Annotated in this window: 47 protein-coding genes, 1 pseudogene and 1 riboswitch; of the genes and pseudogenes, 39 read left to right on the top strand and 9 right to left on the bottom strand. The window is 24.8% G+C overall.

Going from position 1 to position 56362, the window contains the following annotated elements; all coding sequences use genetic code 11:
* Positions 1 to 279: 279 nt before the first annotated feature.
* Positions 280 to 3006 carry an MMPL family transporter gene (locus tag AS160_RS04950; RefSeq protein ID WP_165145780.1) on the bottom strand — a complete coding sequence of 909 codons (2727 nt, stop codon included), beginning with the start codon at positions 3004 to 3006 and terminating at the stop codon, positions 280 to 282.
* Positions 3007 to 3164: 158 nt separating this feature from the next.
* On the opposite strand from AS160_RS04950, the gene AS160_RS04945 reads away from it, so the two are divergent.
* The gene (locus AS160_RS04945; protein ID WP_165145777.1) at positions 3165 to 3899 is read left to right on the top strand and encodes a transposase; all 735 of its coding nucleotides are present in this window, start codon (positions 3165 to 3167) and stop codon (positions 3897 to 3899) included.
* Positions 3900 to 3925: 26 nt separating this feature from the next.
* Here the strand turns inward: AS160_RS04945 and AS160_RS04940 are convergent, their stop codons facing one another.
* Entirely contained in the window at positions 3926 to 5269 is a 1344-nt protein-coding gene (locus tag AS160_RS04940; protein WP_206528103.1) for an NCS2 family permease, read from the bottom strand.
* Between the two features lie 203 nt (positions 5270 to 5472).
* Positions 5473 to 5574, bottom strand: a riboswitch (purine riboswitch).
* A gap of 15 nt (positions 5575 to 5589) precedes the next feature.
* Entirely contained in the window at positions 5590 to 7245 is a 1656-nt protein-coding gene (locus AS160_RS11275) for an HD-GYP domain-containing protein (RefSeq protein ID WP_206528102.1), read from the bottom strand.
* A 226-nt stretch (positions 7246 to 7471) separates the two neighbouring features.
* On the opposite strand from AS160_RS11275, the gene AS160_RS04930 reads away from it, so the two are divergent.
* Genes AS160_RS04930 through AS160_RS04895 form a run of 8 tightly spaced genes read left to right on the top strand, consistent with a single transcriptional unit; the run spans position 7472 to position 16785 of the window.
* A complete protein-coding gene (locus AS160_RS04930; protein WP_165145771.1) occupies positions 7472 to 8527 on the top strand; it encodes a CheR family methyltransferase in 1056 nt (351 codons plus the stop codon).
* A 4-nt stretch (positions 8528 to 8531) separates the two neighbouring features.
* On the top strand, positions 8532 to 9275 hold the full coding sequence (locus AS160_RS04925; RefSeq protein WP_165145768.1) for a hypothetical protein: 744 nt from the start codon (positions 8532 to 8534) through the stop codon (positions 9273 to 9275).
* A 4-nt stretch (positions 9276 to 9279) separates the two neighbouring features.
* Positions 9280 to 11034 (top strand): response regulator, encoded by a 1755-nt coding sequence (locus AS160_RS04920; protein WP_165145765.1) that lies wholly within the window; start codon positions 9280 to 9282, stop codon positions 11032 to 11034.
* A 1-nt stretch (position 11035) separates the two neighbouring features.
* Complete coding sequence (locus tag AS160_RS04915) at positions 11036 to 11590, top strand: chemotaxis protein CheB (protein WP_346774422.1); 555 nt, start codon at positions 11036 to 11038, stop codon at positions 11588 to 11590.
* Positions 11587 to 12993, top strand: coding sequence for a diguanylate cyclase (locus AS160_RS04910; protein WP_165145759.1), 1407 nt, complete (start codon positions 11587 to 11589; stop codon positions 12991 to 12993). The genes AS160_RS04915 and AS160_RS04910 overlap by 4 nt, the downstream gene beginning before the upstream one ends.
* Positions 12990 to 14285, top strand: a complete 1296-nt coding sequence (locus AS160_RS04905; RefSeq protein WP_165145756.1) for a hypothetical protein — start codon at positions 12990 to 12992, stop codon at positions 14283 to 14285. The genes AS160_RS04910 and AS160_RS04905 overlap by 4 nt, the downstream gene beginning before the upstream one ends.
* 11 nt (positions 14286 to 14296) lie before the next feature.
* Positions 14297 to 15958: a formate--tetrahydrofolate ligase gene (locus tag AS160_RS04900; RefSeq protein WP_165145753.1), complete on the top strand. Its 1662-nt coding sequence runs from the start codon at positions 14297 to 14299 to the stop codon at positions 15956 to 15958.
* An 8-nt stretch (positions 15959 to 15966) separates the two neighbouring features.
* Positions 15967 to 16785, top strand: coding sequence for a bifunctional 5,10-methylenetetrahydrofolate dehydrogenase/5,10-methenyltetrahydrofolate cyclohydrolase (locus AS160_RS04895; protein ID WP_165145750.1), 819 nt, complete (start codon positions 15967 to 15969; stop codon positions 16783 to 16785).
* A gap of 8 nt (positions 16786 to 16793) precedes the next feature.
* On the opposite strand, the gene AS160_RS04890 is transcribed toward AS160_RS04895, so the two are convergent.
* Both AS160_RS04890 and AS160_RS04885 read right to left on the bottom strand, forming a co-directional pair.
* Positions 16794 to 17300 carry a chromate transporter gene (locus AS160_RS04890; protein ID WP_165145747.1) on the bottom strand — a complete coding sequence of 169 codons (507 nt, stop codon included), beginning with the start codon at positions 17298 to 17300 and terminating at the stop codon, positions 16794 to 16796.
* A gap of 1 nt (position 17301) precedes the next feature.
* Positions 17302 to 17832, bottom strand: a complete 531-nt coding sequence (locus tag AS160_RS04885; protein ID WP_165145744.1) for a chromate transporter — start codon at positions 17830 to 17832, stop codon at positions 17302 to 17304.
* A gap of 150 nt (positions 17833 to 17982) precedes the next feature.
* On the opposite strand from AS160_RS04885, the gene deoD reads away from it, so the two are divergent.
* From deoD to AS160_RS04840, 9 genes are all read left to right on the top strand, one after another.
* On the top strand, positions 17983 to 18693 hold the full coding sequence (gene deoD, locus AS160_RS04880; RefSeq protein WP_165145741.1) for a purine-nucleoside phosphorylase: 711 nt from the start codon (positions 17983 to 17985) through the stop codon (positions 18691 to 18693).
* Positions 18694 to 18789: 96 nt separating this feature from the next.
* Positions 18790 to 20526, top strand: a complete 1737-nt coding sequence (locus AS160_RS04875; protein ID WP_165145738.1) for a sensor domain-containing diguanylate cyclase — start codon at positions 18790 to 18792, stop codon at positions 20524 to 20526.
* Position 20527: 1 nt separating this feature from the next.
* Positions 20528 to 24802 (top strand): MG2 domain-containing protein, encoded by a 4275-nt coding sequence (locus AS160_RS04870; RefSeq protein ID WP_165145735.1) that lies wholly within the window; start codon positions 20528 to 20530, stop codon positions 24800 to 24802.
* Positions 24759 to 25118 (top strand): hypothetical protein, encoded by a 360-nt coding sequence (locus AS160_RS04865; protein ID WP_165145732.1) that lies wholly within the window; start codon positions 24759 to 24761, stop codon positions 25116 to 25118. Before AS160_RS04870 ends, AS160_RS04865 begins: the two co-directional genes overlap by 44 nt.
* A 1-nt stretch (position 25119) precedes the next feature.
* A complete protein-coding gene (locus AS160_RS04860; RefSeq protein WP_165145729.1) occupies positions 25120 to 25833 on the top strand; it encodes a DUF1175 family protein in 714 nt (237 codons plus the stop codon).
* Positions 25834 to 25874: 41 nt separating this feature from the next.
* Positions 25875 to 27665: a ribosomal protection-like ABC-F family protein gene (gene abc-f, locus AS160_RS04855; protein ID WP_165145726.1), complete on the top strand. Its 1791-nt coding sequence runs from the start codon at positions 25875 to 25877 to the stop codon at positions 27663 to 27665.
* A 4-nt stretch (positions 27666 to 27669) separates the two neighbouring features.
* A complete protein-coding gene (locus AS160_RS04850) occupies positions 27670 to 29667 on the top strand; it encodes a glycoside hydrolase family 13 protein (protein WP_165145723.1) in 1998 nt (665 codons plus the stop codon).
* Between the two features lie 30 nt (positions 29668 to 29697).
* On the top strand, positions 29698 to 30012 hold the full coding sequence (locus AS160_RS04845; RefSeq protein ID WP_165145720.1) for an STAS domain-containing protein: 315 nt from the start codon (positions 29698 to 29700) through the stop codon (positions 30010 to 30012).
* A 118-nt stretch (positions 30013 to 30130) separates the two neighbouring features.
* Positions 30131 to 30370, top strand: coding sequence for a glutaredoxin family protein (locus AS160_RS04840; protein WP_165145717.1), 240 nt, complete (start codon positions 30131 to 30133; stop codon positions 30368 to 30370).
* A 33-nt stretch (positions 30371 to 30403) separates the two neighbouring features.
* On the opposite strand, the gene AS160_RS04835 is transcribed toward AS160_RS04840, so the two are convergent.
* Positions 30404 to 31756, bottom strand: coding sequence for a glutamine synthetase beta-grasp domain-containing protein (locus AS160_RS04835; protein WP_165145714.1), 1353 nt, complete (start codon positions 31754 to 31756; stop codon positions 30404 to 30406).
* A 197-nt stretch (positions 31757 to 31953) separates the two neighbouring features.
* Here AS160_RS04835 and AS160_RS04830 point away from each other — a divergent pair, with 197 nt between their 5' ends.
* The 4 genes from AS160_RS04830 (at position 31954) to ppdK (ending at position 37097) form a co-directional block, all read left to right on the top strand.
* The gene (locus AS160_RS04830) at positions 31954 to 32856 is read left to right on the top strand and encodes an ABC transporter substrate-binding protein (protein ID WP_165145709.1); all 903 of its coding nucleotides are present in this window, start codon (positions 31954 to 31956) and stop codon (positions 32854 to 32856) included.
* Positions 32857 to 32864: 8 nt separating this feature from the next.
* Positions 32865 to 33251 (top strand): MazG nucleotide pyrophosphohydrolase domain-containing protein, encoded by a 387-nt coding sequence (locus AS160_RS04825; protein WP_165145706.1) that lies wholly within the window; start codon positions 32865 to 32867, stop codon positions 33249 to 33251.
* A 167-nt stretch (positions 33252 to 33418) separates the two neighbouring features.
* On the top strand, positions 33419 to 34402 hold the full coding sequence (locus tag AS160_RS04820) for an NAD(P)H-dependent glycerol-3-phosphate dehydrogenase (RefSeq protein ID WP_165145703.1): 984 nt from the start codon (positions 33419 to 33421) through the stop codon (positions 34400 to 34402).
* A 31-nt stretch (positions 34403 to 34433) separates the two neighbouring features.
* On the top strand, positions 34434 to 37097 hold the full coding sequence (ppdK, locus tag AS160_RS04815; RefSeq protein WP_165145700.1) for a pyruvate, phosphate dikinase: 2664 nt from the start codon (positions 34434 to 34436) through the stop codon (positions 37095 to 37097).
* 36 nt (positions 37098 to 37133) lie between these two features.
* Here ppdK and AS160_RS04810 read toward each other — a convergent pair whose 3' ends face one another.
* Positions 37134 to 39041, bottom strand: coding sequence for a BMP family ABC transporter substrate-binding protein (locus tag AS160_RS04810; protein WP_165145698.1), 1908 nt, complete (start codon positions 39039 to 39041; stop codon positions 37134 to 37136).
* Positions 39042 to 39055: 14 nt separating this feature from the next.
* Positions 39056 to 39787 (bottom strand): metallophosphoesterase, encoded by a 732-nt coding sequence (locus AS160_RS04805; RefSeq protein WP_165145696.1) that lies wholly within the window; start codon positions 39785 to 39787, stop codon positions 39056 to 39058.
* 134 nt (positions 39788 to 39921) lie between these two features.
* Here AS160_RS04805 and AS160_RS04800 point away from each other — a divergent pair, with 134 nt between their 5' ends.
* The 8 genes from AS160_RS04800 (at position 39922) to AS160_RS04770 (ending at position 49111) form a co-directional block, all read left to right on the top strand.
* On the top strand, positions 39922 to 41670 hold the full coding sequence (locus AS160_RS04800; RefSeq protein ID WP_165145694.1) for a M3 family oligoendopeptidase: 1749 nt from the start codon (positions 39922 to 39924) through the stop codon (positions 41668 to 41670).
* Positions 41671 to 41765: 95 nt separating this feature from the next.
* Complete coding sequence (locus tag AS160_RS04795) at positions 41766 to 43349, top strand: hypothetical protein (protein WP_165145692.1); 1584 nt, start codon at positions 41766 to 41768, stop codon at positions 43347 to 43349.
* 460 nt (positions 43350 to 43809) lie between these two features.
* Positions 43810 to 44106, top strand: a complete 297-nt coding sequence (locus AS160_RS04790) for a hypothetical protein (protein ID WP_165145690.1) — start codon at positions 43810 to 43812, stop codon at positions 44104 to 44106.
* A gap of 646 nt (positions 44107 to 44752) precedes the next feature.
* Positions 44753 to 45169 carry an ATP-binding protein gene (locus tag AS160_RS11500; protein WP_338037304.1) on the top strand — a complete coding sequence of 139 codons (417 nt, stop codon included), beginning with the start codon at positions 44753 to 44755 and terminating at the stop codon, positions 45167 to 45169.
* A complete protein-coding gene (locus AS160_RS11495) occupies positions 45163 to 45282 on the top strand; it encodes an ATP-binding protein (RefSeq protein WP_277601281.1) in 120 nt (39 codons plus the stop codon). The genes AS160_RS11500 and AS160_RS11495 overlap by 7 nt, the downstream gene beginning before the upstream one ends.
* 571 nt (positions 45283 to 45853) lie before the next feature.
* Entirely contained in the window at positions 45854 to 46873 is a 1020-nt protein-coding gene (locus AS160_RS04780; RefSeq protein WP_165145688.1) for a Fe(3+) ABC transporter substrate-binding protein, read from the top strand.
* A gap of 1 nt (position 46874) precedes the next feature.
* On the top strand, positions 46875 to 48461 hold the full coding sequence (locus AS160_RS04775; RefSeq protein ID WP_165145686.1) for an iron ABC transporter permease: 1587 nt from the start codon (positions 46875 to 46877) through the stop codon (positions 48459 to 48461).
* Complete coding sequence (locus AS160_RS04770) at positions 48461 to 49111, top strand: ABC transporter ATP-binding protein (protein WP_165145684.1); 651 nt, start codon at positions 48461 to 48463, stop codon at positions 49109 to 49111. The genes AS160_RS04775 and AS160_RS04770 overlap by 1 nt, the downstream gene beginning before the upstream one ends.
* A 117-nt stretch (positions 49112 to 49228) precedes the next feature.
* Here the strand turns inward: AS160_RS04770 and AS160_RS04765 are convergent, their stop codons facing one another.
* Complete coding sequence (locus tag AS160_RS04765; protein ID WP_165145681.1) at positions 49229 to 50662, bottom strand: hypothetical protein; 1434 nt, start codon at positions 50660 to 50662, stop codon at positions 49229 to 49231.
* Between the two features lie 277 nt (positions 50663 to 50939).
* Between AS160_RS04765 and AS160_RS11490 the strand changes: the two genes are divergently transcribed.
* From AS160_RS11490 to AS160_RS04725, 9 genes and pseudogenes are all read left to right on the top strand, one after another.
* Positions 50940 to 51074, top strand: coding sequence for a hypothetical protein (locus tag AS160_RS11490; protein ID WP_275587738.1), 135 nt, complete (start codon positions 50940 to 50942; stop codon positions 51072 to 51074).
* 118 nt (positions 51075 to 51192) lie between these two features.
* Positions 51193 to 51663 carry a 4Fe-4S cluster-binding domain-containing protein gene (locus tag AS160_RS04760; RefSeq protein WP_165145678.1) on the top strand — a complete coding sequence of 157 codons (471 nt, stop codon included), beginning with the start codon at positions 51193 to 51195 and terminating at the stop codon, positions 51661 to 51663.
* Between the two features lie 171 nt (positions 51664 to 51834).
* Positions 51835 to 52104 carry a hypothetical protein gene (locus AS160_RS04755; protein WP_165145675.1) on the top strand — a complete coding sequence of 90 codons (270 nt, stop codon included), beginning with the start codon at positions 51835 to 51837 and terminating at the stop codon, positions 52102 to 52104.
* Positions 52105 to 52126: 22 nt separating this feature from the next.
* On the top strand, positions 52127 to 52420 hold the full coding sequence (locus tag AS160_RS04750; RefSeq protein WP_165145672.1) for an SPASM domain-containing protein: 294 nt from the start codon (positions 52127 to 52129) through the stop codon (positions 52418 to 52420).
* 4 nt (positions 52421 to 52424) lie between these two features.
* Positions 52425 to 53696: a hypothetical protein gene (locus tag AS160_RS04745; protein ID WP_165145669.1), complete on the top strand. Its 1272-nt coding sequence runs from the start codon at positions 52425 to 52427 to the stop codon at positions 53694 to 53696.
* A gap of 58 nt (positions 53697 to 53754) precedes the next feature.
* Positions 53755 to 53952 carry a hypothetical protein gene (locus tag AS160_RS04740; RefSeq protein ID WP_165145666.1) on the top strand — a complete coding sequence of 66 codons (198 nt, stop codon included), beginning with the start codon at positions 53755 to 53757 and terminating at the stop codon, positions 53950 to 53952.
* 127 nt (positions 53953 to 54079) lie between these two features.
* Positions 54080 to 54922: an ABC transporter ATP-binding protein gene (locus tag AS160_RS04735; RefSeq protein WP_165145663.1), complete on the top strand. Its 843-nt coding sequence runs from the start codon at positions 54080 to 54082 to the stop codon at positions 54920 to 54922.
* A complete protein-coding gene (locus tag AS160_RS04730; protein ID WP_165145660.1) occupies positions 54919 to 55662 on the top strand; it encodes a hypothetical protein in 744 nt (247 codons plus the stop codon). The genes AS160_RS04735 and AS160_RS04730 overlap by 4 nt, the downstream gene beginning before the upstream one ends.
* A 294-nt stretch (positions 55663 to 55956) precedes the next feature.
* A pseudogene (locus AS160_RS04725) lies at positions 55957 to 56362 on the top strand (radical SAM protein); the annotation flags it as partial.

The following is a 56362-nucleotide window of genomic DNA, read 5'->3' as shown; positions in this document are numbered from 1 at the left end:
ACTAGTTAGAAGTATTTATTATATGCTTAAAAATAATTCATCCTATAATCCTATTGAATTATCTCAATCTTCTAAAAAAATGGTGTTTTTAAAGGATGATAGTAATAATCAATAATAATAATTAAGCGTTTACAATTAACAAAACAACTAAATAATTCTAATTTTTGCACCATGTGCATAATATTTGTTTTACTCTTTTTTCTATCTGTATTATTCTGAATTCTTGTTATTTTTCATCTTTGTTAATTTTCATTGTTTTTTTATTTCCCTCTTGACTTATTACCGGAGACTATTTTTTAGGTTTCTTTTTATAATTGAATCTTTAGAAAATTTTATTAATAATTTGTCACTCAACATAGTCATTAACACAGGGAAAATTGTTAAAGTTAATAACGGAGCTACAAACATTGCAGTTGCTGTTAAAATACCGAATTGTTTGAGCATACCTATTTCAGAAAAAATAAATGTTGCAAATCCAAGTATAACTGCCAATGAATTAATAACTATAGCTCTTCCGGATGTTGCGGATGTTCTTATAGCCGCTTTAAACTTATCTTTGCTTTCTTTATATTCCTTTTTGAATCTAGAAATATAATGGATGGTGTAATCTATTCCAGTACCAATTGTTATAGATGCTATAGTAACTGTTGCAGCGTTTAATGAAATGCCGGTTAAACCCATAATCCCAAAATTTGTAATAATAGTTAATGTTATAGGTATTAGAGATAATAAGCCTAGTATTATTGAATGCATTTGTATAGCAAATAATATGAACACAAGAGCATAAGCTAACATCATACTTTCCTTTTGATTATCAAATACCATATCATTTACTTTATTTGTTAAAATTGGAATTCCAGTAACTCTAACTTCGAGTATTCTTTTTCCACCTTCTACAGGAACTTGTTCATCATTTACATATTGAGATAATTCATTCAGATCTTTTTCAGTTAAATTTAAATTTAAAGAAATTAATTTACTTTTTGCAAAATCAGCTCTTATATTTGGTTCATAATCGTATAAAAAGTAATCATAATATTCTGAAATATATTCATCAAAGTTATCCCCATCGATTAATTGAGAAAATGCGTTAAAATCAACTTCTTCTTCATCATTATATTTTAGGTAATTATTAAATAATTTATATAAATTTCTTTTATCCAAATTAGATACCAATTCTTTAATATCTTTTGATTTTGCTTCAACCATAATATTTAAGATTTTTTCATTGTAATTTCCTTTTCTTGAAATAATAAATTGTTTTATTTCATTTTCATATGCTTTTATATGTTGCGGATTGTTTATATCAAAATCTTCTATTTTATAATTTTTAATTATATAATTATCGATATACTTTTTTAAAGCTATTTCTAATTCTTTTACTTTACTAAAGCTTTTTGTATTAACCATTATTTGTGAAATTGATTCATTTTTTTCTGGAGATAGAATTTTATCTATTCCTTCACTACCTTCAATTAACATATAATTTTGTTCCATCGCATAATTAGAACCTGGTACATATTCATACCCTGTAAAACCTTCAGTTAAGTTTGCAACAACATCACCTATATTTGTAATTTGAGAAACTACAGAAAAATTATTTTTTGCAAACATAGAAATATCTCTTATTGTCCTATTGAAATAAAAATCTCTAAATGAGTTTTCGTCTTTTGCTAATAAATCAACAAAAATATAATCATTACCGCCAAAATTATTTCTTAAAAATTTTGAGCCTTGGACCATATGGGTTTTATCGCTCATAAAGTTTTCTATTTGCATATCAGATTTTATTTTAGGAATAAAAAAAGTAGTTAATAATACTAATAAAAATATTATTGTTAAAGTTATAGCTCTATGATATACAAGTTTATTAGTAAAATTTCTTAATAAATGACTTTCACCTTCTTCAGAAAGATTAGCTTTTGATTTTGGTTGAAAAATCATTAACATAGCAGGTACAAATAAGGTTGCCATTAATAATGCCAAAGCAATACCTAAAGATGTGAAAATTCCTAATTGCCATACAGGAGTTAGATCTGCAGTTAATAAAGATAAAAAACCTGCAATTGTAGTTAAAGCACTTAATAAAACCGCTTTTCCAACATGTTTTAATGTTTCATTAACAGCCTCTGAAGCTGATATTCCTCTATGTAATTCTTCATAATATTTACTAATAATATGTATTGAATACGCTGTACCTATTCCAACAACAGCAATAGGAACTGCTGAGGTTGTTATATTGAAATTAATTCCAAGTAAATACATAATTCCAACAGTCCATATGTCTGCAATCAAAACGGATATTATTGGTAAAATAACTCCAGCAATATTTCTATAACTAAAATATAGAACTAACATAACAAGAATTAATACAATTGGAATTAATTTTAATAAATTATCTTTAACAATTTCCTCAATTTCTCTGTTAGCTATTGCTGTACCAAATATGTAATATTCGACATTAGAATTTTTAAATACATTTTCAACAACTAAACCTGCTGATTTTTCATCAATATCTTTTTTTAAACCTATTGCAAACAAAACACTTTTTCCATCTTCAGATATAAATTTTCCTTTAATCATATCATCATTTAATAATTCACTTTTTAGTTTTTTTAAATCATATGAATTATCTGTGGAAAAATCATAACTTGATTTTAAGTTCCCTACTGATATATCTCCGTCATCTGATACGCTTATTCTTGGAGCATTTACAGGAGAAATAACATTATCAACAACATCTAAAGTTTTTAATTTTTCAGTAATCTCATTAATTTTATCGAAATACTTATAAGCATCATCAAATTTAACACCCGTTAAAATAATTCCATTTAATCCAAACTCATCAGCAACTTCATCATATATTTTCTTATCTGGATCATTTTTAGGTACATAACTTGCAATGTTATCTTTAACATTAACTTTGTTTGCGTAAAAACCAAAATATAGCGTTAATATAGATATTGCAATAACTATAAATACTGATCTACCTTTATCTAATTTCATAATATCCCTCCTTGGTGGCAAATAATAAATACTTATTATGACGAAAATAAATATACACTCTATATATTTCATTTTTGTTTAAAATAAAAGAAAATTTTGGTGGCAAATAATTAAGTCTTTATTAATGTGGTAAAATATATTTGAAAGGAGAGAAAATTATGGAGATACTAAAAAAAATAAAGGATGATAAACAAGCGGAACAATTTTTAATTGAGATTGGTGTTTTGAAATTAAAAGATGAATGCCCTTATTGTGGCAGCAATGAAGTTTATTCAATAAGAAGGAATCATTTTAAATGTAAGGTATGCAGAAGAGAATGGTCAAAATATAATGATAGTATTTTTAAAGATATTAGAATTAAACCTTTAATATTTTTAAAAATAATTGAAGAATTATCAAAAGGAAGATTAATAAAAAGAATTGCTGAGGATTTAGAAGTTTCTTACAATACAGTTTTAAAAATAAAAAAATTAATATTAAAAAGGCTTCTAAAAAAAGTATTTAATATAGACGATTTAAAACCATTATTTTCCATTGGAATAAAGGGAGATCTTTCATTAGAGTATAATGAAGAAGTTAATATTGAAGAGTTATCAAAAATAAAAAATGAAAAAGTTGCTAGATTATATATATTTAAAAATTATTATAATTATGATTTATATATAGTATTTTCTGAAAAACCAATAAAATTATTTGAAAAATTTTCAATTAAATTAGATTTAAATGATATAAGGAAAGAACTTAAAGTTTTATTAAAAAATTTTTCTGAAAAAATCTCAAAAGGAAAAATAACGAATGCTAATAGTGTATTGTTTACAATAGTACAAAATCATTATATAGCTCATAATGGTAGTGATAAATTGTTTTATTTATTTTTAGAAGCACTAAAATAATACCCCTCTAATGAGGGGCATTATTTTTAGTGTTGTAAGAATATTAAATAATATACAAATGCTAAAGCTAATATCCAATTAAACCAATGTATTTCTTTACCTTTTCCAGAAAAAACTTTTATTAATGGATAAGCTACTAATCCTAATGCTATACCATTAGCAATAGAATATGTAAGAGGCATCATTATAATAGTAATAAATGCTGGTAATGCTTCTGTTGTATCTTCCCAAGTAATGTGAATTAAATTTTTAAGCATTAATGAACCAACAAAAATTAATGCTGGAGCAGTTGCTGCAGCTGGTATAGTTAAACCCAAAGGAGAGAAGAATAACATCAATAACATTAAAACTGCTACTGTAACAGAAGTTAACCCAGTTTTTCCGCCTTGTGCTATACCTGTTTCACTTTCAATATATGTAGTAACAGTTGAAGTTCCAAATAAGGCACCAACAGATGTACCTATAGCATCAGCCATATATGCTTTATTTGATCTTGGGAAATCAGATTCTCCTTTTTTTATAAACCCTGCACTTTGAGCTAATCCTGTTAAAGTTCCCAATGTATCAAAGAAGTCAACAAAGAAGAAAGTTAAAACTACTACCCAGAAAGATCCACTTAATAAATCTCCCCAGGATAGTTGTAATTTCATAAAAGTTGGAGCGAGACTAGGTATTTTACCGACAATACCTTGATAATGAGTTACACCAAAAATTGGGAAAGCACCAATTATTGTAGTCAAAATTATTCCTAATAATATAGAGCCTGGAACTTTTAATGCAAATAAAACACCTGTAAGAATTAAACCGATAATTGCTAATAATGCATCAGGTTTTGTTAAATCGCCTAATCCAACAAATGTTGCAGGATTAGATACTATTATACTAGCGCTTTTTAAACCTATAAAAGCAATGAATAGACCTATACCTGCACTAGTGGCGAATTTTATGTTTTGAGGTATTACTTTAACAACATATGTTCTTGCGCCTGACATTGTTAAAATTATAAAGATAATACCTTCAACAAAAATTGCTCCCAAAGCTACTTGCCAAGGAATCCCCATTTTTAAAACAACAGTATATGTGAAATAAGCATTTAATCCCATACCAGGAGCTAAAGCGAATGGATAATTAGCATATAAACCCATAACTAAAGTTGCTGTAGCAGCACCGAATATAGTTGCAACCATTAATGCACCAAAGTATTGGTTGTATATAGTTGATCCAACTTCTGCACCTGGAGCCATAGCAGTTACTAAAATATTAGGGTTAACAAATAAAATATAAGCCATACTCAAAAAAATTGTCAACCCTGCTAAAATCTCTGTTGTTACTGTTGTCCCGTTTTCCTTTAATTTAAAAAATTTTTCCACCCCTTGACACCTCCTAGTTATAAAAATATAAAAAAACCTTAACATTATTGTATAAAAATATGTTTTCTTTTTAATTAAAATAAGATTAAATAGAAGTAAACTTTAATATAGTATTCATTATAAAATCCTTTATTATTAATTAAAATTTTATTTTTTATTATAAAAATAAAAACACCTCTCAGGAAGAGAGGTGTGATTATAATTAACCAACACTCTCCTCCTATAGTCAAACAGTTTACGGCTGTTTGGTAGAGACTCCCGAGCCATATTCTCAGGATTATATAGGAAGAGTAAAAATTACATATTTTATATACATTATTTTAATTAATATTTATTTGCGATAAATTTAATTCTTTTTGTTTATATTCTGTATAAATTTTATCAAATTCGCGATGATAAATCTTAAATACTTTTAATACTCTTGGATCAAAAATTGAAGGTTTTGTTTTATAATCTCCATTTACTATAATATTGTATGCTTCTTCATGAGAATAACCTGATTTATATGGCCTATCACTTCTTAAAGCATCATACACATCGGCTAAAGCAACAATTCTAGCTTCTATAGGGATTTCTTCACCTTTTAGCCCAAAAGGGTATCCACTTCCATCATATCTTTCATGATGATACATAGCAATATTTTTTGCCATTTTAAAACGCTCATCATTGCCAAAAATTTTTTCCGCATATATTGTATGTTTTTTCATTTCATCATATTCTGATTTTGTTAAGCCTCCAGGTTTATTTAAAATCTCATGGCTAACTAATAATTTACCAATATCATGAAGTGAAGAATAAATAGTAATATTTTTGACAAATTTTTCATCGAAATTCATTTTAACTGCTATGAATTTTGAGTATTCAGAAACTCTTTCTATATGATTTCCAGTTACTTCATCATACTTTTCTGCGATAGCAGACAAATGAGAAGAAAACTTTCTATATGAATCTTCTAAATCATTATAAGCTTCTTCAAGTTGGTTATATAGTGTTTCCAATTCTTTATTTGTAGCTTCCATTTGTTCATTTGAAGCGCTTATTTCTTCAAAAAGTTCTAAAATTTCTTTTATTGTATAAATTTCTACTTCTTTTAATTCATTTAATTCATCAAAATAAAATTTATTATCTTTTATTGCACTTAATGCTCCTTCAAAATCTTTTGGCGATAAATTGATAAAACTTTGACTATCTAATATTTTTAGCTCTTTTAATAATATATCCATGCTTTTTAATACTTTTCTAAACTCTTGTTCAAATATACTAATTAATTTAATGTTTTTATTTCTGGTTACAAAATTCCATATTATTAAAATTGATAGAACTAAAGATATTATTAGGTTAATAAAAATAAAATTAGTTATATTATAATATGTAGTGATATATATATTTTTCCAATTTAACGTTTTACTAATATACAATGCTCTGTTTATAATATCAATTTGTTTTATTTTATTAATGTTAAATTTAGAATATATTATTTGATTGTTATTATGTAAAGTAATAAAAACATCTGTGCTTTCGTTAATATTTAATTTATTTATAACTCCAACGACATATAAATTATTTATTTTACTTCCTAAGTATAAATTATCATTTAATCTAAAAATAAAAGTATTATTTATATTTTTAATTTTTGAAAAAATACTTTCTACGGTAGTACTTTCATTGATATTTTCTTCTATATTATAAGGTATCTTTTTTCTAATATTTCCCATATTATCTATAACATATATTTTGGACATATTCAAATCTTTTAAGAGGTTTTCATCATCAATAATGCTAATATATTTTAAATGATAATAATAGTTTTCCATTAATTCATTGAACTTGTCTAAGTTAATATTTGAAACAGAGTTTATTGCGGAAAAAATATAAAAAAAAGATAATACCCATATAATAATAATTATGCATAAAAAAATAAAATTCTGAATTATTGAATTTTTAATATGGTTTTCAATTACGTTTGTATATCTCATGCTATAACCTCTTTGTTTTTTTAATATAAATATAATATTAATATATCAAACGATCAATTAATTCTTAGAAATTATAACATATTGTTTAATTATTTTCAAGGACATAATTACAATATATAAATCGTCTTTTGAAGAAAAAACTTGATATTTAATTAATATTATTGTCAAGTAAATTTAAAAAAAGAATTTTTTATGTTATAATTATATATAGGGTAGAGGTGATTAAATGGTTGAAGAATTAATAAAGTCTATATTAAAAAAATACGGGTTAAAAGAGGATAAAAAAAGATTAGAACATGTAAAAAATACCTTATCTTTTTTTAAAAATTTAGAAAATGATCAGGTAGAAAAATTAATATTGGAAAATTATACCATAGGAGAGTCATATTTTTTCAGGGATGAAAACTTATGGGAAACGATAAAATCTTATATAATAGAAAATAAAAAATATAACATTCTAAGTTTAGGTTGTTCCCGTGGAGAAGAAGTATATACATTTTCATTTATTCTTAATAATTTAAATAAAGATTATAAAATAATTGGGATAGATGCATCAAATTATAGAATTAAACAAGCGATAGAGGGAAAGTATAAATACTGGAGTATAAGAAAATTGAATCAAGGAGAAATAGATAAATATTTTGAAAAAAGAGGCGAATTTTATTATGTTAAAGAAAAATATAAAAAAAATATAGAATTTAAAGTTGACAATATAACAAATTATATAAAAACAAATAATAAGTATGATGTAATTCTCTTAAGAAGAGTATTGATATATTTTACAGAACATCAAATTACATATATTTTAAAAAATATAAAAAATATTCTAAATGATAATGGAATTTTGATTTTAGGTCATGGTGAGTTTTATCCTTATTTAACTGAAATTTTTGATTTTGAAATACATAATAATGTAGTTTTATGGAAAAAAGCTAATAAAGAGATCAAATTTATAAGTAATAAAACTAATAAAATAAAAAATATTATAAAAATTAAAGATTCTAAAAAAGAGAAATTAATTAATACAATTGTTAATATTTCTGAAGATGAATATATTGAGATTATAGAAAAATTAATTTCAGAAAAAAATTATGTTTTTGCATATAGTTTAATAAAAAAGATTGCAGATAATTCAATAAATTATTTAATATGGAAATATAAAGCTTTTTTAGAAATACAATTAAATTTAGATTATAAAGATTCTTTAAATAAAGCTATTTTTTTAAATCCCGATGATGAAGAGTTATGGAATATGAAATATTTAAATGAAAATAGGGGATGATTATATGAATTACTATATATGTGAAATAAAAGATTCGAAAAATAATTTAATAAAAATAGCATTAGTAAATGAAATAATAGGTGTTTCCTCTAAGTTCGTAAAAAAAAATATTGAAGGGAATTTTTTAGGATATTCAAAATTTAAAGATAAACTTTATCCTGTTATTACCATTCCCGAGAACAAAGAATTTATATTAAAGTTCTTTTTAATTTATAACTCTTTTGCTTTTGGTGTAAGTTCCATTATAAAAAATATAGAAGTAAGTGAAATAGAAAAATTTAATTCTGAAACATTAGAACAATTTCCACACTTAAGAATTTTCTCTGGTTATTTTGAATTAGATAATGAAGAAATTTTTGTTTTCAATGTTAATAAGGTTTATGAAGAACTTCCAGCAAATTTTGTAGTAAAAAATGTTGAAAAAGATAAAGAAAAAAAAGAAGATATAATTAATCCTAATGTATTTGTAATTGACAATAAATACTCTATATTAAGAAATAAAATAATAAATATTATTGACAGTAGTACTTTTTGCTCTTTTAAACACGGTGAGTTTGATGGATTTATAGAGTATAAAAATAAAATATATAATGTAATAAAAACCTCAGAGAAAGCCAAATGGATAGTTGTTGGTGAAAAAGTGGCATTATTATGCGAAAAGATAGATTTTGTATATGGAGAAATTTTTGATTCTCAAGATAAAAAATTTTTAAGAATTGATAATAAAACATTACCTATTTTGGAGTGATTTTATGGAATTTATGGATATATATTTTAATGAAATGGAAGAAAAGTTAAATGAGGCTATGGAACTGTTAAAAAAATATTTAGAATTGCATGATCCTGTTATAATAAAAGATTTATATAGGATATATCATACTTTAAAAGGATCTGCAGGTTTGGTAGGACTGCCTAAATTAGGGGAATTTATGCATAAACTTGAATCTGCATTTAAAGAAAAAATGAATTCTGATTTAGATGAAAAATTTGTAGCAAGGGTTATTAAAATATCTAATGAAATTATAAATAAAAAAAATGATTTAACAGATGAAGAAGTTAATTATTATGAATCTATATTAAGTGGTGAAATTAATTTAAATGAAGGTACTATTTCAAAGACAAAAAATGAAAATATTTCAATAGATTTATTGGAAAAGTTTTATGAAAGAATACTAAAATTAGAAAATAATTTAATTAATAAAAATTATTCTATAGCTTTAAAAGAAGCTAAAAGTTTAAGATTATATACTCAAAATCTTATTGAAGAAAATAAATTTATATCAATTCATAAAGTTATTAAAAGTTTTGAGAATTTAGTATTTCAAGAGGCTGTATTTAATAAGAAAAAAATTAATTTTAATATAGAAGTTGAAAATACAAAAATAGAAAAAAAAGATGCAGAAAGCCTTAAGGATGTATTAATACATTTAGTAAAGAATGCTATTGCGCATGGCATAGAAAGTCCTTCAGAAAGAAAAGGTAAAGGGAAAGAACCAACTGGGAATTTGACCGTAAAAAGTTATATAAAAAATGATTTTATATATTTAGAAGTTATTGATGATGGAAAAGGAATTGATATTGATAAGGTGAAAGAAAAAGCAAAAAGTAAAGGTTTTGAGAATGTTGACCCATTAGAAGTTATTTTTTATTCTGGTTTTTCTACAAAAGATAAAACTGATCAATCATCTGGAAGAGGAATAGGACTTGATACAGTAAAAGCTTTTGCTGAAGCAAAAGGGGGGTTTGTAAAATTAGAGACTGAAAAGGATAAGGGTTCAAAATTTATTATAGCTTTTAAAACGAAAATAACTTCAAAAAAAGTACTTGTTATAAGAAGAAATGAAAACATATTTTCGGTTGATTCAAATGAAATTAGAGAGGTTATAAATAAAATAGAGATTATAGATAGTAAGATAAATTACGGCAATAATTTATTAGATTTAATAGATTATGGAAATGGCAATATTAAATTTGCAGTTATTACTAAAAATAATAAAGCTATTGTTGCTGATGAGATCTTAGGACATTTTGAAGCATTTATATCCCCGTATAACTTTGATGAAATCATAGGTTTTGCAAAAAATATCTTTTCATATCCTATACCAATAATTTCACCAGAAAAAGCTTCTTCAAAAAGAAATTCAAAAAATATAATTAAAAAAACAGTCTTGATATTAGATGATTCGGTTCTTACTAGATTTGTTATTTCTAGAATGATAAAAAATAACGGATATAATGTTATTGAAGCGGAAACCGGAGAAGAAGCTATAAAAAAATCTGGATATGATGCTGCTATAGTTGATGTGGAATTACCAGGTATTAGTGGTTATGAAGTGGTAAAACATATAAAAAAAGTAAATAAAGATATACCTGTAATTATGCTGTCTACAAAATCATCACCCGAAGACATAAAAAAAGGTCTTGATTCTGGTGCTAATGCATATGTTATTAAAGGAGAAAATACAGAAAAAATTTTAAATCTTTTAAATAAGTTTTTAAGGGGATGATATTATTCTAAAGGTAATAATAGGTGCATCCGCCGGAGGGCCTCAAGCTTTGAAAAAATTATTAAAATTTAATATTAAAATTAATTATCCAATTGTTTTGGCGATGCATAATTTAGAAAGTCAAACAAAGAATTTTAAAAATTATATAGAAAATATTTCCAAGCAAAAAGTTTATATTGTAGATAAAATAACAATTTTAGATAAGGGAATATATATACCAGAAGGCGGAAAAGATATTGTATTTTTTAGTGCTTCCACAATTAAGGTTGAAAACAAAAGAGATATTGTTGCACCATCAATTAATCATTTGTTTGAAAGTTTATTGTTATATGCAGATAATAATACATATATATTTTTGCTTGGAGGATTAGGAAATGATGGCACTGAAGGACTTAAAATATTAGAAAGTACTAAGGCAAATATATTTATTCAAAAAAATGCCCAATTTCCCTATATGACAACAAACGCTATGAAATCAATAAAAAGATTTAATCTAAAAACATTAGATGAAATGAATAAATTTTTATTATTATTAAACAAGAAGGTGAAAGAATGAAAAAAGTATTGATTATTGATGATAGTACATCTTGGCAAATGTTTTTAAAGAAAAAAATAGAAGAATTAGGTTATGAGGTTGAAGTTGCTGAAGATGGATTGGAAGGTTTGAATAAGTTTTTTGAGTTTTTACCAGATATTATTATTTCAGATTATGTTATGCCAAAAATGAATGGTGTGCATTTATGTAGATTTATAAGAAGTTATAGTTCTTTTTCCAAAGTTGGTATTTTAATTTTAACAGGTGCAAATGAATCAATAAATGAATTTTGGGCAAAAAAAAGTGGAGCAAATATGTTTTTAAGAAAAGATATTGAATCTGAAATTTTAGTTGAAAAGATAGATGATTTTATAAAAAATAATAATTTTTCAATAGAATGGACTAGAGAATTTTATAAATTTAGGGTAAACCCATTTAGTGAATTAGTTGATATTTTAGAAGAAACGTTAAAAATGGAAGTTTTAAAATCTACAGTATTGGATCTTGTTGATAAAGTTAGTGATGAAGAATATATAATCAATAATTTATATGATTTGTTTAAAGAATTCTTTTTATTTGAAGGTTTGCATATAATGTTACTTTCAGCAAATTCTGGTAGAGTTTATTCGTTTCCTGAAAAAAATAGATATTCATCAAATAGTATAAAAAGCTTTTTGTTTTCTAATTTAATAAAACCATTAACTCCAACTAAATGGGAATATATAGGAATTTTTGATGAAAGTAATAATGATATGCCGCGAGATTTTTTGATTTTTAACATAACAAATAATAATAATGATTTAGGTATAATAGCATTTGAAAATATTGAAAATAAAAATAATATTATATATTATATGAATTTTTTGAATGAAGCTATTAGCATTTTATTTAAAACATTAAATTCATTTATTGATTTTAGAACTGCATCTGAAAGAGATGGTTTAACAAATTTATATAACAAAAAAGTAATTACAGAAAAATTAAATGATTTATTAATTTCTTTCAAAAGAAAAAAGTTCGATCTATCTATAGCTATGCTTGATATTGATGATTTTAAACAAATAAATGATAATTTTGGTCATGTTGTTGGTGATGAAGTATTAAAAATATTTTCAAATTTATTAAATTCAGAAATGAGAGAAAACGATTTTGTTGGTCGATATGGTGGTGAAGAATTTTTAGTTATAATGCCAGGTACTAATTGTCAAGAAGCAAAAGTAGCTTTGGAAAGAGCATTAAAAAAGGTAAGAGAATATGATTGGAAAAAAATAGGAATAATAAAACCTATTACTTTCAGTGGTGGTGTATGTTGTGAATATAAAGGTAAAAGTTTAACTGAATTTATTGATAATGCAGATACAGCATTATACTTAGCTAAAAAATTAGGAAAAAATAGAATAATTACAGAGGAGGAGTTAAAATGAAGATTGAATTAAAGTATGCTATTTTAATATCAATTATTTTTATTATTCTGACTAGTATATTTTTTTCTATTTCGTATTTCATATTTTCTAATAACGTAAAAAAGGATATATTAAATGAATATTTATCTACAATAGATGAAATATCATATGCCATTGAGAAAGATTTCAATGAATTATCGGAAGAAAATTTTTCATTTAAATTTTCAAATGAGGGTATTGGATATTATTATGTTTTGAACAATCTTGGTGATACTATATTTCATTCTAATAAGGATAGAATTGGTTTGAATATTATAAAAGACGCAAAATTAAGCGATTTATGGGATTATATGAAAATTAATAAAAAAGGATTATATGAATATACATATGAAAATGAAAAAATATATACAGCCTTTTCAAGTTTTGATTTAAATGGCAATACTTATTATCTAGTACATGCAATTACTAATTCGGAATTATTTAAAAATCTTAAGAAATCTAGAAATTATTTAATAATGATATTAGTAATATTTATATTTGCTATATTTATTATTTCTTTGATTATCAGTAAATCAATTGGTAAAGCTTTTAAAAAACAGATAAAAACTATTGAAGAATTTACAACAAATGTATCTTCATATATTGCAGAAAATAGTTCTGCAGCTAGTGAGATTGAATCTGTCGCAAATAATACTCAAAAAAATATAGAAAAATTAGATGAATTAGTTCAAAATTTTTCATCTTCTATAGAAGAAGGCAGAAGCGAATTAAATGCTACTTTATTAAACATGAAAGAATTTTTTTCTAATATACAATCTATGAATCAAATGACATTAAAAATTGCGGATTTTATAAATAATCTATCTTTATTAAATGATAAAATAAAAGATATTTCTGATACTGTATCAATTTTGTCTATAAATTCATCTATTGAAACAAGTAAAGAAAATATTGATAAAGAAGGTATATCAAAAATAGCAGATCTTATAAACGAATTAGCTACTGAATCTAGAAATACATCTAGAAATTCTGAAAATGTGTTAAAAGAAATAGAAAATAATATTACTTCAAATGTATTATTATCTGAAAAAATTGCAAAAGAATTAGTTAACGTAGAAAATTCCTTAGATTCAATTTCTCAAGTAGTTGAAAGTTTTGCAGAAAATGTTGATTCTTTAGCTGGCTTCTCGCACACTACAAGATTGTCAATGAATGAAGTTTTAGAAGGTATAAAACAAACTTCTGAAGCATTAACAGAAATAAAAGTTAATCTGGACAAATTATTAACTTTAACAAAAACAGTAGAGGATTAAAGAGGGATAATATGTTAAATGATATAGAGATTGCAAAAAGTGCAAAAATGGAGAAGATAGTTGATATTGCAAAAGGTATAGATATTGAAGAAGAATATATACATCAATGTGGAAAATATATTGCAAAAATTTCTCATCATTATTTAAAGGAATTAAGCGATAAAAAAAATGGGAAATTGATACTAGTTACTGCTATTAATCCAACTCCAGCAGGTGAAGGAAAAACAACAACAAGTATAGGATTATCTATGGCAATAAACAAATTAGGTAAAAAATCTATAGTTGCACTAAGAGAACCTTCATTGGGTCCTGTCATGGGGGTAAAAGGTGGTGCTGCTGGTGGTGGATATTCTCAAGTTCTTCCTATGGAAGAAATAAATCTACATTTTACAGGAGATATTCATGCTATAACCACAGCCCATAACCTTGTTTCTGCAGTTATTGATGCACATATAAAATATGGTAATGAGTTAGATATCGATTCAACAAGAGTTTTTTGGAAAAGAGCTATGGATATAAATGATAGGGCATTAAGAGAAATAGTTGTTTCTCTTGGAGGACATTCAAATGGTAATCCTAGAGAAGATGGTTTTATTATTACCGCGGCTTCTGAAATTATGGCTGTAATGTGTTTAGCAGAAGATATTCCTGATTTAAAAAGAAGATTGCAAAATATAGTTGTAGCAAGGTCAAGAAATGGAAAACCTATTACTATAGGCGATTTAAAAATAGAAGGAGCGTTAGCAGCTGTATTAAAAAATGCCTTGGATCCTAATTTAGTTCAAACAATTGAAAACACACCCGCATTTATCCATGGAGGGCCATTTGCTAATATTGCACATGGGACAAATTCTTTAATTGCCACAAAAATGGCATTAAAGCTTTCTGATTATGTTGTTACTGAGAGTGGGTTTGGAGCCGACTTAGGAGCAGAAAAATTTCTGGATTTTGTATCTCCTACTGCAGGGTTTAAACCAGATGCGATTGTTTTAGTTGCTACTATTAGGGCATTAAAATATAATGGAGGAGTAAAAGAATATGATAAAGAAAATTTAGAGGCTTTGAGAAATGGAATTGTAAATTTAAAAGTTCATATTGAAAATTTAAATAAATTTGGAATTCCTATAGTGGTTGCTCTAAATAAATTTGACACAGATACTGAAATGGAAATTAATTATGTAATAGATTTTGTTGAAAATATGAATGTTCCTATTTCTATAAATGATGCATATTATAAAGGATCAGAAGGTGCATTGGATTTAGCAGAAAAAATAGTAAAAGTTGCGGAGGTTGAAAGCGAATTAAATACAATATACAATTGGCATGACCCTTTAGAAGTTAAAATAGTTAAATTAGCCAAAGAAATATATAGAGCAAAACATGTAGATTATGAAATGTCAGCAAGAAATAAGATTAAATTTCTAAAAAAATATGGATATGATCATTTACCTGTAATTGTTGCAAAAACTCAATATTCTATTTCAGATGATCCAAAAAAATTAGGAGCGCCAAGTAATTATAATTTTACAATTAGAGATTTTGAATTATCAGCCGGAGCAGGTTTTATTGTTGCATTAGCCGGAGAGATTATGAGAATGCCAGGATTGCCTAGGCATTCTAATGCAGAAAAGATAGATGTTGATGCAAAAGGTAATATAACTGGGTTGTTTTGAGGTGAGTTATGATAATATCAGTTGATACGTTATCGAATAAAATAAAAGAAAAAATTTTAAAAATTTCTAAAAAGCATAACTTAAAATTAGTTAGCGTGGCTTTGGAACCAGATAAAGCCACATTAGCTTATTTGAATTCTCAAAAAAAAATGTCAAAAAATTTAAATATAGAATATGAAATAATTAAAACAAATTCAAAGAAAAAATTAATAGAATCTATATTAGAATTAAATAAAGATAAAAAAGTTAACGGAATATTTCTATCTCAGCCATTACCTTTTGATACATACGAAATATCTTTACTTATAGATCCTAAAAAAGATGTTGAGGGTATTACACCATATAATCTAGGAAAATTAATATATGGAAAATCTTTTGTAAAGCCATGTACGGCTGATTCAATAATTAGAATATTACAAAGCTTTACTAATTTAGATGGGAAAAAAGTTTCAGTTATAGGAAGAAGTGTTATAGTAGGGATGCCTGTTTCTATTATGTTATCCAATAAAGAAAACAATGCTACAGTTACTATATGCCATAGTCACACAAAAAACATTAAAGAAATTACTTTGAATTCTGATATTATAGTATCAGCAGTTGGACATCCTAATTTCATTACTAAGGATATGATTAGAAAAAATTCTATAATAATTGATGTAGGTATAAATGTTGTTAATGGTGAGATTATTGGAGACGTAGAGAAATCAGTTCAAGATATTGCTTTTATAACCGAAGTGCCTGGTGGAGTTGGTGAAATTACATCATTAATTTTATTCGAAAATTTAACAAAATTATTTTTTATACAAATGGATAAAAAACAGGCATGACCTGTTTTTTATCTAAGAAAAAAAATAATTCCAATAAATGCTGAACTTAAAATTATATATATTGGATCTATTTTTGTTTTTATGAATAATATCAAAGCATAAATTGAAATAATTACACTTAAAAAATCTTTCGTATAAACAACAGGTTTTAATACTGACAAAAGTGTCATTAAAATTAAAATTATTGTTCCTAATTTTAAAGAATGCATTAAAATTGTTCTATTTAATTTGAATTTTTTTAATAGCCATTTTGCTATATAATAATAAATAATAGCAGGAATGACTAAAAAAATAGTATTCAAAGTAGCTCCTAATAACCCATATTTTAAATATCCTATGTAAGTAGCAAGGTTTACCGCAACAGGACCAGGGGTCATTTGAGAAATAGATATTGCTTGCTGCAAGGCTTTTTCGGATAATAGGTTATTTTCTAATATAAGTTGTTTTATTATTCCTAACGATGCCCAGCCTCCGCCAAATGATATAAATCCAATTTGAAAAAATAACAGTATCATTTTAAACATTTTTACCATATCCTTTTTCTAAAAAATAAAATAAAATTATGGAAGAAAAAAATATTATTACTGTATATTTTGGGAAAAAATACATGATTATAGTTGATAAAATAATTATTATAATATCAAATATCTTTTTTTTAGTGGTTTTTATAAAATCAACTAAAATACCTGTAACCATACCTATTAAAGAAGCATAAGCACCTTTTGTAAAAGCTAATACATAATTATTATTTGAATACTTCTTTAATATGGAAGCTACTAAAACTATACTGAAAAATGGTGGAATTAATATCCCTAAAGAAGTTATTAATGCTCCGTATATTCCATTTATTTTTTTTCCAATTAACCATGATACTTTAAAAGCTATGGGTCCAGGCATTGCCTGAGCTATAGATAAAATTTCTTTGAATTCTTCTTCAGTAATTAGGTTATTTGAAGTTAAATTTTTTAGCATAACTGGTATCATGGCATATCCACCACCTAGAGCTAAAGCAGAAATTTTAAAAAACATAAGAAATAATCTAATCAATAATAACACCTCACAAATTATTATCTTATATATTTTATCATAAATTTAGTACTTATATGATAAATTTATAAAAATTTCTTACTTTTGAATTTTCTTCTTAAATAAATAGTTGTATAATAGATAAGCTAATATAGATAAGGAGGAGTTAATATGATACCAACACCACATATTGAAGTTGATAAAAAAGGAATTATTGCAGAAACTGTTATAATGCCTGGAGATCCATTAAGAGCAAAATTTATTGCTGAAAATTTTTTAGAAAACCCTGTTTTATTTAATACAGTTAGAAATATGTTTGGGTTTACAGGAACATATAAAGGTAAAAAAATAAGTGTTATGGGTAGTGGTATGGGTATGCCAAGTATTGGTATTTACTCATATGAATTATTTAAATTTTACGATGTTCAAAATATTATTAGAGTTGGTTCTTGTGGTGCTTACTCAGAAGAAATAGATTTATACGATGTTATTTTAGTTGAAGATTCATATAGTGAATCTACTTATGCTAAAGTTATGGCAGGTATAGAAGATAATATTTTAAAACCTTCAAGTGAATTAAACAAAAGATTAGAAGAAGCTGCAAAAAGTTTAAATATACCAATTCACAAAGGAAGAATTCACAGTTCAGATGTGTTTTATAGACAAAATTTTGATGATTATAAAAAAATTAGAGATAATTACGGATGTATAGCTGTTGAAATGGAATCTTTTGCATTATTTGCTAATGCACAAGTTACTGGAAAAAATGCTGCCTGTTTATTAACAGTTTCTGATTCTTTAGTTACTATGAAGGCAACAACTAGTGAAGAAAGAATGAAATCATTCACTAATATGATGAAAATAGCATTGGAAATGGCTTAATCTAAATGAATGGGATTTCCCATTCATTTTTCTTTATTTATGATATAATTTATATATATTATAATTTATATATATATTAATATTTGGGGGAATATTATGGATGATACTGTATGTAAACATCTATTTGAAAATTCTGAACATGCTGTAATATATTGGGATAAAAATTTAAAATTAATAAAAGCTAATAAAGCGGCAGCTTTATTGTATGGATTTTCATCTCCAGAAAAAATGAATGGAATTTCATATGATTCATTGATTTTTGAACCAGAAATTGATATTTTAAATAGAATAAATGAATCAATTAAAAATAATGAAGTAGTAAAGATTTTTGAAAAAAAGATAAAAATAAATAATGAAATAATATGGGTAGAATCCCATATCTCCCCTATAATTTACAAAGATACCTATATTATTCAAGAAATTGATTATAATATTACCGAAAGAAAGAAAATAGAAAATGCTTTAAATTATGAAAAAAAGAAATTTGAAAAATATTTTAATTTATCTCCTACAATTAATGTTGTTCTTGATAAAAATGGTTGCATAAGAGATATTAATGAAAAAGCTTTAGAAATACTACATGTTTCTAGAGAAGAAGCTATTGGATTAAATTGGTTTGAAAACTTTATACCAAAAGAAATTAAAAATAATGTGGAAAAAGTTTTTTTTGATATTTTAATGGGGAAAATAAAATATATTGATAACTATGAAAATGAGATTATTAATAAAAAGGGAGAAAAAAGATTAATATCATGGAGAAATAATTATATAAAAGAAAATGATAAAATTAATCAGGTTATTTCCTTTGGAGTAGATATTACTGATGAAAGAAGATATTTAGAAAGAATTGAATATGAAAATATATTTATAAATGAATTTTTTAACTTATCCACTGAATTATTAAATTTTGATAATTCATATAATATTTATAAAAAAATTATAGATAGTTTAGTTGAAATTGTTCCTCATGCTCAAGCAGGATCATTTGTTTTATTAGAAAAAGATAGATATATATATAAGGCTATGAAGGGATATGATATTAATTTATTTAAAAATGTTAGGTTAGATGGGAAAATAAATAAGTTAAGAAAATTGGAACCGTTTATTGTAAAGAATTGGAAAGATGAATATAATTATACATCTGAAGATAAAAAAATATTTGAAAAATTTGGAAAAATTAATATGATAAATGAAACGTTATATATTCCATTAGTTGTAAATAATAATTTATATGGGGCAATTACATTAGATACATATGACCATTTTTTTGAAAACTATGAAATTAACTTTGCAAAAATAATAAAAACAAATTTAGAATTTTTATTATGGAAATTAAATGCTGATGATAAATTACGTCAAGCTGCTGAATATGATTATTTAACAAAGATATATAATAGACAATCTTTTATGTATAAAATAAAGGATATAATAAAAATTTCTAAAAGAAATTATCAGAAAATAGCGTTTATTTTCTTAGATATTAATAAATTTAAATCTATAAACGATAGCTACGGACATAATATAGGAGATGAAGTTTTGAAATTTTTCACAAAAAAAATATCTAGTATATTGAGAGAAAGTGATATTTTCGCAAGATTAGGAGGAGATGAATTTATTATTGCTTTAGCTAATTCTGATTTACAAGGAGCACAAAAAGTTATAGATAAAATAAATAAATTATTTGAAGATAAATTTGAGTATGAGAACATATCTTTAAAAATTTCATCTAGTTTTGGTATTGCGATTTTTCCAGAGGATGGTAAAGATATAGATATATTATTGGAAGTCGCAGATAAAAGAATGTATGAATATAAAAATAATATAAGGAGATAAAATGAGAAAAATATTTTTATTTTTATTTCTACTATTAATATTAAATGTTTTTTCATACACATATATAGAAAATACTATATTATATCCAGGAGAAAATATTAAAATTAAAGGATATAATGAGGATTCTGTTATATTAAAATTATACAATATTTTAGATCCAATGGAAGTTTTTTATAAAGAAAAGAAAATAAATGAATTAAATAAAGAGTTAATCTACACTAAAAAAATAAAGTTTAAAGATAATAATTATTCTGAAAAAATTAATAATGAAGGAGTTTATTTATTAGAGTTACAAGGTAAAGAAATTACTAATTATAATATTATTATAGTAAGATCTATTGATTTTATTTCAATATATGACGGTGAATATTTAAAAATAAAAATTATAGATTTAAAAAATGGTATATTATCAAATGCCGATATATATTTAGTTGATGATTTTGGAGAAGTTATCAATTATAAAAATATATCTGATTTAGAAATAAAAATTAAAAATTTAAAAAAAATTATAGCAAAAAAACACAATTCATATGCTATTAAAAATATATATAACCCATATAAAACATATGGGAATAATAAAATTATTATAATTACTGATAAACCAATATATAAACCAGGTGATGAATTACATATAAAAATTCATCTTTTTGAAAATAAAGATAATATATATATGCCATCAAAAAATAAAAAAATACTATTAAAATTAAAAGGGCCAAATGATTTAGAATTATTTAATAATGAAATAATTACAGATGAATTTGGTGGGGTAAGCTATGATTATGTTTTGAATAAGGAATTACCTATTGGTTATTATTCTTTAAATGTTTTATATGAAGGTGAAGAGGAATATTATGGTTTTTATATACAAAATTACATTAAACCAGAATATCAAATTTTTTTGAGTTCTGATAAAGAATATTACTTTTCTAATGAAATAATAAATTATAAGATTAAGTTAAAATATTATAATGAAGAACCTGTTAATAATGCTCAAGTTGCTTATTATATAAGATATTTTCCTATAAATTCTAATGATCAGAAATTAGTATATCAAGGAATTTCTTTTACCAATGAAAATGGCGAAATACTTCTTCCAATTAAAGTTCAATCGGAACATAACGGATATTATGTTATACAAATAGTAACCATTGATGAAAGCCAAAGACAAATGGAAGATGAATATTCTGTTAAAGTATATAATGGTAATTATTTAATAAAAACTGATAAATATTATTATCAAAGTAAGTTAAATAGTGAATTTACAATTTCTGGTATTGTGAGTGATATAAATAATATACCTGTTTCTGGGAATATAAAGATTGAAATTTTCGATAATTCAAATAATATAATTTCATCTTCTTCGTACTCTTTTGATGGAAAGTTTGATATTCCAATATTACTAAAAAAAGAAGGATCATATAAAATTAAACTTTCATATGATGATGCATATGTATATGTTTATTCATATGCATCATTATATCAAGAAGAAAAAGGAATTAAATATAAAATAGATAATAATACAATAAAAATATTAGATTTTAATGGTTATGTTTTTCTATGCGGAAGAAAGTTATATGATGAAGGAAATATATTGGAAATTCCCGAATCACCTCTGGAAAGGAATCTTTTTCTAATATCTTTTTATGTAGAAAATTATAAAATTATTAAAAATATTCAAACAGTTAATTTAAAACAAAATAGAAATTTAAATTTTTATATAAAATTATCAAAAGATAGTTATACTCCTAAAGAGATGGTTGATTTAGAGATTATTTCAAATGAAGATGCAGAATTTACTTTATCTGTAGTCGATGAGTCAATATTTTCATTGGTTGATTATAAATTTGATTTAGAGAAATCATTATATTCAGAATTATATTATCCTGACATAATCATAGATTCTTCAAATCAATATTTCTTTTATAATAATAGAGTAAGTTTAAAACAATCTAAAAATATTTTAGCTTCTACAAAGGTAGTAAATTCTCAAAAAGTAAATACTAGGGAATTTTTTCCTGATACGGCATTATGGTTGTCAGCAATTAAAACTAAAAATGGTTATGCAAAAATATCTTTTAAAAATCCAGATTCAATAACATCTTTTAGAGTAACTGTTAATGGTGTATCAAATGGTAAAATCGGTACAAAAATAGATAAATATATTTCTAACAAAGATTTTTATATAAGACCTATTTTACCAAAATTTGCAATCAAAGGTGATTTTATCGAATTTCCAGTTGTAATATACAATAATATGAAAAAAGATTTAAAAATAAATTATTATATAGATAGTAAATTTGATATTTCTCCTAAATCTGGAGTAATGGATATCAAAAAAAATTCAAATAAAGTGATTAAATTTATTTTAAATGCTAATAAAGCAGAAGAATATCCTATAGTATTTAATTTTGAAAAAGATATAGTAAAATTAAATCTTAAAGTATATGATAATATTTTAAAAAGAAATGAAAAAGAAATTGTCCAAGGTAAAGAAGGAGAAATTTTTAATATAAAAAAAATAATCGATGATAATATTAATGAATTATTAGAATTTCCATATATGTGTACTGAGCAGTCTGTATCATCAGTTATTTCGGGTATTAACGAAGATAAAATTCAAAAAAAATTAAATGATGTTATATTTAGATTATATAAATATCAGAATATTGATGGTGGATGGGGATGGTGGCCAAATGATAAGTCAGATACATATATAACAACATATGTATTAGAATTATTTTATTATATAAAAAATATGACAAACGTTAATATTAATAAAAATATAATTGATAATGGCTTGAAATATTTATTATCTGAATTTCAAAATTCAAACTATAAGGGTTATGTTTGGTATATTTTAAAACTATACAATATTGATTTAAATATAATACCTGAAAATGAACTTGACTTATTATTTTATTCATTTTTTAATAATAATGCCTTTAATAATTTATTAGAAAAAATTGTAATAGTAAATGATATAGCTTATTTGGAATATTACGAAGATTATTTTGTTAGTAATATAGAATTAAATTCGTGGTTATTAAAATTATTAACAGAAAAAAATGAAAAAGAATTATCATTTAAAGTATTGAAATATTTATTATTAAACAAATGGTATTCAACAAAAGATAAGGCAAGAGTTAATATGGCACTTTTTGATTTTTCTAATTTAGAATTTAATAATTTAAAGATAATAGATAAGATGAATATTGATAAAGAATATGTAAATAAAGGTATAAAAATAGAAAAAATTTTGTATAAAAACTATCCTATGATCATTTCTCAAGATAAAAGAAATTATTTAATTGATAGTTTTATGCCATTGAATAAAAATTTTATACCGGAAAATGTTGAGATATTGTCTGTTGGCATTTTGGAAAGAAGAGGGAATGAATATATATGGTTATATAAAGGGAAAGATGAAAAGTTTCAATTATTTAATATATTTTTTGAAATTATAAAAGGGGAAGTTTTTGCAAACAATATTAATTATGGTTATCCATATTCTTTAAGGAGCGTTAATAAAAAAATATATTTACATACGTCTAAAGGATTATTTGAAATTGTATCTAATAAAAAAATTGATGAAAATATTAAAGATTTTGCTATATATAACAATAGAATTATAATATTAAAAAATAATAAATTAATATTAGATGATAAAACTATTGAATTAAATAAAGATTTTCGATATGTTGATGTATTTAATAATAATATTTATTTATTTAATGATTCAATGTATATGTTAAATAATGAAAAGTTGGAATATGTATTTCCTATAAGTGCATATAGAGTATTAAATAATAACATATACTATGGATCTGTGAAATTTGAAGGAAATTCAATGCCTATATCTAATTTTGGAAAATTTAAGATTCTATTTAAAAAAGGAAAACATAATATATATTTATCTGATATTATAAAAACAAAAATACAATTTATATCAGAAATTCCAGCTTATTTAATTTTTGAAGATCCATATATTGGTTCTTCTCAAATACTTACTAATTATAATGAAAATACTATTAAACCATCATATAAATTTTATTATAATTGGTATAATAATTGGATTTATTGGTATAGTGCTTATCAAATAAATAAAAATAAAATATCTTTTTTTGCAAATGGATTTAAGAATGGTATATTTGAATATTATTGGAAACCAACACTACCAGGAAGATATACTCTTTTACATACAGTTGGATATTCAATGTATTGGAGTGGAATATATGGGAGTTCAAAAATTATTTATATTGATATTCTTGATAATTAATATATTTGTATTAGGATACAAAATACATGTATATCCATATGATTTTGATTTAAATTATCCTTTAGATTTTGAAGTATTAATTATAGAAGCAGATACATTATTTGAATACAATCTACTTACAAATCAACCATATTCAAAGGCTGCTATATTTATACCAGAAGAAAATATTATTATTTCACAACCTTTTTATGTATTAAAGAAATTAAATATATTTAGAAAAACTATTATTCATGAGCTGTATCATTACTATTTAACTAATTTTTTGAATATGAATTATAAATATCAAGATATATATATAAAAAAATTGGGGTTTTAAAATGAAAAAGATATTTATTCTTTTTTTGATAACTTTATTATTTATAAGTTGTAAAAAAGAATATATACCAATAGATAAGAATTTAAATGGTTTTGAAGATTCTCTAGAATTTAATGAGGAAGAAAGCATTATTTTTAGAAATTGGTTTACTAATATAGTTATTAATATAGCTGTTGAAAAAAATTTGCCATATAATTATAGTGATTGTGCTGGATTGATAAAATTTGCATATAAAGAAACATTAAAAAAACATGACGCAAGTTGGCTTGCCAGTAATAATTATAAAGGGCCAATATTTAAAGATTTGAGATATAATTATCCAGATGTTCCATTTGTAGGAGTGAAAATCTTTAGAAAAAATGATGGTATATTTGATAAAAAAAATATTGATGAAGATTTTTCTGAATATGTTACTGCAAGATATTTAATAGAATTTAATTTAGAATATATTTCTAAAGATATTGATAAAGCAAAATCTGGGGATATTTTAGCTTTTTTTCATCCGGAAGATCCGGAATTTCCATATCATTTAATGATATATATTGAATATAGAAATGAAAAATTTTTGATATATCATACTGGGCCAATTGATGGAGGTGGATATATTAAAGTAGTAAAATTAAGTGAATTTTATAAATTTGATCCATCATGGCTTCCTGTTAAAAATAATAAATATTTCTTAGGGGTTTTTAAATTTAAGTTATTAATGTTATAATTTTAAATATTTTATTTTTATTATTTGCTTGAGGTGAAAAAATGCTTTTTAAAATAAATGAAGTTTCTCATAATTTTGGAAGTCAAGACATCTTTTATGATGTCAATTTATCTGTTTATGAAAATGATAGAATTGCACTGATTGGTCCAAATGGTTCTGGGAAAACTACATTATTAAGAATCATTAATGGGGAAATTGAACCATTAGAAGGAAAAGTTTTAAGAACAAAAAATTTAAAATTAGGATATTTAAAGCAATTTAGAGCTGATGAAATGGATTTATCCTTGTTTGAGTATGTTTTAAAAGAAATTGAAAAAAACATAAACGATGAAATGAAAAATAAAATAGTTAGATCTGTTCTTAAGGGTATGGGATTTGAAGAATATGAATGGGCTAGAAAAATTAAATCTCTTAGTGGAGGGGAATTAACAAGATTAGCATTAGGAAGACTTTTAGCCGGAGATTATAATTTATTGATTTTAGATGAGCCTACAAATCATTTAGATATATATTCTATTAATTGGTTAATTAATTATTTGAAAAATTATAAAGGGGCTTTGATATTTGTATCGCATGATAGAAAATTTATTAAGGAATTAGCAAATAGATTTTGGGAAATAAATAATTTTAAAGTATGGGATTTTCAAGGTAATTATAACCAATATTTAAATCTTAGAGAGAATATCTTAATAAATATTACTAATAGAAAGAAAAATTTAGAAAAAGAAATAAATAGATTAAATGAAATGATAGAGCGTTTTCGAAAATGGGGAACGGAAAAAATGATGAAGCAAGCAAAATTTAGAGAAATGCTCAGAGATAAAATATTGAAGGAATATGAGGAGATTGATTCTTTAGAAGAACAGCAAGTTATTAAAATAAAAATTCCTGAACCAAAAAGAACGGGGTATAAAGTAATTACTGTTAAAAATTTATATTTTAAATATGATAATAAAGAAATATTAGAAGATATTAACTTTGAAATTAATGAAGGAGAAAAAGTTACTATTCTTGGGAAAAATGGTAGTGGTAAATCAACATTATTAAAATTATTAATTGGAAAATTAACTCCTAATAAAGGAACTATAGAATGGGGATATAATATTAAGATTGGTTATCTTGATCAAGTAATTTCTTCTTTAGCTCAATCATTTAATGTTATAAAAACTATTTGGCAAGATGTTCCTGAATGGCAAGATTTTGAAGTAAGGAAATACCTAGGAAGATTTGGGTTTTCCGGAGATTCAGTTTTTAAAGAAATAAATACTTTAAGTGGTGGGGAATTAACTAGATTAGCTTTAGCAAAATTAATTTTACAAAAACCAAATGTATTAATATTGGATGAACCAACAAATCACCTTGATATTTTTACTGTTCAAACTTTAGAAGAAACTTTAAAGGAGTTTAAAGGATCAATAATAATGGTTTCACATGATGAAAATTTAATTACTAGTTTATCTGATAGATATTTTTTAATAAATAATGCTAATTTATTGGAATTTTCTGAATTTGGAAAGTTATTACCAATATTATTAAATGACTCATTTAAATTAAAAAAAGATAATAATGAAAATAAAGATTATGAGATAAATAAAAGAATAAAAAATAGAATTAAATCACTAGAAAGAGAAAAAGAAAAACTTGAAAAAGAATTTGAAAAAATAATAATAGAAATTGAAAAGGTTGAAAATTTAATGATAAAGTATTCCAAAGATTATCAAAAATTAATAGAATTACAGAGTGAGAAATTAAATTTTGAAAATAAGCTTGAGGAAATTACTGAAAGAGAAATAGAAATTAATGATGAACTAAATGAATTAAATGGAGGATGATTATATGATTTTCGGAATATACTCCGACCAAAGCAGCAATTATTTAAACCCAACAAATCCAAAAACAGGTGATGAAATTACAATAAAAATAAGAATACCTAAAAAGTATGGTGAAGTTTCAGGGAAATTATATTTAGCAACAAAGAAAAATACTCATAGATATAAGCATACGAATATGAGTTTGGAATATGAAAATGATTATTTTTGGTATTATTCAACAAGTTTTAAATTAACAGAAAGGTTTATAAGATATCATTTTGAAATAAATTTTTCAAATGAAAATAAGATAATTAAATATGATTCTCAGGGTATAGTGAATAATAGGTATATTGAAGATTTTGTTATTATACCAGATTTTGAAGTTCCTGAATGGTCAATTGGTGCTGTATATTATCAAATTTTTCCTGATAGATTTAATAACGGTGATCCATCTAATGATCCTGTTAATGGTGAGTATATATATGATGGAGAACCTATAATAAAAAAAGAATGGGATGAATTACCACACCCAACAAAAGGACACAAAGAATTCTATGGGGGAGATTTACAAGGGATTATTGAAAAATTGGATTATTTACAAGATTTAGGTATAGAGGTAATATATTTAAATCCAATTTTTGTATCTCCAAGTCCCCATAAATATGATACACAGGACTATGAACATATAGATCCTCATTTAGGGGTTATTATTGAGGATAATGATGATATTAATGAAAAATATAAAGTAAGAACAACATCTGAAAAAAATTTAATTGAAAGCGATAATTTATTTGCTAAATTAGTAGAAGAAGCTCATAAAAGGAATATTAGAATAGTGCTAGATGGTGTGTTTAACCATTGTGGTTCATACCACAAATGGGTAAATGAATACAATGTATATGGTAAAGATATGGGAGTTATTAATAATCCTAATGCTCCGGAATCAGAGTATTTTTACTGGAATGAAGATGGATATGAAGGATGGTGGGGATATAAATCTTTACCCAAATTAAATTATGATAAAACAATGTTACTTTGGAAATATATTTCTGAAATTGGTGAAAAATGGGTTTCAAATTCTTTTAATGCAGATGGTTGGAGATTAGATGTAGCTAGAGATTTAGGAAAAAATAAAAATGTTAATAAGACATTTTGGAGATATTTTAGAACTATTGTAAAACGTGCAAATAAAGACGCTATTATTTTTGCCGAAGATTATGAATCTCCTAAAGAATGGATTGAAAATCTTTCTTGGGATGGAATAATGAATTACATTGGTTCAATGGATCCTATAAGTTATTTTTTAACAGGAATAGAAAAACATAACGATGATTTCAAACCTGAATTAATTGGTAATTCTGAATGGTTTATTCATCAATTAAAATGGGCATGGAGTCAATTGCCTTTAAATTCAAAATATATTTCTTTAAATCAGTTAAGTAATCACGATCATTCAAGGTGGGCAACTAGAACAACTAAAAAAATTGGAAGAGCACATATTTTAGGACATGAAGAAGCGGAAAAAGGAATAGATTGGGAAATGTTTAAAATAGGATACTTAATGAATTTTACTTTACCAGGATCTCCGGGACTATATTATGGAGATGAGATTGGTTTATCTGGATGGACCGATCCAGATAATAGACGAACTTTTCCTTGGGATAAATTAAATGAAGAGGAATACAAACATCGTTTGAATTTTATGAAAAATATGATAAAATTTTATAAATGGAATCATGTTTTAAGAAATGGTTCTATTGAATTTTTAAAATGGGATAAAGGATTCCTTTCATATGGTATTTGGAATAATAATGAACATTTACTAGTAATAATAAATATAAATGAAGAAGAATATGAATATGAAATTCCAGTATGGATAGCAGAGATATACGAAGGTTCTCTTAAACCGATTTTTAGTACAAAAGGAGTAAAAAATGAAAGTATTAATGTATATAATGGAATAATTAATGGTTATATAGAAGGGAAAACTGCTATAGTATATAAAAAAATTGAATTTTTGTGATATAATAATTGTGTGAGAGGAGGAATAACAATGAAAAAGGAAATATACGGAAATAGCGCAACCGTTTTTTTACAAGGAAGAATAGATATAAATAATTCAGAAGAATTAAGGGATGAATTAAATGAATTAGCAGAGAATGGAATCAAAAGAATATTTATAGATATGTCAGAATTGGATTACATTGATAGTAGCGGATTAGGAAGGATATTATACTTTTTCATGAATTATAAAAAACAAGGTGGTTCAATGGAATTACATAATGTTAGAAATGAAAATGTCAAAAAAGTAATTGAAATTGTTAAATTAGATAAAATAATACCCGTAAAAGAATATAATGTTGAATGATCTTCCCGAATGGGAAGATTTTTTTTATTTTTAACAAAAAATGCTCTTAAATTTAATCCTATTATGGCATAAATATATTTAGATATATACAAATTGTATATAATAAGGAGGGTGTTATATGGCTCATGTAAAAATTTCAATATATACTACATCAAGATGTCCATGGTGTAAGAAGGCAAAAAATTATTTTAAACAATTAGGGATTCCGTTTAAGGAATATAATGTTGAAAAAGATCAAAAAGCTGCAGAAAGAATGGTAAAAAAGACAGGTCAAATGGGAGTTCCTGTTATTGAAATTGGTAATCAAATAATAGTTGGATTTGATAAAGGGAAAATTGAGAAACTTCTAGGAATTTAAAAATCCCCCATCATTTTTAAGATGGGGGATTTATTATAGTTCAAAGTATAATTCAAACTCTTTTGGTTGAGGAATTGAGTAAATGATATTTGCTTCTTTTATTTTTGTATCAATCCATTTATTAATTAAAGATTCAGGGAATGTTTTTAAGTATTCATTATCTTTTTTAAGACCATTTATAACATCTTTTAAATTCAATGGAAACTCTTTATCATTTTCCCCTTTTGAATGGAAACCTAATTCAACAGGATCTAAATTTTCTTCTATTCCATTTAATCCAGCTAAAACCATTGCAGATAAAAAGAAATAGATGTTTGATGTAGCATCACCTGTTCTAAATTCAATTCTTGTATCAGCCTTGCTTAAATAACCTGGTATTCTAATTGCTGCACTTCTACTTCCTTTTGAGAAAGATGCTGAAATAGGAGCTTCAAATCCTGGAACAAGCCTTTTATATGAATTTGTGCTAGGATTTGACCATGAAAGTAATGAACCTGATAAACTGTGTTTTAATACACCAGCTGTATAATTTAGAGCTAATTTACTTAAATTATATAATTCGTCTCCAACAAATAAACTCTTTCCATTATCTTCTAAATATTGATGAACATGCATACCATTTCCAGGCATATTATATAATGGTTTTGGCATAAATGTTACGTATAAACCATATTCACCAGCAACTCTTCTAATTAAATATTTTGCTAATGTTACATTATCTGATGCATCTACTAAAGACATGAAATTTAATTCTATTTCATGTTGGGCAATTCCTACTTCATGATGATGATATTTTACAGGGATACCAGCGTTTTCTAAAACTTTCACAATTTCATTTCTTAAATCAAAATGTATATCATATGGTTCATTTAAATGATAAGAAGAGCCACTAGCCTTTGGATAATCATGTTCTTCACCTAAACCTTCAGAATTTTCAATGTAATAATATGATTCGGTAGAAGATGTCCTATAATTTATATTATCAAATATATGAAATTCTAATTCTACTAACATTTTTACATCATCAGCAATATTTGATTTTTTTATATATTCTAATGTTTCTTTTGCAATGCTTCTAGGATATTGATCGAAATACTCTCCTGTTGAAGGGCTAATTACATCGGATAATACGTGTAATATTCTCATATCATCTTTTTCTTCAAGATACATTTTTGATAAGTCGGGAATTGCCACCATATCAGAATCTGTTACCTTTGCAAAACCAAAATTAGAAGCATCAAAACCAATGCCTTCTTTGAAAATTTTTTCGCTAACATAGCTTTTTGGTAAAGTTACATGTTTTAATTTTCCGAATATATCTACAACCATAATATCTAAATAATCATAATCTTCTGGGATTTTATCGATTTTAAAAAAATTTAACATATATTCACCTCCAAAAATATTTTCACAAATATACTATATCATTTTTGAAAAAAATTTCATAGTTTAATATTTAAATTTTTCATACCATTAAAACTAATTATGCTTAGTTATGATTAATGACAAATCTTTTTTTTAATTTTAGTAAAATTTGGGAAATTATAGTATAATATTTATATATAAAATATGGAGGTGTAAGTATGAAAAAAATACTTATAATTTTATTTCTTTTTTTAACCTTAATTTCTTTTTCAGGCACTTTTTTTAATCCTTTAGGTCCAACCTTATTACCTGCTGCTGGAATGTATATTAATAAAGTGCCTACATTGCAAACTGATTTTTGGAGGAATATAGATCAAGCCCAAACTCTTGTTTTAAAAAGTCAAGCTGATTTTATAGTTTTACCTGTTGCTTTGGGTGTTGAATTGATTAATAAAGGGGCAGACTATAGTTTAGCTGGAATTTCATTATGGAAATCTTTTTATCTTATATCTAATAATGAAATAAGTGGAGTAAATGATTTAAATGGGAAAAGAATTGTTACTTTGCATGGGCCTGGACAAACAGCTGATGTTATATTGAAAATTTTAAAGAAAATGAACAATATTGATTTTGAAATAGTATATGTTACCAGTGGTCCAGAGATAATACAATTATTAGCATCTGGTAAGGAAAACATAGCTGTTCTACCAGAACCTTTTGTATCTCTTGCTGAAGTAAAAACACAAGGTAAAATAAAGGTTCGAATGGATTTACAAAAAATATATGCATCAATGTTTAATTTAAAAGATCAAAAAATTCCTATTGCTGGAGTATTTGTTTCAAATAAAAAGTATAAAGAAAATCCTAATTTTGTAAAAAGAGTTTTAGATGCTTATGAAAATTCGGCAAATGAGTTTTATAAAAACAATTTTGAGCAAGCTATAGATTATGTATTTAAGGTAATGCAAACAATGCCAAAACCTGTATTAGAAAAAGCTGCTTCTAGATCAGAAATTTATTATAGAAATGATATAAAAGAAATAACAGATTTGTATTTGAAAAATCTTTTAGAATATAATGCTATATCAAATATTCCAGAAGATTTATACTTAAATTATTAGGAGATATTATGGATAAAGAATTTTTAAATGAATTAAAAAAATTATATGATATAGTCCAAAGAAACATTGACAAATGTCCATGGGTTGAATCTATCGATTCAGAAAAAATGTTAAATGAAGCTTCTTCAGAAATAAAAGAAATAGAAGAGGCTTTAAACAGTAATGATATAGAAAACTTGGAAGAAGAAATAGGAGATTTAATATATGATTCTTTTTTGCTTCTAAAAATAATAGAAAGAGATTATAATATTTCATCAAAAAATGTCATAAAAAAGGTAGTTAATAAAATTTCAAACAGAAAACCTTGGCTTTTTTGGGAAGAAAAAATTTCTATAGAAAAAGCTTCTGAAATATGGCAAGAAAGGAAAAAATCAGAAAAAAGTAATAACAAATAATTCATTTTTCAATGAGTTAATATAATGTTTAGGGGAATTAAACGAAGAATCAAACAATAAAATGTAATATTATATTTGATATCATTATAAATTTAATAATAGAGTACGTAATAATAACTTGGAAACCATTTTGTTACGAAAGATATGTTATAATATAGGAGGAAATTATGAACATAGGTGTTTTAGGTTCAGGGAGTTGGGGAAGTGCGATATCTAAAGTTCTTTTAAATAATGGACATAATGTAAGAATATGGACAACAGATGAAAAAGTGTTATCAGCTTTAAAAAATGGGGAAAACCCATATTATTTACCTGGTATATCTATACCTAAAACAATTAAACCTTCATTAAGCTTACAAGAAGTTGTAGAAAATTCAGAGATTTTAATTTTAGCTATACCAGCTCAAGCTGTTAGAGAAGTATTAGAAAAACTAAAATTATACTATAATGATCAAATTATTGTAAATCTTTCAAAAGGGATAGAAATTAATACACATAAGAGAGTTAGTGAAGTAATAAGTGAAATTTTGAATAATCCAAAATATGTAGTTCTAAGTGGTCCTAGTCATGCTGAAGAAGTAGCTAGAGACATACCAACAAGTATAGTAGCTGCATCTGAAAATAAAAATTTAGCAAAGATTATTCAGGAAAACTTTAGTAATGTTTCCTTTAGAATTTATACAAATGATGATGTAATAGGTGTTGAAATAGGTGGCTCAATAAAAAATGTAATTGCTATAGCTGCAGGGGTTATTGATGGAATAGGTGGTTGGGATAATTCAAAAGCTGCGCTAATTACTAGAGGTTTAGCTGAAATTATTAGATATGGTGAGAAAAAAGGTGCGAAAAAAGAAACATTCATGGGTCTTGCTGGCTTAGGTGATTTAATAGTTACATGTAATAGTCAACATAGTAGAAATAGATATGTTGGAGAGATGATAGGTAGAGGAAAAGTTTTGGATGAAATAATAAATAATATGAATATGGTTGCTGAAGGAGTTTATACTGTAAAAGCGTTATATAGTGAAATAAAGGAATTAAAAATTGAAATGCCTATTGTTGAAAAAATATATGAAGTATTATATTTAAATAAGGATCCTAAAAAAGCTATTCATGAATTAATGATAAGAGAATTAAAAGACGAAAATTAACCTTTTATATTTGATAAGGAGGGAGAAACACATGGAAAAGATGGTATATTTTTATGGCGGAGGTATCGCTGAAGGAAATTTAAAGATGAAACACATATTAGGTGGAAAAGGTGCTAATTTAGCAGAAATGGCTAGAATGGGATTACCTGTTCCTGCTGGTTTTACAATTACAACAGAAGTTTGTGACTATTATTGGAAACATGATAGATCATTCCCAGAAGCATTAGAAGCAGAAGTTGAAGCAGCATTAAAAAAATTAGAAGAAGTTTCAGGTAAAAAATTTGGAGATAAAGAAAATCCATTATTAGTATCTGTTAGATCAGGTGCAGCTGTATCAATGCCAGGTATGATGGATACAATTTTAAATTTAGGTTTAAACGATCAAACAGTTGAAGCTTTAGCAAAAAATACAGGAAACCCAAGATTTGCATATGATTCTTACAGAAGATTCATGCAAATGTTTGGTGATGTTGCATTAGGTATTCCTCACCATGACTTTGAAGAAGCATTAAATAAAGTAAAAGAAGAAAAAGGTGTTAAATTAGATATTGAATTAGAAGCAGAAGATTTCAAAAAAGTTGTTGAATTATACAAAGAAATCTATAAAAAAGCTGGAAAAGAATTCCCACAAGATCCTAAAAAACAATTATGGATTGCGATAGAAGCAGTATTTGGTAGCTGGATGAATGAAAGAGCTATTAAATACAGAGCTATTAACGGAATTAAAGAAGGAGAATTATTAGGAACAGCTGTTAATGTTGTTATGATGGTATTCGGTAATATGGGTGAAGATAGTGGAACTGGTGTATGTTTCACAAGAGATCCTAACACAGGTGAAAAAGTAAAATATGGTGAATACTTACCAAATGCACAAGGTGAAGATGTTGTTGCTGGTATCAGAACACCTTATCCATTAGAAAAATTAAATGAATTAATGCCAGATGTATATAAAGAATTAACAGATATTATGGATAAATTAGAAAGACATTATAAAGATATGCAAGATATTGAATTTACAATTGAAAAAGGGAAATTATATTTCTTACAAACAAGAAATGGTAAAAGAACAGCAAAAGCTGCTATTAAAATTGCAGTAGATATGGTTAAAGAAGGATTAATTGATAAAGCTACAGCAGTTATGAGAGTATCTCCAGAACAAATCGATAAATTATTACACCCAGCATTTGATGAAGCAGAAATTAAAAAAGCACAAGAAATTGGAGCAGGATTACCTGCATCTCCAGGTGCTGCAACAGGTAAAGTTGTATTCAGTGCAGATGAAGCAGAAGAATTAGCTAAAGAAGGAACTCCAGTTATCTTAGTAAGACCTGAAACAAGCCCAGAAGATGTTGGAGGTATGAATGCAGCTGAAGGTATTTTAACAGCTACAGGTGGTATGACATCACACGCAGCAGTTGTTGCAAGAGGTATGGGTAAACCAGCTATTGTTGGTGCTGAAGAAATCGTTATTGATGAAGAAGCAAAAGAATTTGAAGCAAGAGGCGTAAAAGTGAAAGACGGAGATTGGATTTCTATAGATGGTACTACAGGAAAAGTATACTTAGGAAAAGTTAAAACAATAAAACCACAAGGTTTAGAAGGCGAAGTTGCTGAATTATTAGAATTTGCTGATGAAATTAGAGTATTAGGTGTAAGAGCTAATGCTGATATTCCAAGAGATGCTAATGTTGCTAGAAACTTTGGAGCAGAAGGTATAGGATTATGTAGAACAGAACATATGTTCTTCGAAGGCGATAGAATTCAAAAAATGAGAAGAATGATTGTTGCAAAAACTGTTGAACAAAGAGAAGCTGCTTTAGCAGAATTATTACCATTACAAAAAGAAGACTTCAAAGGATTATTTGAAGCTATGGAAGGATTCCCTGTAACAATCAGATTATTAGATCCACCATTACACGAATTCTTACCACAAGATGAAGAACAAATGAAAGAATTAGCTCCACAATTAGGTATTACTGTAGAAGAATTAAAAGAAATCGTTGAAAACTTACACGAATTCAACCCAATGATGGGACACAGAGGTGTAAGATTAGCAATTACATATCCAGAAGTTGCAGTAATGCAAACAAAAGCTATTATTATGGCTGCTATTGAAATGGTAAAAGAAGGTAAAAAAGTTAAACCAGAAATCATGATTCCATTAGTAGGTACAGTAAATGAATTAAAATACTTAGATAAAATTGTTAGAGAAACAGCAGATAAATTAATTGAAGAAGCAGGTATTGATTTAGATTACAAAGTTGGTACAATGATCGAAGTTCCAAGAGGAGCTATTACAGCAGACGAAATTGCTGAAGTAGCAGAATTCTTCAGTTTTGGTACTAACGATTTAACACAAATGACATTAGGTTTCTCAAGAGATGATTATGGTAAATTTATCAACGATTATATTGAAAAAGGAATTTATGAAAAAGATCCATTCAAACACGTTGATCAAACAGGCGTTGGTAGAATGGTAAAAATTGCAAAAGATTATGGTAGATCAGTAAATCCAGAATTAAAATTAGGTGTTTGTGGTGAACACGGTGGAGATCCTGAATCAATCGAATTCTTCCACAAAACACAATTAGATTACGTAAGTTGTTCACCATACAGAGTTCCTATTGCAAGATTGGCAGCAGCTCAAGCAGCAGTTAAATTCAAAAGAGGAAAATTTGTAAATTACGCTGATTAATAATAAAATAACTCCGGGATTAATTTCCCGGAGTTTTTATTTTTCAGTATTAAAAATAACATTTTGTAAATCACCTTCTATATTATCAAGATACCAATTCATTTTTAATAGGTCTTCATCAAGTAAACTTTCATTTCTATCTACAATTAGATTTTTATTTGTATCATATATAGGGCCTGAAAATATATCATATGTTCCTTTTTTTAATAGTTCTTTTAATACTCCGACAATTTTTTCAGTTTGACCTGGGATTAGGTTTTTATTTTTATATAATTTAACAACTTTACTGTCCATTCCATACCAATATCTTTTTAAATCTTCGAGATTTTTTGAAGTAGTTATTTCCCATTCATTATTCAATAACTTTTTAACAATTTTACTATATATTTTCCCCCATTTCCAGTAAGCTGATGCAATATAAGTATCTGGAGTTTCTTCTTGGGTTATTACATTATATCCTATAGAATAAATTTTATGTTTATCTGCTATTAATTGAGGTATTGTTGAATCCATATTTGAAGCTAATACGTCTATATTTTCTTTTATTAAATCTAATGTTTTTTCACTTTCTATATCTTCATTTATCCAACAATTAGTCCATTTTACAATTATTTTAGCATGTGGATTAACCGTTTTTACGCCTAAAGAAAAAGCATTTAATGTTCTTATAAATAATGGCATAGGATATGGAGCTATATATCCTATTTTATTTTTTTTCGTGATTGCTCCAGCAATTATACCTGTTAAAAACATTGGTTGGTATATTCTGCCAAAATATACAGATAAATTCCTATAACTTTTATACCCTGCACAATTTAAAAATTTAGTATTTGGATAATCTATAGCAGCCTTATAAGTGCTATTCATATAATCAACACTAGTAGTTATTATTAGATCATGATTTTGTTCTGCTAATTCTTTTATCACATCATATGATTTATCTTTAGAAACATTTTCAACATAAATAGTGTTTATTTTGTCACCAAAAATTTCTTCTATATATTTTCTTCCTAAATCATGTGATTTTACCCAGGTGCTTTCTTCTATATAATTTCTATATACAAATGCGATATTTAATTTTTGGGTTGAATTTGATTTAATAAATGGGGATAACATTTCTTGGAATATATTTTTCTTTTCTTCTAAATAAATTTCTTCTAATTCCTTTATAACCTCTTTAACTTTTAATTTTAAATCTTTATCTAATAATGCTTTCTCTATACCATATTTTTTTAAATAAAATAGAAAGGCTTCCCCTGTAGTTATTGGTAATTTTTCTCCATTTAATTCATGGTATATTTTTCTAAAATTCCAATATATAAACTTTTCAAAAAAATTGAAAAATTCTTTTGGATTTTCCATATTCTCTTCTATATAATTAATTAATATTTCTTCTAATTCTTTAAACCCTCCTTCTCTCTTAAACCAAATCATATTTATTTTAGTTTTTTCATAGAAATCTAAAAATTCATAATATATTCTAATATTTAAATCCATTTCATCATATTTTGGTATTAACCTTCTAACATTAGCCATAATAAAAGGAGAGTCTAGGTATTTTAAAACGCTAACTCTCTTATTACCCTCTACAACGTAAAACTTATTTAAAAATTCATAAGCTATTATTGCATCTCTAATACCTTCTTCTTGTTGAGCTTCAAATAAATTAATCCATTTTATAGCAAACTCTGTATTTTCTTCTAAAAGTGGCATGAAATTTTTTGAAAATGCACTTCTTCTTGATTTGTAAAATGTACCTTTTATATTTTTAAGTGGAACCTCTATAATTCCTAAATTAACTTCATTTATTATTTGAACATTTTTTAATATGCTTTCTAAATCGGCTAAATATCCATCTTTACCTCTATTTTTCCAAAAATCTAATTCTCGTTCTCCCCTTTTTTTAGCATTTAAATATTCTTTTGATGAATCATATCTTTTCATGTTACCCTCTCCCGTTAAAAATAAATATCTTTAAATTTTATTTTTTTTTCTTCACCTATAATTTCAACAACTTCTTTTTTTTCTTCATCATATCTAACATATTTATATGGAACTGAATTTAATAAATAAGATATTTTATTTTTATAATGAATTCTAAAATTAAGAATTTGATCTGTATATCTGGGATGTATGTGACCGTAGAACCAAATTTTAGGAAAATATTTCATATAAATATTAGCCATAATACTAGAACCTTTGTGAAATGCGCTTATGTCTTTTTCAAATAAATTTTCTAATCCAGGCGGTGAATGAGTAATAATAATATCAATATCTTTTATTAATTTAAAAGCCTTTTTGCGCCCTAATATTCTTTTAAATATTTTTGCATCCTTTTCAGAAAAATGAAAAGGTTTTTTTCCATATGAATATGCTCCTGAAAAACCACTAATATAAACGTTTTTATTAATATTTAATTTATTTTTTAAATTTATAATATCCTGATGTATAATTTCTAATCCTTTATAAGTTTTTGAAAAACCAGTTAACTCTACATTGTACAAATTTTTAAAATATTTTTTATCATGATTGCCATATATCATTAAACTTATTTTTGGTTTTAATATATTCATTAAAAAATCAAGATAACCTGGAGATAAATCTCCACATCCTAATAAAATATCACAATTTTTTATTTTATTTGATATATAAACTCGTTCTTCATCTGATACTGCAACTATATCTAGCATATTAACCTTCCTTTCTTTTTTATTATATCAAAAAACGTTTATTATATTACTCGTTTTTTGTATTGCAATATTATTAATTAAGTGTTATAATATTAATATATAGAAAAATTATATTAATTTAAGGAGGAAATATTATGAAATGGGATTTATCTTTTTTTTATGATTCTCCAGAAGATATACAAATAAAAAAGGATTTTGAAAGTGCAGTAATTAATGCAAAAAATTTAAAGGAAAAATATTATAATGTACTCTCTTCAGATGATTTGACTGCAAAAGATATAAGAAATTTTTTTGCAGATTTAGAAAAGGTTATTGAAAAGCCTTATTTTGCAATACAATATGCACATTTGTTATATGCTGAAAATACACAAAATAAAGAAGCACAAAAACTTGTTGCTATGGGGCAAGATTATTTAACTAAAGGGGAAATAGAATTATCTTTTTGGAGACCTGTTTTACTCAGTCATCCAATAGAAAAGTTAGAGAAATGGAAGAACTCTGAAGAATTAAAAGATTATAAGCATGTTATGGAAAAATTAATAAAAGAAAAACCTCATGTATTAAGTGAAGATGCTGAAATGGTATTATCTGCATTACAACCAGCAGGGAGAGAAGCATTTGATTTATTATATGAAAAATTGACTTCTTCATATAATTTTGAAATAGAAATTGATGGTGAAGTTAAAAAAATGACAGGACCACAAATTAGAGCTTTAAGACAAAGTCCTAATAAGGAATTAAGAAGAAAAGCTATGAAAATGTTTTTTGAAAGATATAGTGAGGATAAAATTGTATTAGAAAGTACATTTAATTCTGTTGCAAAATATTATGATACTGAAAGCAAATTAAGGAAATATCCAAAGCCTATTTCAATGAGAAATATGGCAAATGAAGTAAATGATGAAATTGTTGATATGGTTATAGAGGTAACAACAGAACAAACACCTATGGTTCATAGATATTATAAGTGGAAAGAAAAATATTTAGGACATGAATTAACTTTAGCTGATATTTATGCACCATTAGATCCAGTAAAAAAAGATATCTCATTTGAAAAAGCTAAAGAAATGGTATTAGAATCATATTATGAATTTGACAAGGAAATTGGAGATATAGTGAAATCATTCTTTGATGAAAATAGAATACATTCAGAAATTGTACCTGGTAAAAGAGGTGGAGCGTTCTGTTCATATAATATACCAAATTATAAGCCATTTATTTTAATGAATTATACTGGTAATATGAGAGATGTTATGACTTTAGCTCATGAGTTAGGACATGGAGTTCATGGAACATTATCTTCAAAACAAACTCTTTTGAATTATCATACACCATTAACTATGGCAGAAGTTGCATCTGTTTTTGGTGAAATGTTAGTAATGGATAAATTATTAAAAGAATTAGAAGAAGACGAAAGAAAAATGTTTATTGCCTCAAAAATAGAAGATATGTTTGCAACTATGTTTAGACAAAATATGTTTGCAAGATTTGAAATTCAATCACATCAAATGATTGATGAAAATGGTATGGCTACATGGGAGGAATTATCCAATCTATATGAAAAAGAATTAAAAATCATGTTTGGAGATTCTGTAAAAATTACAGAAGAATACAAATATGAGTGGAGTTCTATTCCACATATGATAGGCGTTCCTTTCTATGTATATGCATATAATTTCGCTAATTTATTAGTAATTGCATTATATGAAAAGTATTTAGAAGAAGGAAAATCTTTTGTACCAAAATATAAAGAATTGTTATCAAGTGGTGGTAATGATGCTCCAGAAGTATTATTGTCCAAATTAGGTATTGATATAACAAAAAGAGAATTTTGGGAAAAAGGATTTAAATTTGTAGAAAGAGAATTAATTAATAAATTATAATTTGTAATATAAAAATAACACTAAAATCAAAAAAATATTATAAAATTTATAATATTATATACAATAAAATATTAATTTATCTTAGGAGGGATATTATGAAAAGGCTATTAGTAGTTTTAAGTACCTTGCTATTAGTAATATTATTAAGTAGTTGTTTGGTAAAAGAAAAACCTGAGGTTAATAATCAAATGGACCCAGAATTTCAATTTGCAAGTAATTTACACAAGCTAAATGACTATAGATCATTGATAGATACTTTTGAGTTTTTAAATTTAAAGGCTGGTAGTATTACAAGAACTATAACTGCAGATAGAACCCCATTTAATGATTATTTACAAAAAAATGGAGAAATTATGACACCTTCGGAATTATATGCAAATAATGATAAAGGCGAGAAAAAGGATAATAAACCAAATAGATTATCTAAGTATAGTGGAGTTAATATTAACGACAAAATGTATTTTATAAAAAATGAACATAAAGTATTTCCTAAAGGCGCTGACAATGATCCAGATAAAATGTTAAAAGGATATAATGATAGTACACAATTTAATACATATTTTGTTTTAACGCCGCTAGTTGAAAATGCTAATGATAATGTAGATGAAGCTCCTTATTTTTGGGTTCAACTATTCATTTATCCTGCTGTTCCTGAATCATATAAATATAGGGAAGAAAATTATGTAATTCCAAGTAATGGATGGGGATTAGTAGGATTTGTTGAAGAAAATACCAATAATAAGATAAAAGGTTTAAATTTTGTGAGTTATTATAATGGAGAATACGAAAGGGAAGAAGTAAAGGAAGCAAATTCAGATGTTAAAGTTAATTTAAATTCTATAATTACAAAAAATGTTTTAGATAATTTAAATTCATTTTCATTTCCAAATAAATTAGATGATTTAGAATATACGACTGGTGATTCCACAGTTAATTGGTATTCAAAAACTAAATCTGAAATATATTCAAATGATGATATGAAATACAAGAAAATAGAGTCAGCAAGAATTTATTTTGAGAGAGATAATAATGGTTATGGTAAATTATATATTTCAGATGACAATAATGGAGGTGGAAATTATCCTCTTAAATTATATCAAATGTTTAAACAAGAATTAAACGATAATGGAGATAGAGAAATTGGAGAATACGGATTTATTAAAATAAATGGTTCTATAGGAAATAAGTTTATTAATGAATTAGAAATATCTACTGATAATGATGGTTTGAATTATGTAAAGAAATATTATTTATGGATAAATAAGAAAGATAATGATCCTATATCAAAGAATAATATGTACTACCAAGAAGTTATAAATGTTAAACAAACTTCAACAAATAAATTTGAAGGAACTATGACAGCAACAGATGTTGTATACGATAGAACATATAAATATAATGTTAAATTCTACAGAAATAATTTAGATGAATGGAAATTTGAGGCGACTGATGGAGAAGAAGTTAAATCATTAGATAATAACACAAAAATAATGTTGGTAAAAGGAAAAGGCCAAAATACAATAGATGTAACTTTTGTAACAGATTATGGAATATTTGAAGGAACATTTGATGGAATTAAATTTGAGGGTAAATATAATGTTAATGGTATTGAACATGATGTTCTAATTAATTTAGGAAGTATTAAAATTGATGATAAAGAGTATGAAATTATTAAATGATAATATTTTTTCAAGGCACGTTAATCGTGCCTTTTTTATTTATTATATTAATTTTTTTTATAATGTTAGTTGAAGTGATAAAATATATAGTGATGAATTTAATAACAAAAAATAGAAAAAAGGTTATTATTTAAATAACGAATATAGCATAAGCGAAGTAACAATAAATATATAATTGAATAAAAGGAACAAAACCTTAGCAGATGAGAAATTTAGTAAAAAGAAAGGAGTTGATGTCAAAGAAAAACATAAAGGGACATCCTAGATTTGAAACATTACAGGTGTGCAAGTACAAGTAGATTGGAAAGAGAATATAAAATTACATGATAAAAATGTTAATGAATATGAATTTAATGTATTTAATAGGGTGTCCAAAAGTAAGGAAATAAAAATATGCACCCTTAATTCTATGCCGAAACATTGAATTGAGCGAAAAAACTAAATAGGAGTGCCCAATTCAATGCTAACACAAAAGTATAGAAAAATCAAAGCTTCTTTTGTTAAAAATGAAAATATTTTTGTTTTTAATATCATCGATATATTTTTTAAAGAACAAAATTATTCTTTTGGTAGAAGAAAAAAATACTCAGATAAATCTATTTTAAAAATATTAATATTATTGAAGATGGCAAAATTATCATATAGAAAATCTGAAAATTTATTTCGTGACCATCCTGAATTTTTATCTTTAATAGGAATAGAAGATATACCTTCTTTTCAAACCATCTTATATAGAACAATTACTTTAGAAAAATAAATAGTGATTTAATTGGATATATAATAATATGAAGCTGCACAAATCTCATGCTGCAATAGACGCTAATATTATTAACCCATGTAAGTCATGATAAAGCCAAAGCTACATCTAATAAAAAAGAATTTGGTTTTACATATACTACTAAAGAAAAAGAATTTGGTAAAAAACTTTATTTATCTTTAGATGTTAAGAATGATTTTGTTCTTGATTTTACTGTAGAAAAAGCATCTATGTCAAAATTCTTTGATGATTTATTTATTTCAATTAAATCTATTTTAAAAATATTATTAGATGCTGCATATGATTCATACGATATTTTTTCAAAAATAAAATCTTAGATATTCCTGTTATTGATTTGAATAACAGGAATACTAAATATTATGAATCATATAATAGATATGTTATGAAATTGAAAAGTATTTAAAGATGATTATAAACTACGTTGGGAAATAGAATGCGTAAATGGCATTATGGATACAATTTTGGAACTGAGTATTTTTGGTATGTTAGAAATAGAAATTATTTAACTTTTGCTGGTATTGTTGTTTTATTATTTAATTGTTCTCTTTAATCTTTTCCATGGTTATAATTTAAAAAAGATTTCTAATTTTTCGGTCCTTAGACTTTTTGGACAGTCTAAAATAATATAGATAAATATTTAGATTTAATAAATATTGGAGAAAAAAGTGTAATAGATGCATTATATGAATTAAGCGAATTAGAAGTAAAAGCTAAAGAAAAAAGAGCAATGAATGCATGTGTAAAAGTAGCAAATTTTCCATTAAGAATAGAAGATTTTGATTTTGAATTTCAACCAGGAATAAACAAACAAGAAATATTAGACTTAAAAAGCTTAAGATTTGTAGAAAATAATGAAAATATATTATTTGTAGGAGCTCCAGGAGTTGGCAAGACACATCTTGCCGTCTCCATAGGAATTGAATGTGCAAAACATAGATATTCAACATATTTTATTCATTTTCAAGATTTAATGTCACAACTGAAAAAAGCTCACAAAGAAAACAGATTAGAAACTGGTATTTTGCAAAATACAAAGTGTTAATAATTGATGAAATAGGATATTTACCAATTGATACAGATGCATTATTTTTCCAATTAATATCAAAAAGATACGAAAAGCACAGTACAATAATAACAACAAATATGCCTTTATAAGTGAAATATTTGGAACACCTATGTTAGCTCAAGCAATATTAGATAGACTATTGCATCATTCTCATATTATATCTATAAAAGGCGAATCATAAGGTTAAAAGAAAAAATGGAGTTTTTTGCTAATTCCTCATCGAATTTCGTTTCTAATTCTTAATTCTTTTTTTGTACATTTTTATTTTCCCTTTTTTTAACATTCTGATGTTGACTTTTATAGCCCAAAATTCTTTGGTATGACCAGATTATAATAAATATTGGAAAATTTTTGGATAAGTTAATTATTATAATAATTTCAAATTTATATTTGTTTATTAAGAATAAGTAAAAAATGTTACAAATATATTAATTAACAAAAGTCTATTAAATAAAGAATTATAAAAACACCCCATATTGGCAGGGGTGTTTATTTTTCTATTGTTTTAATTTTATTTATATATTATGTAAAAAAGTTCTAATTGTTACAAAAAAATATATTTGATGTGTAATTTTTTCTTAGCCAATAATATGACAAAATTTGTTATAATTAATTCGCAATGTGAAAAATATAATTTAAAATATTAAAGGAGGTTGCAAAATGAAAAAGTTTGCCGTTATTATTACTTTAGTATTAGTTTCATTAAATATCTTTGCAGGTATGTTTGGGTATGGTCAAGGTGGAGAAGTAAATGTATATACTAGTAGACATTATGATACTGATCAAAAGTTATATGATGAATTTACAAAGGTTACTGGAATCAAAGTTAATGTAATTAAAGCTGGAGAAGATGAATTAATAGAGAGAATAAAAAATGAAGGAGAGGATACAAACGCAGATTTATTTATTACTGCAGATGTTGGTAGATTACATAGAGCAAAAACAATGGGATTATTACAACCTGTAGCAACAGATATATTGGTTAAAAACATTCCTAATAAATTAAGAGATAGAGATAATTATTGGTATGCATTAACAATGCGCGCGAGAGTATTAGCATATGCACCAGAAAGAGTAGATATTTCTAAAATAAAAACATATGGTGACTTAATAAATCCTGAATGGAAAGGAAGAATATTAATTAGATCTTCTTCAAATATATACAATCAATCTTTAGTAGCTTCTTTCATTGCTATATATGGTGAAGAATGGGCATATAATTGGGCTAAAGGAATTGTAGCAAATATGGCTAGAGAGCCACAAGGAAATGATAGGGCTCAAGTAATTGGTGTTGCAGCAGGTGAAGGAGATATTGCCGTTATAAATACATATTATATGGGTAAAATGTTAAATTCTTCTGATCCTCAGCAAATAGAAGCTGCTAAAAAAGTTAAATTACACTTTCCAGAAAAAACACATATAAATGTTAGTGGGGCTGGAGTAGTAAAGTATGCAAAAAATAAAGAAAATGCTATTAAATTATTGGAATTTTTAACAAGTAAAGATGCACAAGAATTATATGCTGAAGCAAATTATGAATATCCTGCAAATCCTGAGGTAGAACCATCAGAATTTTTAAAATCATTTGGTAGTTTTGAGCCACAAGGTATAGATTTGACATTATTAGGTGAGTATAATTCAAAAGCTGTTGAAATAATGGATAAAGCAGGATGGAAATAATATGAAAAAGACAACGTTTCTTTTAGTTTTGATTATTTCTATACCAATATTTATAGTCTTATATAATTTAATTTTGCCTTCTAATCAAAACTGGAAACATATATATGATTATTTATTAAAAGATTATGTTATTAATTCTTTGAAATTAATATTTGGAACAGCTATACTTTCATCTATATTAGGTGTATTAAGTGCTTGGTTTGTTAGTTATTATGAGTTTCCATATAGAAAAGCAATTGAATGGGCATTAGTTTTACCATTAACAATACCACCTTTTATAGGAGCATATGTATATGCAGGTATGTTAAGTTATACAGGTACTATACAAACCTTTTTAATGAAATATACTGAATTTAAAGGTAAGTCATATTTATTAGATATAATGTCAATTCCAGGTGCAGTATTTATATTCTCAATATTCTTATTCCCATATATATATTTAACAGTAAAATCTTTTTTTTCAAAGCAAATTACAGGGATTATTGAAGCATCTCAATCTTTAGGTAAAAACATTCTAACAACATTTTTTAAAATAATTCTTCCCTTGGCTAGACCCGCTATTGTTGGCGGGACTAGCCTTGTACTTATGGAAGTTTTAAATGATTATGGTGTTGTAAAGTATTTTGGTATACCAACATTTAGTACAGGTATTTTTAAAGCATGGTTTTCATTAGGAGATATTAATACGGCTATTAAATTATCGGCTGTAATGTTATTATTTGTCTTTATAATATTATCTTTAGAAAAATATTTAAGGCAAAATAGATCGTATTTTACTAAAAATAAGAAACCTATAAAAAGAAGGAGTTTGAAAGGAATACAGTTGTTTTTTGTAATGTCTTTTTATGTTATTGTAATATTATTATCTTTTTTATTACCAGTAATGCAATTAATACAATGGAGTATATTTTCATATAAAAATACAAATATAAAATTTTTAGAATTAACTTTTAATTCCTTATTTATTTCTTTTATTAGTGCAATATTAATAATAATTACAGCTTTAATTATTTCTGATACTATAAGATTTAGCAGAAAAAACTCAAAGATATTATCAAAATTAGCAACTATGGGATATTCAATACCAGGAGCAGTAATTGCAGTAGGTGTTATAGTATTTTTTATAAACTTAGATAAAAGTTTATACCCATTATATAATCTATTAGGATTAAGAACAAAATTATTATTATCTTCTTCGATATTAATGTTAATATATGCATATATTGTTAGATTTTTAAATATTGCATATAGTCCAATAGATGCAAATTTTGAAAAAAATGGTAAAAGTTATCATGAAGCTTCAAGAAGTTTAGGAAAATCTTTTTTCTATACATTTTTAAAAGTAGATGTTCCTATGATTAAACCTGCTATTATTAGTGCATTCATTTTTTCTTTTATTGAGATAATAAAAGAATTACCTTTAACGCTTATACTTAGACCATTTAATTTTGATACATTAGCTACAAAAGTATTTGAATATGCAAATGATGAAATGATACATGAAGCTTCAGTCGCTTCATTAACAATAATAATTATCATATTTATATTTATTATGATTTTGCGAAAGATAACAGGAGATGATAAATAATGTTTTTATATCTAGAAGATATTTGGTTTAAATACGATAAAGAATATATATTAAAAGGAATTGATTTCCAAATAAAAAAAGGTGAAACTGTAGCTATAGTAGGAGAAAGCGGAAGTGGTAAAAGTACTATTTTAAGAATAATTGCGGGGTTTGAAAAACCACAAAAAGGAATTGTTAGATTAGAAGATAAAGTATTGACTTCTAAAAAACATTTTGTATTGCCTGAAAAAAGAAATATAGGTTTTGTTTTTCAGGATTATGCTTTATTTCCTCATATGACAGTAAAAGAAAATATAGAATTTGCAAAAAAAGGTAAAACGCAAGAAATGTTGAAATTAGTAAATTTGGAAGGATATGAAAATAGATATCCATATGAATTAAGTGGTGGTCAACAACAAAGACTAGCTCTTGCGAGAACTCTTGCTACTAATCCGAGGCTACTATTGTTGGACGAACCATTTAGTAATTTAGATGAAATACTAAAAGATAAAATAAGAAATGATTTAAAAGAAATATTATATGAAGCAGGAATTACTACTATTTTAGTTACGCATGATAGGAACGACGCTCTCGCTTTGGCAGATAGAATTATCATTATAGAAAATGGAAAAATAACATTCACTGGCATTCCCGAAGAAATATATACATAAAAAGAGAAGCATACTGCTTCTCTTTTTGATTATAATGGGAATTTTGACAATCCAACATCTACTAAAATAGTTTGACCATTAATATTACACAAAAAATTTTAGGAAACTTAATAAAATTTATATTTTCAAAAACTTCTCAATAATAGAATCAAGAAAAAGTCTTTCATTGTCTTCAAAAGAATAATATCCTAAAGCAACTCGTTTTTGAGTAATATTGTACTTCAAAGCAAAAGATTTCAAATTACCATCAACTTTTGGAATAATAGGCCATTTAATATCGTAACGGACACAATTTCTTAAAAAGATATCAAAAATATTTTTTTCGCTATCAGATAAATTAAAATAATGAACAATAAATTCTTTTTTATTTCTTATATTCTTTAATAGCTTTAAAATTAAGTTTTTTCTCGCGATATAAAATAGACTACTTCTGGTAGACTTTAGAAAGTCATAGTTCTTATTATTAATATTATTTATCAAATTTTCTTCTTGAAAATTTGATAGCATTAAATTAAAAAAGTACATCTTCTCATAATTACTTGAGAAAAATTTAATGATTTTATCTTTATCTCTTTCAAAAATCAACTTCAAAATCCGACTTTTTGTAAAATATGGTTTTTCTATTAATGATGAATATGTTGCTAAAAATACTATTGGAAAATTGAGATCAAATATAGTCATAATTTGGTTAATGTTATTCTTAAATAAAAAACTAATATGTTTTTTATTTGAACGATCATAAAAATCTTTATTAAATTTATTATCAACATTTATATTATTTTTTAATTCATTCACAATTCTTGAAATTTCATATAAACCAATATAATTATTAATAAAAAAAACATCAAAAATAGTATCAAACCAATTATAAATTTTAAATAAGTCTTCAAAATAATAACCGATGTAATATTCTAATAAATCAGCAGCAATTAACGCTTTCTTCTTATCTACTTCTCTTATCCACCATGCTGCATTATTCAATCCAGAACATATCATTGTGGGATGAGGAAACCTTTTTGCAAAATTAAACCCTTCAATAAATAAATCAAAAGCTTTATGAAAATCTTTATTATTTAAATATTTTCTGGCTTCAGAATATTTTAATAATGATTTCTGTGCATAACTACTTTCATACTCTTCACTCCAATATCTAACAAGATTTTCATCAATTAAATTTGAAAATCTTATTTCCATAAATCTCAAAGCAGGAATAATAATTTTTCTTGCTTTTTTATTAAGAGATTGAATATTATTTTTAATCTTACTTAGTTCAATATTAGCTTTTTTAATTTTATTATTATTAAATAAAATACTAATTTTTTCAAGAGTAGCAAGTTCATTTAAAATTGTAGTAGTAGTAGTAGTAGTAGTAACGAGATCGGCATATTTAAAAGCTTCTCTATGTTTGTTTTTCCAAATGGATTTTAAGCATAAAAGATAATAAACCAAATCTTCATCCTCAGTATTAGTTAAAATATAATTCACAATAGGTTTAGAAAAAGCTCCATATTCTATAATATCAATTAATTTATTTAAGGAATAATGTTTCATAAAACACCTCTTAAATAAAAATTATAAATATTGAAACAAAAAATTAAAGAATGATATTTAATTAAGGTTAAGTTACATTTTGTTACATAATAGTTACTTAAAAATATATAAATATCCAAAATAAAGAATTTCAGAAGTTGAAGTTATATGTCTAAAATATTACCATTTATTAAAAATGATATTGCAGTTTAAAATGTTTATAAAAAGCTAATTTCAGGCTACAAAAGAAACACTTGACAGTCATATGAGAAATGCTAAGATAAATGAGGGGGGAAAAATGAAAAAAATAATTATATTAATAATGGCAATCATAATATTATCTTCAACAATGGTATATGGTGGTGATGATAAAAGTAATTCAACTACTCATTCAACTAATCTTCAAGTTCAAATTGAAAATTCTAGAGGATAATAAGATATCATATGAAAACTAAAAGCTTTATACTAGTTATTTGTAGAATACATTTAAATTATAGCATATAAGGTTTTATGATACAATACATTTTTAATATTAAAAAGAAAGGAAAAAAATGAAATATAAACTCTATCAAAATAATAAAAGAAAGTATCTATTTGACCTTGATAGTGTAACATTAGTCAAACTAGATGAAATAGCCTATTCACATCTTACAGAAAATAAAAAAAATAAAGATGTTGAAAAAGATATAAAAACATTAAAAAATATAATCAATAAAAAAATAAAAGAAAGCGAAAAATTCTATAATTCAGACATAATATTTGAACCATCAAATATTATATTAAATATAACAAAAGCATTTAATCTTGAATGTATATACTGCTATGCTCATAAAGAGAAACCAGAAAGTATGAATATGAAATTGATAAAAGAAAGTTTAGAATATATATTTTCAAATACAAAAAAGAAAAAAATAACAATAACGTTTTTTGGCGGAGAACCATTACTTGAATTCAAAAAAATAAAAGAAAGCGTGGCATTATCAAAAAAATTAGGAAAGAAATATAACAAAAAGATTGGATAGTCAATAACCACTAATGGGATGATAATGGATAAAGAAATAATAGACTTTTTAATCAAAGAAAATTTTTCATTAACATTAAGTATAGATGGTTGTGAGTATATATAAAATTTTCAAAGGACATTTGTTGGAGGAAAGGGATCATATGAAAAAATAGCAGAAAATATAGAGTTAATGCTGGAAAAAAGAAAAAAGTTAAACGTTAGAGCAACAGTAACAAATCAGAAAATAGAAATTAAAAAAATAGCAGAACATTTTATAAAAGAGCTAAATGTTGGTGGCTATTCTTTTGCGATTGCATCATACCCTTACACAAAAAAATGGACAGAAAAAGAAAAGAAAAAATTATACAAAGAAGTTGAAGAAATAATAGAAAAAAAGATAAAAGGTTATCCCGTTAAATATAAGTGGAGTATGGGAAACTATAAAAAAAGGAGAAATTAAAAAATATCCATGTGGAGCGGGGTTGGGAATAGTATCAATAGATATAGATGGAAAAATGTACCCATGCCAGAGATTCACAGGTGAAAAAGACTATGAACTTGGAGAAGTGGGGATGCAATGGGAAGAATTTATTAACTATAAAAAGGAATTTTATAAGAAAGTAGTTAAAAAAATAGAAGAAGATTGCGGTTTATGCGAATTGAGAAATATATGCGATGGTGGATGCCCATATGAATTATTAACAAAAAGCAAAAGCCGAAGTATTTCTTGCGCCCTAACAAAAATAGGAGTAGAAAAATTAAAAGTAGGGAGATGATAAAATGAAAAGAAATATATTAATGATTTTATTTATGTTAGCAATATCAGTTCTATTGCTTTCTGAAAATTTGACAATAATAAAAAAAATTAAATTGGACGGCAAAAAAAATATAAAACCAGTTCTATCATTTACAAAAGACGAAGTAATAATTACACCAATAGTTGCAAAAGGAAAAGAATTTGAAATATTAATATATTCATTAAAATCTGATACAAAACAAATAATAAAAAAGGAATCTCCAGCACTATATGAAATTAATAATTTAACAGGTGCAACATTAATAACAACATATGCATTTGAAAATAAATTCTGGATAATATGTGGAAATGAAAAAAATGGAGATATGGAAATAAATGAATATATAAAAAAAGAAGGAAAATATATATTTAACAAAAAGCTTAATTTAGGAGTAAAGTCATTTGCAGCTACAATCGATTATGAATTGAAAGATAAAATAATAATGAGTGTAGGCATAAATGAATCAGAACGAAAGGTAATGATAGTGGATATAGATTTAAACTGGTATAAAGAATTAATAACATTAAAAGATTTTTCAGGGATATTAGAAATGGCAAAGTATAAAGATAAACTATATATATTCGAAACAATACCAGAAAAAAGTGTGACATCTTTTTTTGGTTCAAACAGTAAATATATAAAGTTAAAACACACATTTGATGCAAAAAACTATGAATTAATAAAAAAAGATGAAAAAACATTTTCAGATATGAACTATTATACATATATATATCAAGATGAAAAATATGTATATTTTGGTAATTATGGGGGAAAAATAAATATAAAAAGATATAATCTTGATAATAATAAAATAGAAAATATAAATATGGAAGAAATATATCAATTTTTGAAAGAAGGAAATATAAATTATCATTATTATACCTATAAAAATGAAAAAATATTAATAGAAGTGCAGGAAGATAGTACAACAAAAATAATATTAGGAAAAATAATAGACAATAAATTTAAAATATTATGGGAAAAAGAACTAAAAAAATCCGATTATGTTATATTTCTCTGTTCAAATACACCTTTTAAAGTTAGTTTGAACTTACAAAATCAATTTGAAATATTTCTTTTTAATGGAAACATTTATAAAATAAATCTTGAAACAGGTAACATAAATAAAATTTTGAATAAAGCAATACATTTTTTTAAAATGAAAGATAAGTATTATGGTGTATTAAACGAAATAGAAAAAAAAGAAGATAAAAATCTTTTTATATTTGAAGTTTATGAATTAAAACTTGAATAAAAATATGAATTTTAAATTCTGTGGCTGGAAAAGTTATTTATAGCGGAGTTGAACCTTTATGGAACATATAAAAATTGTTAAATTAAAAAGCAATAACCAAATTGAAAATTGCATTTTAGATTATTGTAGTGGTTATGATGGTGGAACATGTAGTTTAACAGATGGTTGTTTTACTATTGATTTGGGAGATTGTAAACCAACAGATATATGTAATGTCGATCACTGCACTGGTAATAATATAGATATTCCAGAATAATAAACTTACTTTTCCAGCCACAACCCTATGGATATTTTTTATTAAAAACTTTAAAAAACATTATAATTTTAACATAAAATATTTAGAAATACAAAATATAAAAAATGTTGAAATTGGTGGTGAAAAAATGATAGATATAAAAAACATAAAAAAGAAGTTTAAAGAAAAAGAAGTTTTAAAAGGAATAAACTTTGATGTAAAAGAAGAGGAAAAATTTGTAATATTAGGAGAAAATGGAGCAGGGAAATCAACACTATTTTATATATTAACAAAAGTATATAATCCAGATGAAGGTGAAATAAAAATAAAAAAAGGCAAAAAACTATTGGGTTTTGTAGAAGAACCACAATTTATGAAAAATATGAATGCATACGAAAACATAAAATATATAACATCATCAATATATAAAAAAATAAACAAAGAAAGTATGGATAAATATTTAAAAATAACGGGAATACAACAACATGCAAAAAAGAAAGTTGGTAAATATTCAACAGGAATGAAAAAAAGGCTTGCGGTTTCAATATTACTATTAATAGATCCAGATATATACATATTTGATGAACCAACAGAAGGATTGGACCCAATAGAAAGAAAAAACTTCATTAAATTAATGGAAGATTTAAAAGAAAGAGGAAAAAGTATAATAATAAGCACTCATGTATTATCAGAAGCAAAAGAAATGGCAGACAGAGTAGGTATATTACATGATGGAAAAATTAAAAAAATCCTATCAAAAGATGAATTTAAAAAAAATGATGAATATATAATATTTACAGAAACACAGAAATATCCCGAATGGTTAGAATACAAAATAGAAGAGGGTAAAACAATAATAAAAAGCAACAATATAATGCAAACATTGGAAAAACTCACACAATATGGAATAAGAATAAAAGATATAGAAAAAAATACATCTATCCTGGGAAAAACATTTATAAAAATATCATCAGGAGATGGAAAAAATTGATTAAAGCAGAAATACAAAAGATAAAAAAAGATAAATTTTTTATAGCATCATTAATAATATACTATTTCTTTTCAACAATAAGGGCTAAAGGTATAGTTTATATGATAGCAAGAGGATATTATGGAAAACCATCAATATCCATAATAGCAGCAAAATACTTTGGAACAATGTGGAACTTTATGGGATTAATACAATTAATAGCAATAATACTTGGAATAAAAATATTACATGAAATAACAGAAAGTAGATTATACACATATATATTCATGGAAAATACAAGATTAAAATTCTACATAAAAAAATCAATTTCATTATTCTGGATAACAACATTATATAGTATATATAATCTAATAATATTAACATATTACTATATGATAGTAATTGGAAAACCCGATACAAAAGGGATGTCATTAACAATAGTAGCATATTTAAATTATGAAATAGCAATATTGTTTACTGCATTATTGGGAATGATGATATATACAATTGTAAAGAATAACTTATTTTCAATAATAATATCATTATTTGTAATATATAGTTATTTCCTATTGCCAGTTCAAAATAAAATATATCATCCATTAAATTTTGTATATATAATGACAAGAAAATTAATATCCTCAAAAGGAATAGAATTTATAATGTATATTAGTTTGTGGAAAATAATAATACCATTATTAATGGTAACAACAATATTTATGATAGGATATCTATTTTTCAGAAAATATGAACCAAAATATTAGATTTGAAAGATATTAGTAAAAATATATAGAATGGAAAATAGAATTTGTAAATGAACACAAAAAACTCCTGAATTTTCTTAACCTCATTCTCAAAGAGAATATATCAAATATTGTATAATATAAATTAAATAATTAACAATAAAAACATATCATTTGATAAAATAAATAAGTAAAATTATTAAATTTAAGAAAAGAGAGATTTACATTAACGTTATTTATATTATATATATTTTTTGTTAAAATTATTACAATTAATAAATAAAAACTAAATCTTTATTATAGCAGGTGGAAAAAATGTATAAAGAATCATATTACAATTACTTTTTAGAAATAGATAAAGTTCCGGTATTAGTTAACTTAAGAACAGGAGCAATAGCAGAAGTAAACCGTGAAAATGTTCAAAAAATAAAAGAAACATTAAAAGGGAATATAGTTGATAAGGAATTATTCGAACAATTAAAATATGGTGGATATATTATAGAAAAAGATTATAATGAATATGAAGAAATAAAAATGAGAAATTATAGAGCGCGATTTGATAATTCTCGAGCGACGTTTACAATAATTCCAACTTTCCAATGCAATTTTGATTGTGTATATTGTTATGAAACAAAGAGAAATAAAATAATGACAATAGAAAAAGCAGAAGAAATAGCAGATTATATAATTAACACAAGCAAGAATAAAAAAATAATATCAA

The organism is Marinitoga sp. 38H-ov (genome assembly GCF_011057715.1).
Taxonomy (GTDB): domain Bacteria; phylum Thermotogota; class Thermotogae; order Petrotogales; family Petrotogaceae; genus Marinitoga.
The sequence above is the reverse complement of the archived record's forward strand: the minus strand, read 5'-3'. Positions and strand labels throughout refer to the sequence as shown.

Bases quoted from the DNA above. Each gene is read 5' to 3' on its own strand.
- AS160_RS04950 (WP_165145780.1), bottom strand. From the start codon at position 3,006: ATGAAATTAGATAAAGGTAGATCAGTATTTATAGTTATTGCAATATCT.
- AS160_RS04945 (WP_165145777.1), top strand. From the start codon at position 3,165: ATGGAGATACTAAAAAAAATAAAGGATGATAAACAAGCGGAACAATTT.
- AS160_RS11275 (WP_206528102.1), bottom strand. From the start codon at position 7,245: ATGAGATATACAAACGTAATTGAAAACCATATTAAAAATTCAATAATT.
- AS160_RS04930 (WP_165145771.1), top strand. From the start codon at position 7,472: ATGGTTGAAGAATTAATAAAGTCTATATTAAAAAAATACGGGTTAAAA.
- AS160_RS04925 (WP_165145768.1), top strand. From the start codon at position 8,532: ATGAATTACTATATATGTGAAATAAAAGATTCGAAAAATAATTTAATA.
- AS160_RS04920 (WP_165145765.1), top strand. From the start codon at position 9,280: ATGGAATTTATGGATATATATTTTAATGAAATGGAAGAAAAGTTAAAT.
- AS160_RS04910 (WP_165145759.1), top strand. From the start codon at position 11,587: ATGAAAAAAGTATTGATTATTGATGATAGTACATCTTGGCAAATGTTT.
- AS160_RS04905 (WP_165145756.1), top strand. From the start codon at position 12,990: ATGAAGATTGAATTAAAGTATGCTATTTTAATATCAATTATTTTTATT.
- AS160_RS04900 (WP_165145753.1), top strand. From the start codon at position 14,297: ATGTTAAATGATATAGAGATTGCAAAAAGTGCAAAAATGGAGAAGATA.
- AS160_RS04895 (WP_165145750.1), top strand. From the start codon at position 15,967: ATGATAATATCAGTTGATACGTTATCGAATAAAATAAAAGAAAAAATT.
- AS160_RS04890 (WP_165145747.1), bottom strand. From the start codon at position 17,300: ATGATACTGTTATTTTTTCAAATTGGATTTATATCATTTGGCGGAGGC.
- deoD (WP_165145741.1), top strand. From the start codon at position 17,983: ATGATACCAACACCACATATTGAAGTTGATAAAAAAGGAATTATTGCA.
- AS160_RS04875 (WP_165145738.1), top strand. From the start codon at position 18,790: ATGGATGATACTGTATGTAAACATCTATTTGAAAATTCTGAACATGCT.
- AS160_RS04870 (WP_165145735.1), top strand. From the start codon at position 20,528: ATGAGAAAAATATTTTTATTTTTATTTCTACTATTAATATTAAATGTT.
- AS160_RS04865 (WP_165145732.1), top strand. From the start codon at position 24,759: ATGGGAGTTCAAAAATTATTTATATTGATATTCTTGATAATTAATATA.
- AS160_RS04860 (WP_165145729.1), top strand. From the start codon at position 25,120: ATGAAAAAGATATTTATTCTTTTTTTGATAACTTTATTATTTATAAGT.
- abc-f (WP_165145726.1), top strand. From the start codon at position 25,875: ATGCTTTTTAAAATAAATGAAGTTTCTCATAATTTTGGAAGTCAAGAC.
- AS160_RS04850 (WP_165145723.1), top strand. From the start codon at position 27,670: ATGATTTTCGGAATATACTCCGACCAAAGCAGCAATTATTTAAACCCA.
- AS160_RS04845 (WP_165145720.1), top strand. From the start codon at position 29,698: ATGAAAAAGGAAATATACGGAAATAGCGCAACCGTTTTTTTACAAGGA.
- AS160_RS04840 (WP_165145717.1), top strand. From the start codon at position 30,131: ATGGCTCATGTAAAAATTTCAATATATACTACATCAAGATGTCCATGG.
- AS160_RS04835 (WP_165145714.1), bottom strand. From the start codon at position 31,756: ATGTTAAATTTTTTTAAAATCGATAAAATCCCAGAAGATTATGATTAT.
- AS160_RS04830 (WP_165145709.1), top strand. From the start codon at position 31,954: ATGAAAAAAATACTTATAATTTTATTTCTTTTTTTAACCTTAATTTCT.
- AS160_RS04825 (WP_165145706.1), top strand. From the start codon at position 32,865: ATGGATAAAGAATTTTTAAATGAATTAAAAAAATTATATGATATAGTC.
- AS160_RS04820 (WP_165145703.1), top strand. From the start codon at position 33,419: ATGAACATAGGTGTTTTAGGTTCAGGGAGTTGGGGAAGTGCGATATCT.
- ppdK (WP_165145700.1), top strand. From the start codon at position 34,434: ATGGAAAAGATGGTATATTTTTATGGCGGAGGTATCGCTGAAGGAAAT.
- AS160_RS04810 (WP_165145698.1), bottom strand. From the start codon at position 39,041: ATGAAAAGATATGATTCATCAAAAGAATATTTAAATGCTAAAAAAAGG.
- AS160_RS04805 (WP_165145696.1), bottom strand. From the start codon at position 39,787: ATGCTAGATATAGTTGCAGTATCAGATGAAGAACGAGTTTATATATCA.
- AS160_RS04800 (WP_165145694.1), top strand. From the start codon at position 39,922: ATGAAATGGGATTTATCTTTTTTTTATGATTCTCCAGAAGATATACAA.
- AS160_RS04795 (WP_165145692.1), top strand. From the start codon at position 41,766: ATGAAAAGGCTATTAGTAGTTTTAAGTACCTTGCTATTAGTAATATTA.
- AS160_RS04790 (WP_165145690.1), top strand. From the start codon at position 43,810: ATGCTAACACAAAAGTATAGAAAAATCAAAGCTTCTTTTGTTAAAAAT.
- AS160_RS04780 (WP_165145688.1), top strand. From the start codon at position 45,854: ATGAAAAAGTTTGCCGTTATTATTACTTTAGTATTAGTTTCATTAAAT.
- AS160_RS04775 (WP_165145686.1), top strand. From the start codon at position 46,875: ATGAAAAAGACAACGTTTCTTTTAGTTTTGATTATTTCTATACCAATA.
- AS160_RS04770 (WP_165145684.1), top strand. From the start codon at position 48,461: ATGTTTTTATATCTAGAAGATATTTGGTTTAAATACGATAAAGAATAT.
- AS160_RS04765 (WP_165145681.1), bottom strand. From the start codon at position 50,662: ATGAAACATTATTCCTTAAATAAATTAATTGATATTATAGAATATGGA.
- AS160_RS11490 (WP_275587738.1), top strand. From the start codon at position 50,940: ATGAAAAAAATAATTATATTAATAATGGCAATCATAATATTATCTTCA.
- AS160_RS04760 (WP_165145678.1), top strand. From the start codon at position 51,193: ATGAAATATAAACTCTATCAAAATAATAAAAGAAAGTATCTATTTGAC.
- AS160_RS04755 (WP_165145675.1), top strand. From the start codon at position 51,835: ATGCTGGAAAAAAGAAAAAAGTTAAACGTTAGAGCAACAGTAACAAAT.
- AS160_RS04745 (WP_165145669.1), top strand. From the start codon at position 52,425: ATGAAAAGAAATATATTAATGATTTTATTTATGTTAGCAATATCAGTT.
- AS160_RS04740 (WP_165145666.1), top strand. From the start codon at position 53,755: ATGGAACATATAAAAATTGTTAAATTAAAAAGCAATAACCAAATTGAA.
- AS160_RS04735 (WP_165145663.1), top strand. From the start codon at position 54,080: ATGATAGATATAAAAAACATAAAAAAGAAGTTTAAAGAAAAAGAAGTT.